Annotated in this window: 52 protein-coding genes and 2 tRNA genes (1 of these 54 running past the window's edge); 29 read left to right on the plus strand and 25 right to left on the minus strand. The window is 68.9% G+C overall.

The genetic code is table 11. The features are described 5' to 3' along the window. Positions 1-73: 73 nt before the first annotated feature. The 4 genes from QMK24_RS01235 to dnaB form a co-directional block, all read right to left on the minus strand. Positions 74-457, minus strand: a complete 384-nt coding sequence (locus QMK24_RS01235) for a helix-turn-helix domain-containing protein (protein WP_283463133.1) — start codon at positions 455-457, stop codon at positions 74-76. Positions 458-829: 372 nt separating this feature from the next. Continuing rightward, positions 830-1,672, minus strand: a complete 843-nt coding sequence (locus QMK24_RS01240; protein ID WP_283463134.1) for a helix-turn-helix domain-containing protein — start codon at positions 1,670-1,672, stop codon at positions 830-832. A 62-nt stretch (positions 1,673-1,734) separates the two neighbouring features. Further along, complete coding sequence (locus tag QMK24_RS01245; protein WP_283463135.1) at positions 1,735-2,457, minus strand: TnsA-like heteromeric transposase endonuclease subunit; 723 nt, start codon at positions 2,455-2,457, stop codon at positions 1,735-1,737. Between the two features lie 207 nt (positions 2,458-2,664). Continuing rightward, positions 2,665-4,161 carry a replicative DNA helicase gene (gene dnaB, locus QMK24_RS01250; RefSeq protein WP_283463136.1) on the minus strand — a complete coding sequence of 499 codons (1,497 nt, stop codon included), beginning with the start codon at positions 4,159-4,161 and terminating at the stop codon, positions 2,665-2,667. Between the two features lie 400 nt (positions 4,162-4,561). Here dnaB and QMK24_RS01255 point away from each other — a divergent pair, with 400 nt between their 5' ends. Continuing rightward, positions 4,562-5,950: an MATE family efflux transporter gene (locus QMK24_RS01255; RefSeq protein ID WP_283463137.1), complete on the plus strand. Its 1,389-nt coding sequence runs from the start codon at positions 4,562-4,564 to the stop codon at positions 5,948-5,950. Here the strand turns inward: QMK24_RS01255 and QMK24_RS01260 are convergent. The 7 genes from QMK24_RS01260 to rpsF all read right to left on the minus strand — a co-directional run bounded on the left by QMK24_RS01260 (position 5,928) and on the right by rpsF (position 9,312). Next, positions 5,928-6,095 carry a hypothetical protein gene (locus QMK24_RS01260; protein WP_283463138.1) on the minus strand — a complete coding sequence of 56 codons (168 nt, stop codon included), beginning with the start codon at positions 6,093-6,095 and terminating at the stop codon, positions 5,928-5,930. The two genes, QMK24_RS01255 and QMK24_RS01260, sit on opposite strands and share 23 nt — an antisense overlap. Then, on the minus strand, positions 6,071-7,087 hold the full coding sequence (locus QMK24_RS01265; RefSeq protein ID WP_283463139.1) for a phenylacetate--CoA ligase family protein: 1,017 nt from the start codon (positions 7,085-7,087) through the stop codon (positions 6,071-6,073). Before QMK24_RS01265 ends, QMK24_RS01260 begins: the two co-directional genes overlap by 25 nt. 102 nt (positions 7,088-7,189) lie before the next feature. Next, complete coding sequence (locus QMK24_RS01270; protein WP_283463140.1) at positions 7,190-7,387, minus strand: hypothetical protein; 198 nt, start codon at positions 7,385-7,387, stop codon at positions 7,190-7,192. A gap of 204 nt (positions 7,388-7,591) precedes the next feature. Continuing rightward, positions 7,592-8,038 carry a 50S ribosomal protein L9 gene (rplI, locus tag QMK24_RS01275; protein ID WP_283463141.1) on the minus strand — a complete coding sequence of 149 codons (447 nt, stop codon included), beginning with the start codon at positions 8,036-8,038 and terminating at the stop codon, positions 7,592-7,594. Positions 8,039-8,055: 17 nt separating this feature from the next. After that, entirely contained in the window at positions 8,056-8,292 is a 237-nt protein-coding gene (rpsR, locus tag QMK24_RS01280; RefSeq protein ID WP_037911393.1) for a 30S ribosomal protein S18, read from the minus strand. A gap of 43 nt (positions 8,293-8,335) precedes the next feature. Further along, the gene (locus tag QMK24_RS01285; RefSeq protein ID WP_283463142.1) at positions 8,336-8,956 is read right to left on the minus strand and encodes a single-stranded DNA-binding protein; all 621 of its coding nucleotides are present in this window, start codon (positions 8,954-8,956) and stop codon (positions 8,336-8,338) included. A gap of 65 nt (positions 8,957-9,021) precedes the next feature. Beyond that, positions 9,022-9,312, minus strand: a complete 291-nt coding sequence (gene rpsF / locus QMK24_RS01290) for a 30S ribosomal protein S6 (RefSeq protein ID WP_138351152.1) — start codon at positions 9,310-9,312, stop codon at positions 9,022-9,024. Positions 9,313-9,568: 256 nt separating this feature from the next. Here rpsF and QMK24_RS01295 point away from each other — a divergent pair, with 256 nt between their 5' ends. The 3 genes from QMK24_RS01295 to QMK24_RS01305 all read left to right on the plus strand — a co-directional run bounded on the left by QMK24_RS01295 (position 9,569) and on the right by QMK24_RS01305 (position 12,158). Beyond that, positions 9,569-9,871 carry a hypothetical protein gene (locus QMK24_RS01295; protein WP_283463143.1) on the plus strand — a complete coding sequence of 101 codons (303 nt, stop codon included), beginning with the start codon at positions 9,569-9,571 and terminating at the stop codon, positions 9,869-9,871. A gap of 97 nt (positions 9,872-9,968) precedes the next feature. After that, positions 9,969-11,090, plus strand: a complete 1,122-nt coding sequence (locus QMK24_RS01300; RefSeq protein ID WP_283463144.1) for a lipid II:glycine glycyltransferase FemX — start codon at positions 9,969-9,971, stop codon at positions 11,088-11,090. Positions 11,091-11,126: 36 nt separating this feature from the next. Continuing rightward, positions 11,127-12,158, plus strand: coding sequence for an alanine racemase (locus QMK24_RS01305; RefSeq protein WP_283463145.1), 1,032 nt, complete (start codon positions 11,127-11,129; stop codon positions 12,156-12,158). 15 nt (positions 12,159-12,173) lie between these two features. On the opposite strand, the gene QMK24_RS01310 is transcribed toward QMK24_RS01305, so the two are convergent. Continuing rightward, entirely contained in the window at positions 12,174-13,667 is a 1,494-nt protein-coding gene (locus QMK24_RS01310) for a glycosyltransferase family 87 protein (protein ID WP_283463146.1), read from the minus strand. 87 nt (positions 13,668-13,754) lie between these two features. Then, positions 13,755-16,520, minus strand: a complete 2,766-nt coding sequence (locus QMK24_RS01315) for a transglycosylase domain-containing protein (protein ID WP_283463147.1) — start codon at positions 16,518-16,520, stop codon at positions 13,755-13,757. Positions 16,521-16,901: 381 nt separating this feature from the next. Here QMK24_RS01315 and QMK24_RS01320 point away from each other — a divergent pair, with 381 nt between their 5' ends. The 4 genes from QMK24_RS01320 to QMK24_RS01335 all read left to right on the plus strand — a co-directional run bounded on the left by QMK24_RS01320 (position 16,902) and on the right by QMK24_RS01335 (position 20,895). Next, complete coding sequence (locus tag QMK24_RS01320; RefSeq protein ID WP_283463148.1) at positions 16,902-17,552, plus strand: PadR family transcriptional regulator; 651 nt, start codon at positions 16,902-16,904, stop codon at positions 17,550-17,552. A 20-nt stretch (positions 17,553-17,572) separates the two neighbouring features. Next, a complete protein-coding gene (locus QMK24_RS01325; RefSeq protein ID WP_283463149.1) occupies positions 17,573-18,652 on the plus strand; it encodes an inositol-3-phosphate synthase in 1,080 nt (359 codons plus the stop codon). 122 nt (positions 18,653-18,774) lie between these two features. Further along, the gene (locus tag QMK24_RS01330) at positions 18,775-20,052 is read left to right on the plus strand and encodes an MFS transporter (protein WP_283463150.1); all 1,278 of its coding nucleotides are present in this window, start codon (positions 18,775-18,777) and stop codon (positions 20,050-20,052) included. 48 nt (positions 20,053-20,100) lie between these two features. Continuing rightward, positions 20,101-20,895, plus strand: coding sequence for an LppU/SCO3897 family protein (locus QMK24_RS01335; RefSeq protein ID WP_283463151.1), 795 nt, complete (start codon positions 20,101-20,103; stop codon positions 20,893-20,895). 132 nt (positions 20,896-21,027) lie between these two features. Here QMK24_RS01335 and QMK24_RS01340 read toward each other — a convergent pair whose 3' ends face one another. Next, positions 21,028-22,443 (minus strand): CCA tRNA nucleotidyltransferase, encoded by a 1,416-nt coding sequence (locus QMK24_RS01340; protein WP_283463152.1) that lies wholly within the window; start codon positions 22,441-22,443, stop codon positions 21,028-21,030. 147 nt (positions 22,444-22,590) lie between these two features. Here QMK24_RS01340 and QMK24_RS01345 point away from each other — a divergent pair, with 147 nt between their 5' ends. The 7 genes from QMK24_RS01345 (at position 22,591) to trxA (ending at position 31,974) form a co-directional block, all read left to right on the plus strand. Continuing rightward, complete coding sequence (locus QMK24_RS01345) at positions 22,591-24,963, plus strand: DUF6049 family protein (protein WP_283463153.1); 2,373 nt, start codon at positions 22,591-22,593, stop codon at positions 24,961-24,963. A 43-nt stretch (positions 24,964-25,006) separates the two neighbouring features. Then, positions 25,007-27,118 carry a murein biosynthesis integral membrane protein MurJ gene (murJ, locus tag QMK24_RS01350; protein ID WP_283463154.1) on the plus strand — a complete coding sequence of 704 codons (2,112 nt, stop codon included), beginning with the start codon at positions 25,007-25,009 and terminating at the stop codon, positions 27,116-27,118. 124 nt (positions 27,119-27,242) lie between these two features. After that, a complete protein-coding gene (locus QMK24_RS01355) occupies positions 27,243-28,946 on the plus strand; it encodes a protein kinase family protein (RefSeq protein ID WP_283463155.1) in 1,704 nt (567 codons plus the stop codon). A gap of 23 nt (positions 28,947-28,969) precedes the next feature. Then, positions 28,970-29,647: an RNA polymerase sigma factor SigM gene (sigM, locus tag QMK24_RS01360; RefSeq protein WP_283463156.1), complete on the plus strand. Its 678-nt coding sequence runs from the start codon at positions 28,970-28,972 to the stop codon at positions 29,645-29,647. After that, positions 29,644-30,537, plus strand: coding sequence for an RsmA family anti-sigma factor (locus QMK24_RS01365; RefSeq protein WP_283463157.1), 894 nt, complete (start codon positions 29,644-29,646; stop codon positions 30,535-30,537). Before sigM ends, QMK24_RS01365 begins: the two co-directional genes overlap by 4 nt. 101 nt (positions 30,538-30,638) lie before the next feature. Beyond that, a complete protein-coding gene (gene trxB / locus QMK24_RS01370) occupies positions 30,639-31,589 on the plus strand; it encodes a thioredoxin-disulfide reductase (RefSeq protein ID WP_283463158.1) in 951 nt (316 codons plus the stop codon). A gap of 46 nt (positions 31,590-31,635) precedes the next feature. Beyond that, positions 31,636-31,974, plus strand: coding sequence for a thioredoxin (trxA, locus tag QMK24_RS01375; protein WP_283463159.1), 339 nt, complete (start codon positions 31,636-31,638; stop codon positions 31,972-31,974). 82 nt (positions 31,975-32,056) lie between these two features. Here the strand turns inward: trxA and QMK24_RS01380 are convergent, their stop codons facing one another. The 9 genes from QMK24_RS01380 to rpmH all read right to left on the minus strand — a co-directional run bounded on the left by QMK24_RS01380 (position 32,057) and on the right by rpmH (position 38,703). After that, the gene (locus tag QMK24_RS01380) at positions 32,057-32,674 is read right to left on the minus strand and encodes a GNAT family N-acetyltransferase (RefSeq protein ID WP_283463160.1); all 618 of its coding nucleotides are present in this window, start codon (positions 32,672-32,674) and stop codon (positions 32,057-32,059) included. Between the two features lie 261 nt (positions 32,675-32,935). Beyond that, the gene (locus QMK24_RS01385; protein ID WP_283463161.1) at positions 32,936-34,030 is read right to left on the minus strand and encodes a ParB/RepB/Spo0J family partition protein; all 1,095 of its coding nucleotides are present in this window, start codon (positions 34,028-34,030) and stop codon (positions 32,936-32,938) included. Beyond that, positions 34,027-35,076: a ParA family protein gene (locus QMK24_RS01390; protein WP_283463377.1), complete on the minus strand. Its 1,050-nt coding sequence runs from the start codon at positions 35,074-35,076 to the stop codon at positions 34,027-34,029. The genes QMK24_RS01385 and QMK24_RS01390 overlap by 4 nt, the downstream gene beginning before the upstream one ends. Before the next feature lie 233 nt (positions 35,077-35,309). After that, the gene (gene rsmG / locus QMK24_RS01395; protein WP_283463162.1) at positions 35,310-36,056 is read right to left on the minus strand and encodes a 16S rRNA (guanine(527)-N(7))-methyltransferase RsmG; all 747 of its coding nucleotides are present in this window, start codon (positions 36,054-36,056) and stop codon (positions 35,310-35,312) included. A 122-nt stretch (positions 36,057-36,178) separates the two neighbouring features. Continuing rightward, positions 36,179-36,694, minus strand: coding sequence for a Jag family protein (locus tag QMK24_RS01400; RefSeq protein ID WP_283463163.1), 516 nt, complete (start codon positions 36,692-36,694; stop codon positions 36,179-36,181). 26 nt (positions 36,695-36,720) lie between these two features. Beyond that, positions 36,721-37,842, minus strand: coding sequence for a membrane protein insertase YidC (gene yidC / locus QMK24_RS01405; protein WP_283463164.1), 1,122 nt, complete (start codon positions 37,840-37,842; stop codon positions 36,721-36,723). Positions 37,843-37,845: 3 nt separating this feature from the next. Further along, positions 37,846-38,178: a membrane protein insertion efficiency factor YidD gene (yidD, locus tag QMK24_RS01410; protein WP_283463165.1), complete on the minus strand. Its 333-nt coding sequence runs from the start codon at positions 38,176-38,178 to the stop codon at positions 37,846-37,848. Further along, positions 38,175-38,546 carry a ribonuclease P protein component gene (gene rnpA, locus QMK24_RS01415; RefSeq protein ID WP_283463166.1) on the minus strand — a complete coding sequence of 124 codons (372 nt, stop codon included), beginning with the start codon at positions 38,544-38,546 and terminating at the stop codon, positions 38,175-38,177. Before rnpA ends, yidD begins: the two co-directional genes overlap by 4 nt. Before the next feature lie 19 nt (positions 38,547-38,565). Beyond that, positions 38,566-38,703 carry a 50S ribosomal protein L34 gene (gene rpmH, locus QMK24_RS01420; protein ID WP_283463167.1) on the minus strand — a complete coding sequence of 46 codons (138 nt, stop codon included), beginning with the start codon at positions 38,701-38,703 and terminating at the stop codon, positions 38,566-38,568. A gap of 403 nt (positions 38,704-39,106) precedes the next feature. On the opposite strand from rpmH, the gene dnaA reads away from it, so the two are divergent. The 12 genes from dnaA to QMK24_RS01480 all read left to right on the plus strand — a co-directional run bounded on the left by dnaA (position 39,107) and on the right by QMK24_RS01480 (position 55,194). Next, positions 39,107-40,870, plus strand: coding sequence for a chromosomal replication initiator protein DnaA (gene dnaA / locus QMK24_RS01425; protein ID WP_283463168.1), 1,764 nt, complete (start codon positions 39,107-39,109; stop codon positions 40,868-40,870). 845 nt (positions 40,871-41,715) lie between these two features. Further along, the gene (dnaN, locus tag QMK24_RS01430) at positions 41,716-42,846 is read left to right on the plus strand and encodes a DNA polymerase III subunit beta (RefSeq protein ID WP_283463169.1); all 1,131 of its coding nucleotides are present in this window, start codon (positions 41,716-41,718) and stop codon (positions 42,844-42,846) included. Positions 42,847-42,923: 77 nt separating this feature from the next. After that, on the plus strand, positions 42,924-43,802 hold the full coding sequence (gnd, locus tag QMK24_RS01435; RefSeq protein ID WP_283463170.1) for a phosphogluconate dehydrogenase (NAD(+)-dependent, decarboxylating): 879 nt from the start codon (positions 42,924-42,926) through the stop codon (positions 43,800-43,802). Between the two features lie 28 nt (positions 43,803-43,830). Further along, positions 43,831-44,964: a DNA replication/repair protein RecF gene (gene recF / locus QMK24_RS01440; protein ID WP_283463171.1), complete on the plus strand. Its 1,134-nt coding sequence runs from the start codon at positions 43,831-43,833 to the stop codon at positions 44,962-44,964. Beyond that, positions 44,961-45,584: a DciA family protein gene (locus tag QMK24_RS01445; RefSeq protein WP_283463172.1), complete on the plus strand. Its 624-nt coding sequence runs from the start codon at positions 44,961-44,963 to the stop codon at positions 45,582-45,584. Before recF ends, QMK24_RS01445 begins: the two co-directional genes overlap by 4 nt. A gap of 391 nt (positions 45,585-45,975) precedes the next feature. Beyond that, positions 45,976-48,009 carry a DNA topoisomerase (ATP-hydrolyzing) subunit B gene (gene gyrB, locus QMK24_RS01450; RefSeq protein ID WP_283463173.1) on the plus strand — a complete coding sequence of 678 codons (2,034 nt, stop codon included), beginning with the start codon at positions 45,976-45,978 and terminating at the stop codon, positions 48,007-48,009. Between the two features lie 41 nt (positions 48,010-48,050). Beyond that, the gene (gene gyrA, locus QMK24_RS01455; RefSeq protein WP_283463174.1) at positions 48,051-50,636 is read left to right on the plus strand and encodes a DNA gyrase subunit A; all 2,586 of its coding nucleotides are present in this window, start codon (positions 48,051-48,053) and stop codon (positions 50,634-50,636) included. Between the two features lie 3 nt (positions 50,637-50,639). Continuing rightward, the gene (locus QMK24_RS01460; protein WP_283463175.1) at positions 50,640-51,338 is read left to right on the plus strand and encodes a DUF3566 domain-containing protein; all 699 of its coding nucleotides are present in this window, start codon (positions 50,640-50,642) and stop codon (positions 51,336-51,338) included. Positions 51,339-51,398: 60 nt separating this feature from the next. After that, positions 51,399-51,472: transfer RNA gene (locus QMK24_RS01465), tRNA-Ile, on the plus strand. Positions 51,473-51,644: 172 nt separating this feature from the next. Next, positions 51,645-51,785 (plus strand): DLW-39 family protein, encoded by a 141-nt coding sequence (locus QMK24_RS01470; protein ID WP_018559211.1) that lies wholly within the window; start codon positions 51,645-51,647, stop codon positions 51,783-51,785. A 152-nt stretch (positions 51,786-51,937) separates the two neighbouring features. Beyond that, the gene (locus QMK24_RS01475) at positions 51,938-53,881 is read left to right on the plus strand and encodes a vWA domain-containing protein (RefSeq protein WP_283463176.1); all 1,944 of its coding nucleotides are present in this window, start codon (positions 51,938-51,940) and stop codon (positions 53,879-53,881) included. Next, positions 53,878-55,194 carry a hypothetical protein gene (locus QMK24_RS01480; protein ID WP_283463177.1) on the plus strand — a complete coding sequence of 439 codons (1,317 nt, stop codon included), beginning with the start codon at positions 53,878-53,880 and terminating at the stop codon, positions 55,192-55,194. The genes QMK24_RS01475 and QMK24_RS01480 overlap by 4 nt, the downstream gene beginning before the upstream one ends. 55 nt (positions 55,195-55,249) lie before the next feature. Here the strand turns inward: QMK24_RS01480 and QMK24_RS01485 are convergent, their stop codons facing one another. Continuing rightward, positions 55,250-56,629 carry a serine/threonine protein kinase gene (locus tag QMK24_RS01485; protein ID WP_283463178.1) on the minus strand — a complete coding sequence of 460 codons (1,380 nt, stop codon included), beginning with the start codon at positions 56,627-56,629 and terminating at the stop codon, positions 55,250-55,252. A 25-nt stretch (positions 56,630-56,654) separates the two neighbouring features. Then, on the minus strand, positions 56,655-57,209 hold the full coding sequence (locus tag QMK24_RS01490; RefSeq protein WP_283463179.1) for a DNA-binding protein: 555 nt from the start codon (positions 57,207-57,209) through the stop codon (positions 56,655-56,657). A 100-nt stretch (positions 57,210-57,309) separates the two neighbouring features. On the opposite strand from QMK24_RS01490, the gene QMK24_RS01495 reads away from it, so the two are divergent. Together QMK24_RS01495 and QMK24_RS01500 are read left to right on the plus strand one after the other, a co-directional pair. Beyond that, positions 57,310-57,382 (plus strand) — tRNA-Ala (locus QMK24_RS01495). A gap of 87 nt (positions 57,383-57,469) precedes the next feature. After that, a protein-coding gene (locus tag QMK24_RS01500) for an AfsR/SARP family transcriptional regulator (RefSeq protein WP_283463378.1) crosses the window boundary here: on the plus strand, positions 57,470-57,671 show its 5' portion. The gene runs 3,149 nt beyond the window's last position; 202 of the gene's 3,351 nt are visible here — the first part of the coding sequence; the start codon lies at positions 57,470-57,472; the stop codon falls past the right edge of the window.

Below are 57,671 nucleotides of genomic sequence, written 5' to 3' on the forward strand. Positions count from 1 at the left end.
ACATGTCAGCCGCCAGGATGGGACCGGCCCACCGATCTTCGTCAGGGCCAGTTCGTGTTGATCGACTTCGCCGTCAGGCGGGTGGCCAGCCCGGCGCCAGCAGGCGGCCGTGGCAGGCCGCCGAGACCAGCAACCAGGTGGGCACCTTCAACATCCCCAGCCTCGCCCGGGCGGCGAACGCGAACCCCGTCACCGCGCAGACCGCGTCCGCGGCCGCCGTCCGGGCCGGGGCCGGCAGCACCGCGGCCGGATCGTCGGCCAGTGCGACCAGCCACGAGGTGAACACCGCCGCGGTCAGGGCCGCCCGACGCGACCAGCACCGCAGCCAGCCCCGCACTGTCGTCACCGGCCTGCCCAGCCGCACCGCGATCCGCCGGCAACCCCACCCGGCCGCCGCCAGTTCCAAGCCCATCCCGACGACCTCGGCCACATCGGCCCGTCTGAGCAGGGACAACACCGGGAGAAGGATGTGCGTCGCCTCGCAGGAACGACACCTCGCCCGGCGCGGCCGCACCGTCACGACCCCGTCCGGACCCCGCAGGCCCCGCGACCGGCCCCAGCCCCACCGGGCCAGCACCCCGCCGCAATCCGGACACGCCAACTCACCCGCCGCCAGCCGCTGTTCGACAGCCGCCACCGTCACCTCTACCGTGACCAAAGCGCCCTCCGTTGGCGCTAGCACGGCCCTCCCGGACGCCTGCCAACGAGCGGGAGGGCCGTGATCATGTTCAGGACATGATCACGGTGCCGCCCAGCACCCCGAAGATCAACCCTCCTGCACCCACCACTTCGCCATCACCATCGCCAATGGCACAGCACTGCCCGCTCATCAACATGCTGAGTGGCTATCTACAGTCAGCTCGGCCTGCACCCACTTCAACGTCAGCGGATCGAACGCGAACACGTCCAACCGCGTGGTGTCCATCAGCAGATACTCACCCGGCCGCGTCGGCCGCAGCTTCCCGTAGGGACCTCCCGGACGATCCGCGATATCCCGGTTCCGCTTCGTACTCAGCCGGAACAGCGGATGCCGCCGCTCCAGGCCCTCCAGCACCCGAAACGCAGTCGCCCTGCTCGGCTGCGGCACCACCTCCGGACCGAAGCGCGCGATTACCCGGGCCCGCGTCCGCTCAATCACCAGCGTCCGCGACGGCTTCGACTGACCGGTGTGCTCGACCATCACCTCCAGCGCGGTCTCCACCCACCGGTCGTCGACCGACGGCTGCGTCGGCCCGGACAAGCCATGCTTCGAGACAAGCCCGGCCTCACCATGACGCCGAAAATCCGCGACCCATTGCTTGATCGAGCGGACCGACACCCCAAGTTCCCGAGCCTTCGCCGCGTACTTGACCTCGGCAGGCTCCCTGGCCCCGTACTCGGCGCGAGGTTCTCCTTCACGTACGAGTTCCGCACTGCCCGAGCGGTAGCCCGTCAGGACCTCGCGGACATGTTCCGCTCGCTCCAGGACTTTCCGTCGCTCATCATCACGCAGTTGACTCAGGACAACTGAAGCGATCTCCCCAGCATCACCTGCCGACGGACCGGCCTGATCAGGAACGATCTCGGCACGGTCGGAGAACAACAGCTCCTTCAGGGACAGTCGCCGGACGCAGCCATGCACGTCCTTGAGGACCACCTCGTTTCCCGCGGTCGTCGCCGCCAGCTCGACCACTTCGACGCTCTCTCCGTCGTAGCGGAATCGCGTACCGACTCCGACGCGAGCCCCGGCCCTGCTCATGCTGGCTTCCGCAGCGTGTGCGACGGGCCGAGTGGCTGGTCGAGATCGGTAACAAGACCCTGCGTCCAGAGCAAATGATGAATGGCTGACCGGACTTGAGGTCCCGGCCGGCCAGCCAGACAGGCTGCGGCCCGCCCCAAGGGCACTCCATCGAGATCAATTCCACGAAGCTCTTCCAGCAGTGCGCCGCTGAGCAGCCAGTCCCTGCGGTAGCCCGCCAGGAATCGGATATTCTCCAGCTCCACCGTCGGAGGCTCGCTCCAGACCTCGTACTTCCATCCACGCGCCTCCACCGCCTGCCGGGTCCAATCGAAGGTGAACGCGACCTCGGGCCTGGACACACGGTGCAGCGGCTTGACGTCAACGATCACCGGCACCTGGTCGGTGAGCAGGAGATAGTCCGGGATGTGCTTGCGGATCTTCCCTTCCAGCACGGTCTGAAGCAGGAAGGGCTGAGCAACGATGCCGTGGACACTGCGATCGAAGTCCGCGAAGAGCAATCGGGCCAGCTCCAGGCGGGATTCGTAGACCACGTGGTCGCGCATGGTCGCTGACCAATAGGTACCCGAGTAGTGCTTCTGCCCTCGGTGCCAGCGGAATACCCGCCACGGCGCCGCTGAGGCCAACAGATCCCTGGAAGCGGCCGGCCAGGCATGCTCCTCGACCTCGTCGCCATCATGGCGGCGCACTCTGACCACGACTTCCACAGCAATGCCCACGCCGTACCCCCACCCAGACCACGGTCCGTACGACCAGACTGCCCGCCGTCGAAAGCAGACGCCTGAGCTTGGAGCCAAGCAGCCCGAAAGAGTGAACGCGCCGACCTGCTGGTCTCACGGCTGCTTCATAAGTGCAGCCGATATGAAGCAGGGCGTGAGACTGTGCAGCGAAATCTGAGACCCTACACCATCGCCCCGGCCTGAGGCTCAGGTCTGGGCCATGTCCACGAAGCGTGAGTAGTGGCCCTGGAAGGCCACGGTGATCGTCGCGGTGGGGCCGTTACGGTGCTTGGCGACGATCAGGTCGGCCTCGCCCGCTCGCGGGGACTCCTTCTCGTACGCGTCCTCGCGGTGCAGCAGGATGACCATGTCGGCGTCCTGCTCGATGGAGCCGGACTCACGGAGGTCGGAGACCATCGGCTTCTTGTCCGTGCGCTGTTCCGGGCCACGGTTCAGCTGGGACAGCGCGATGACGGGCACTTCGAGCTCCTTCGCCAGCAGCTTGAGGTTTCGGGACATGTCCGAGACCTCCTGCTGGCGGCTCTCGGGGCGCCGGGAGCCGCCGGACTGCATCAGCTGGAGGTAGTCGATGACCACGAGCCGTAGATCATTGCGCTGCTTGAGGCGGCGGCACTTGGCGCGGATCTCCATCATCGACAGGTTCGGCGAGTCATCGATGAAGAGGGGCGCCGCCGACACATCCGGCATCCGGCGGGCGAGCCGGGTCCAGTCCTCGTCCGTCATGCTGCCGGACCGCATGTGGTGCAGCGCGACCCGCGCCTCGGCCGACAGCAGGCGCATCGCGATCTCGTTGCGGCCCATTTCGAGAGAGAACACGACGCTGGGCATCTTGTGCTCGATCGAGCAGGCGCGGGCGAAGTCCAGTGCCAGGGTCGACTTGCCCATGGCGGGACGGGCCGCGATGACGATCATCTGGCCCGGGTGGAGGCCGTTCGTCAGGGAGTCGAGATCGGTGAACCCGGTGGGGACGCCGGACATCTGGCCGCTGCGGGATCCGATCGCCTCGATCTCGTCGAGGGCGCCCTCCATGATGTCGGAGAGCGGGAGGTAATCCTCGGAGGTGCGCTGCTCGGTGACCGCGTAGATCTCGGCCTGGGCGGAGTTGACGATCTCGTCCACATCACCGTCCGCCGCGTATCCCATCTGGGTGATGCGGGTGCCGGCCTCGACGAGGCGGCGCAGGACGGCGCGCTCGTGGACGATCTCGGCGTAGTACTCGGCGTTGGCGGCGGTCGGGACCGCGTTGACCAGGGTGTGGAGGTAGGGGGCGCCGCCGACGCGGGTGATCTCACCGCGCTTGACCAGTTCGGCGGCGGTGGTGATGGGGTCGGCGGGCTCGCCGCGGGCGTAGAGGTCGAGGATCGCGGTGTAGATGGTCTCGTGAGCCGGACGGTAGAAGTCCTGACCCTTGAGTACCTCGATGACATCGGCGATGGCGTCCTTGGAGAGCAGCATGCCGCCGAGGACGGACTGCTCGGCGTCGAGGTCCTGCGGCGGTACGCGTTCGAAACCGGCGCCGCCCTCGGACCAGTTGCTCCGGTCCTCGCCGTCGTCCTTCTTGTTGCGCTTGCCGCCGCCCTGCGACCGGAAGTGGGTGACCGGCGGGCGGTCGCCGGGACCGCTGTCCGGCGAGAACGACGGCTCGTCCCCCCAGTGGTCGTCCGCGGGTTCGGGTTGGCTCACCCCGCCACCTCCTCCCGTCCGACCTGACGCTGCCGTGCGTCTCTTTCTTACGCCACGGCTCTGACAATTGAGACACCCGGCTCCAGATACGGCGCGTCGGGCAGGGGGCTCACGGTAGGGCCCCTGGGACCGTTGGCCAAGACGGTTATCCACAGGCCCTGTGGACGGAGGCATCCAACCTGTGGAGAAGCCCCCTGAACCTGTGTACAGGCCTTGGGAAACCGCTGTGGACAAACACACAATCAGCCGAACTGAACCGCCCTGACCTGGGGCTTCCTCATCCGCAGGCTGTGCAGAAGAAAAACTTTTCCAGTCGGCCCAAGATCGCGACAAACCACGCGGAGGAGATCACTCTACGCAGTCGAACGTAATGGTCCATCCAGCCTTGCAGGTATTACTTGTGGATGATTATCCTGAGGTGGTGAAACCGGTCGCCGAGCCACCCCAGAAGAACCACCCCGCCCATCTCCCCAAGGAGACCCGGCGGCGCCATGACCGGGAGATCATCGCACTCGCCCTCCCCGCCTTCGGCGCGCTCGTCGCCGAGCCGCTCTTCGTCATGGTCGACAGCGCCGTCGTGGGCCACATCGGCACCGCGCAGCTCGCCGGACTCGGCGTCGCGGCCGCACTGCTGACCACCGCGGTCAACATCTTCGTCTTCCTCGCCTACGCCACCACCGCCGCCGTCGCCCGCCGCGTGGGCGCGGGCGACCTCCCGGGCGCGATCCGCCAGGGCATGGACGGCATCTGGCTCGCCCTGCTGATCGGCGCGGCCGTCATCGTTCTCGTCGTCCCCACCGCACCCGCGCTCGTCGGGCTCTTCGGCGCGTCCGACACCGCCGCGCCGCACGCCGTCACCTACCTGCGGATCAGCGCCCTCGGCATCCCCGCGATGCTCGCCGTCCTCGCCGCCACCGGCGTACTGCGCGGCCTGCAGGACACGAGAACGCCCCTCTCCGTGGCCCTCGGCGGCTTCACGGCGAACGCGGGACTCAACGCGGCGCTCGTCTACGGCGCCGGACTCGGCATCGCCGGCTCCGCCTGGGGCACCGTCATCGCCCAGAACGGGATGGCGGCGGTGTACCTGTACGTCGTCGTCCGCGGAGCGCGCAGACACGGCGCTTCGCTGCGCCCGGACGCCGCAGGGATCCGGGCCTGCGCCCAGGCCGGCGTACCGCTGCTGATCCGCACCCTGAGCCTGCGGGCGGTCCTGTTGATCGCCACCGCGGTCGCCGCGGGCCTGGGCGACACCAAGATCGCCGCCCACCAGATCACCCTCACGGTCTGGTCGCTGCTGGCCTTCGCACTCGATGCCATCGCCATCGCGGGACAGGCCATCATCGGCTGCTACTTGGGCGCAGACGACCCCGAGGGCGCCCGGGCCGCCTGCCGCCGCATGGTGCAGTGGGGCATCGCCTCCGGCGCGCTGCTTGGCCTGCTCGTGATCACGGCCCGGCCCCTGGTCGCGACGGCCTTCACCTCCGACCCGGCCGTCCAGGACGCCCTCATGCCGGTCCTGCTGGTGGTCGCCGTCAGCCAGCCCGTCTCCGGCATCGTCTTCATCCTCGACGGTGTCCTGATGGGCGCGGGCGACGGCCCCTATCTCGCCTGGTCCATGGTCGCCACGCTCCTCGTCTTCGCCCCCGTCGCCCTCGCCGTGCCGGCTCTCGGCGGTGGGCTCACCGCCCTGTGGTGGGCCATGGTCCTGATGATGCTGACCCGGCTCGTCGCACTCCAGCTGCGCACCCGCTCCGGCCGCTGGATCATCACCGGGGCCGTGCGGGCGTAACCACGTTCGGCACCGGCCGGGACCGGGAGCCCGGGGCGCCGACCCGCGCCGACCCGTACTGGTTCGGCAGCAGGCTGACCGGTCCGAAGGCCACGTCGGTCTCCGTACCGGCCCGCTCGGTCAGGGCGAACAGCTCCTTGGCCACGTCCTCCCCGACGTCCTGCGGGTCGGCGAATTCGGATTGCCCTCGTACAGTCCGTACTCGACGTCCTGCGGGTAGATGTTGGCCCCCATGTAGGAGACGGTCGAGTCGGACCGCCCGTACAGGAACAGCAGCGGCAGGCGCATCCTCTCGCGCAGCGCTGCGGCCTCGGCGCGCTGCAGCAGCACGGGACGGTCCGCGAACAGCTCCCGGAGGATCTCCCAGACCTGCGGGAAGGACATCAAGGTGCCTTCGTCGCCGATGTTGTAGCGCAGCTTGGGGGCCATGACCGCGGTGGACTTGATGGTGCAGAGCACCTCGCCGGTCCGGCCGTCGCCGGCGGTCTCCAGATAGGTCTCCAGCGGGTTGTACTGGAAGACCATCGGCAGCCGCTGCTCGTCCGGGCCCAGGAAGGCCGCCCGTACGGTGGCGTCCTCGCGCATCAGCCGGCGAAGCCAGATGCTGAAGGTGGTCTCGCCGCCCATTCCGATGGTGAGGTCGGAGGCGCCGTAGCCGGAGCGGACCTTGCCGAAGACATCACCGACGTAGTCGCGCAGCGCCTCGGTCATCCCCTCGCCTCCGACCATCGCCGCGAGCCGGTAGCTCTTCTCCTCGAACCAGGGCTCGCCGGCCAGCCGGTCCCGCAGATGCTTGAGGAAGGGCGGATAGGCGGTGACCAGGTAGTCGTAGCGCGGCCCGAAGTGCCGCAGCGTGTCGACGATCTTCTCCAGGTCGGGTCCGGTGTTCTTGACGGTGGCGATCCGGGCCATCGCGATGCCGGTGTTGGTGCCGGTCGCCCAGGCGCCCATCGAGTAGGCGTTGATGACGAAGAGCCGTTTCGAGGGGAAGACCAGGCTGGTGTACCCGGCCACATTGCGGTGCACGGTGTTCAGCTCACGACGGCTGCGCACCCAGTTGTACGGGGTGCCGGACGAGCCCGAGGACTCGTCGACGACACTGCCCGCGATCTCCACCCGGCCCTTCCAGCAGCGCATGTCCTCCGGGTACGCCTTGACGTACGACTCCTTGTCGGTGGCCGGATAGGAGTCGAGCCGGAACCAGCGGAACCGCCAGCCGCCGGTCTCCAGGTGCGCGGCCTACGCCGGTACGTCCAACGCCGCGAACTGGCAGGTCATCCATGCGTGGAGGCGGGCGAAGCCACTCATCCACGGCCGGTAGTTGCGTGCCATCACCCGCCATACGAAGGGGTGCACCCGGTAGAGCCGGTACAGAGCGGTGAGCCCGAAGCTGACGATCCTCAGCAGCCACTGCCGCGCGAAGCTTCCCATTGCCATGCCCACATGGTGGGCGCGGGGACGCCGCCCCGGCATGGGCTGCGCTACTCAGTCCGGGCTCCGCAGCTACCTGAGCACGGCGACCGGCCGCGGGCGGCCGAGCACGCTGTTCGGCGATGTCCCGCGTTGTTCCACGTGGAACAACGAAGGGCCGGCACCCCCTGCGGGGTGCCGGCCCTTCGCGCTACGCCGAGGCTCGGCAGATCAGGCGGCGACGACCTCGAGGCCAAGGTTGGCCACGACGTCAGCGTGCAGACGCACCGAGATCTTGTGGGCGCCGAGGGTCTTGATCGGCGAACCGACCTCGATACGACGCTTGTCCACGTCCGGGCCACCGGCGGCCTTGATCGCCGCAGCGATGTCGGCCGGCGTGATGGAACCGAACAGTCGGCCGCTGTCACCCGCGCGGGTGGTCAACCGAACCCGGACGGACTGCAGCTTCGCCATGACGGCGTTCGCGTCCTCGAGCGTGTGGATCTCGCGGATCCGACGCGCACGGCGGATCTGCTCGACGTCCTTCTCGCCACCCTTGGTCCACCGGATCGCGAAACCGCGGGGGACCAGGTAGTTGCGGGCGTAACCCGACTTGACCTCTACGACATCGCCTGCGGCGCCGAGGCCGGAGACCTCGTTGGTGAGGATGATCTTCATGATTCGGTCACCCTTCCTTAGCGAGCGGTCGAGGTGTAGGGCAGCAGTGCCATCTCACGGCTGTTCTTCACGGCCGTGGCGACGTCACGCTGGTGCTGGGTGCAGTTGCCGGTCACGCGGCGGGCACGGATCTTGCCACGGTCGGAAATGAACTTCCGCAGCATGTTCGTGTCCTTGTAATCCACGTAGGCGGTCTTGTCCTTGCAGAACGCGCAGACCTTCTTCTTAGGCTTGCGCGGAGGCGGCTTCGCCATTGTCTCTCTCCAGTGTGATCAAGAAGTTGGTGTCGTGACGCCCTTAGAAGGGCGGCTCGTCCGAGAAGCCGCCGCCGGAGGAGGAGGAACCGGAGTTCCCGCCCCAGCTTCCGCCGCCGCTACCCTGCTGGGCGCCGCCGGCCGGAGCACTGGTCGCCCAGGGGTCGTCGGCGGAGGCACCGCCGCCGCCCTGCTGGCCGCCGCCGGAGCTTCCGCCCCAGTTGCCGCCACCCTGGCCGCTCTGTGCGCCGCCGCCACCGCCACCGCTGTAACCGCCCTGCTGGCCGCTTCGGCCGCCGCCGGTCGTCTTGGTGACCTTGGCGGTCGCGGTCTTCAGGCTGGCGCCGACTTCCTCGACGTCCAGCTCGTAGACCGTCCGCTTGACGCCCTCGCGGTCCTCATAGGACCGCTGCTTCAGCCGGCCCTGCACGATGACGCGCATGCCTCGCTGCAGCGACTCCGCTACGTTCTCCGCCGCCTGACGCCAGACCGAGCACGTGAGGAAGAGGCCATCGCCGTCCTTCCACTCGTTGGTCTGCTTGTCGAAGATGCGGGGTGTGGACGCGACACGGAACTTCGCGACCGCCGCACCGGACGGGGTGAAGCGCAGCTCGGGGTCGTCGACGAGATTGCCGACGACCGTGATGACGGTCTCGCCTGCCATGGTGGTGACCTCTCGGCGGTGTGCTGGCTGCTTCTCGGAACCGGTACTGCTCTAAGCCCGCAGGCTCAGTGCAGTTCCGGGCGGAGGACCTTGGTCCGGAGAACCGACTCGTTCAGGTTGAGCTGACGGTCGAGCTCCTTGACGACCTCGGGCGAAGCCTTGAGGTCGACGACCGAGTAGATACCCTCGGCCTTCTTCTTGATCTCGTACGAGAGGCGACGACGGCCCCAGGTGTCGACCTTCTCCACGCTGCCGCCGCCGTTGCGGACGACAGTGAGGAAGTTCTCGATCAACGGGGAGACAGCGCGCTCCTCGAGATCGGGGTCGAGAATGAGCATGAGCTCGTAGTGACGCATTGTGGAACCCACCTCCTTTGGACTCAGCGGCCACGGCGTTTCCGTGGCAGGAGGGTTTGTATTGCGTCGCAACGGTAACGCTGACCACTGACAATCACGGTGGATCGTTGTGGACCAGCGCAGACACCGGTGCAGACCGTACAGACTACCCGGACAACCGCCTCCGGTTGAAATCCGCCCGCTAATGCCCTCAATCTGTACACATCGGGTGTGTACGGCGCTACGATGCGCCACTGCTCCGTTACGGAGGTGTCCTATGGCACAGCAAGCGGCTCGGACCCATCACCTCACGTTCAACACCGACGGCCAGGCCCATCCCCTGGAGAACACGCTGGTCGCGGTCACTCTGGTCCTCGGTGGCATCGCCATCGTCTCGTCGATCTTCGACAACCTTCATCTGCTCAGTTCCCTGACCGGCCTGGCCGGGATCATCACCGCGGGATACGGGCAATTCATCTCGGTCACCACCGCAGAACGCTTCGCGCTGATCATCGGGCTCGGAGCCGCAGCGGTCGGCTTCTACCTGGGCATGGCCCATGGCGGGTTCTTCGGCGGGTAGCCGGAGAGTTGTCCACAGGGCTGGCGGGGCCGTTCCCCGATCGCAGTAGGCTTCGGCGCAGATAAGACCGCAGTCGTAGCGATGGGGAGCGCCCCGCATGAGCTTGACCCTGAGGACCATCAGCCGTGAGCAGCATCTGGCTTTCATCCAGAGTCTGCCCTCGGCCAGTCACTGCCAGGTTCCGGCATGGGCGGATGTCAAGAATGAGTGGCGCTCCGAAAACCTCGGGTGGTTCGACGACAAGACCGGCCAGATCGTCGGCGCCGGCCTGGTGCTCTACCGGCAGATCCCCAAGCTGAAGCGGTACCTGGCGTACCTCCCCGAGGGCCCGGTCATCAACTGGTACGCCCCGAATCTGGACGAGTGGCTGCAGCCGATGCTGGCGCACCTCAAGCAGCAGGGCGCCTTCACGGTGAAGATGGGGCCGCCCGTCGTCATCCGCCGCTGGGACGCCCCCGCCATCAAGGCCGGCATCGCCGACCCCGATGTGAAGCGGCTGCGGGACGTCGAGGCGACGTTCATCGAGCCCCGCGCCTTCGAGGTGGCCGACCAGCTGCGCCGGATGGGCTGGCAGCAGAACGAGGACGGCGGCGCCGGCTTCGGTGACGTACAGCCCCGCTACGTCTACCAGGTGCCGCTGGAGAACCGTTCGCTGGACGACATCCTCAAGGGCTTCAACCAGCTGTGGCGCCGCAACATCAAGAAGGCCGAGAAGGCCGGCGTCGAGGTCGTGCAGGGCGGGTACGACGACCTGCCGGCCTGGCAGAAGCTGTACGAGGTGACGGCCGAGCGCGACCACTTCAGGCCCCGCCCGCTGTCGTACTTCCAGCGGATGTGGACCTCGCTCAACGCCGAGGATCCCAACCGGATGCGGCTGTACCTGGCCGTGCACGAGGGTGAGGCCGTGGCCGCGGCCACCATGCTGATCGTCGGCGGCCACGTCTGGTACTCATACGGCGCCTCCGCGAACCACAAGCGTGAGGTCCGGCCGTCCAACGCGATGCAGTGGCGGATGCTCAGGGACGCGTACGCACTGGGCGCGAGCGTGTACGACCTGCGCGGCATCAGCGACTCGCTCGATGAGACGGACCATCTGTTCGGCCTGATCCAGTTCAAGGTGGGTACAGGCGGCCAGGCCGCCGAATACTTGGGCGAATGGGATTTCCCGCTCAACAAACTGCTCCACAAGGCACTCGACATCTACATGTCCCGCCGCTGACCGGCGAGCAGACGAAGGAAAGGTCCTGACCAGGCCATGGCGCTCACCCTGTACGTCGACACCGCGCGCTGGCGTGCGCACCAGCAGTCCGTGGCCGAGCAGTTTCCCGGCATAGTCCCGGTCTGCAAGGGCAACGGCTATGGCTTCGGACACGAGCGGCTGGCCGACGAGGCGACCCGGCTCGGCAGCGACATGCTCGCGGTCGGCACGACCTACGAGGCCGCCAGGATCAAGGACTGGTTCGGCGGGGACCTCTTGGTCCTCACCCCGTACCGGCTCGGCGAGGAGCCGGTCCCGCTGCCGGACCGTGCGATCCGGTCGGTGTCCTCGGTCGAGGGCGTGCGCGGGCTGGTGGGCGCGCGGGTCGTCATCGAGGTCATGAGCAGCATGAAGCGCCACGGCGTCGCCGAGGACGACCTGGTCAAGCTGCACGCCGCCATCGACGACGTACGGCTGGAGGGCTTCGCCATCCATCTGCCGCTGGACCGCACCGACGGTTCCGACGCGGTGGAGGAGGTCTTCGGCTGGATGGAGCGGCTGCGCGCCGCCCGGCTGCCGCTGCACACGATGTTCGTCAGCCACCTCAAGGCCAACGAACTGGCCCAGCTCCAGCAGCAGTTCCCGCAGACCAAGTTCCGCGCCCGGATCGGCACCCGTATGTGGCTCGGCGACCACGAGGCCACCGAGTACCGCGGCGCGGTGCTGGACGTCACCCGTATCGCCAAGGGCGAGCGCTACGGCTACCGCCAGCAGAAGGCCTCCGACGACGGCCACCTGATCGTCGTCGCGGGCGGCACCTCCCACGGTGTCGGCCTGGAGGCTCCCAAGGCCCTCCACGGCCTCATGCCCCGCGCCAAGGGCGTCGCCCGCGCCGGCCTGGCCACCGTCAACCGCAACCTGTCGCCGTTCGTCTGGGCCGGCAAGCAGCGGTGGTTCGCGGAGCCCCCGCACATGCAGGTCTCCATCCTCTTCCTCCCCAACGACGTGGCCCCCCCGGCGGTCGGCGACGAACTGGTGGCCCACCTCCGGCACACCACCACCCAGTTCGACCGCGTCATGGACCGCTGAGCCGCCGGACAGGCCCTAGCCCTCCAGTTCCCGCCGTTCCACGCCCCACTCCACCGGCGTCCCCGCGAAGGGAGCCGCGTGCCGCGGTTCGTGCGCCCGGCCGAGGACGAACACGTCCGGCGCGCCGTCCAGCACGCCGCCGGACGGGTCGTCGTCGCCCTCCCAGCGCACGACATCGCGCTCCGGCAGCAGGATGTCCCGCACCACCACTCCGCACAGATACAGCGTGCCGAGAATGTGGATGACGATCGCCAGGTGGTAGCCGTCCTGGGGCAGCCCGTGGTGCTTGACACCGCCCGTCACATAGGCGAGCTGCATCCAGATGCCCAGGAAGTACAGGACCTCGGCGCCCTGCCACACCAGGAAGTCCCGCCAGCGCGGCCTGGCGAGCGCGGCCAGCGGCAGCAGCCACAGCACGTACTGGGGCGAGTAGACCTTGTTGGAGAGCACTATGGCGGCCACGACCAGGAAGGCGAGCTGCGCGAAGCGCGGACGCCGGGGCGCGTAGAGCGCGAGTCCTGCGATGCCCGCGCACAGCACCAGCATCAGTGCCAGCGCATAGGAGTTGACGCCGTCGAGCGGGTCGCCGGTCTGCTGGCTGATGACCAGCCAGATGGAGCCGTAGTCGATCCGGCGCTCCTGGCTGAACGTGTAGAACTTCGCCCAGCCGTCGCGCGCGAGCAGCATCACCGGGAGGTTGACCACCAGCCAGGCTCCGGCCGCACCCGCCAGAGCCGTCCAGAAGGCCCTGAGCCGGCCGGCTCGCAGACAGAGCACGAGCAGCGCGCCCAGCAGCAGGAACGGGTAGAGCTTGGCGGCGGTGGCCAGACCGAGCAGGATCCCGGCGGCGAGCGGGCGGCTGCGGGACCACATCAGCATGGCGGCCGCGGTGAGCGCCACCGCGAACAGGTCCCAGTTGATCGTGGCGCTCAGAGCCAGCGCGGGTGACAGCGCGACGAGCAGGGCGTCCCAGGGGCGGCGCCGGTGGGTGCGCGCGACGCACACCACGAGCAGCACGGCGCAGACCATCAGCATCCCGGCGTTGACCAGCCAGTAGATCTGCTCGCGGTGCTGCTCGGAGCCGCCGTTCGGGGTGAGCCAGGACGCGATCTCCATGAAGAGGCCCGTCAGGACCGGGTACTCCAGATAGTGGAAGTCGGTGGAGACCGAGTCCGGGATCCGGTCGAAGTACGGCACGACGCCGGTGGAGAAACCGCGGCCGGCGAACAGATGCGGGATGTCGGAGTAGCAGGCGTGGATGTACTGCGCGTCACCCGCCTGGAACCAGCCGCTGTTGTAGCAGGGCAGTTTCTGCGCCATCCCGAGCGCGAACATCCCGATGACGACGATCACCATGATCCGCAGCGGGTTCCACCAGCGGTGGGTCCCTGTCTCCGCACGGCTCCCCAGCGGTCCGCCGATGACCTCACTGCCGGATCCGGCCACCGGGTCCTCGTCGGTCGGCGGCACGAGGGCCTCCTGCGGGTCGTCTTCGCGCACGCTCGTCATGCCGGACATCCTGCCGTATGACCCCCGACAGCAAGAGGCCGCGGAGGGCGCATGCCCTCCGCGGCCCCGGCCCGCACCGTTACCGGGTCACCCCCCGTGGGGCTTGGAGATCCCAGGTCGCGTGCTGCTGCCCGATGGTGTCGGCTTCGTACTGCCACCGGTGGGCGGTGTCGTGCAGGTCCAGTCGAACGGCGCGCAGGTGCTCGACGGCGTACCGCTCGGGGTACTGCTCGGGGTACCGCTCGGCGTCTGGCTCGGCGTGCGCGAAGGCGTCTGCGACGGGGTCTGGCTGGGCGTCGTCTGCGACGGCGTGGGCGTCGGGCTCGTGCCGGGGGCGTAGATCACGGTGCCGGGGTCGTCCGTGGGCGCCTGGAAGTCCGTCTTCGGGGTGCCCTTGAGAGCCTCGGTCATGTAGTCGTGCCAGATCTGCGCCGGGAACGAGTTACCGTGCATCTTCGCCTTGCCGGCGGTGCCGTACATCGACAGGAATTTCTTCTTGCCGACCTCGGCCTTGTCGTCCAGCCGCCACATACCGATCGAGGTCGACAGCTGGGGCGTGTAGCCGATGAACCAGGCCGACTTGTTATCGTCGGTGGTACCGGTCTTGCCGGCCGCCACCCGGCCGTCGTCGAGCTTCGCCGGCGTACCGGTGCCCTTCTCGACCACGCCCTTCAGCACGTCGGTGACGGTGTCGGCCACGACCGGCTGGAACGCCTCCTTGGACTTCTTCTCGTGCTTGTAGACCGTCTCCCCGTGCACCACGCTCGTGACCGAGTACGGGTCGTTCTGGGTACCGTTCGCGGCGAACGTCGCATAGGCACCGGCCATCCGGATCGCGCTGGGCGACGAGGTGCCGATCGAGTACGTGACGCTGTTCTTGTAGTCGTTCAGGCCGTTCCCGTCGGAGGGCCGCAGCCCCGCGGCGACCGCGGCGTCGTGCACCTTGTCCGTACCGACGTCCATGCCCAGCTGGACGTACGGGGAGTTCATCGACAGTTCCATGGCCTCGCGAAGGGTGACCTTCGACTTGGACTCGCCGTCGTCGTTGGGCTGTGTCCATGGCTTCTTGGTGTCGCCGTTGATCCAGGGCTTGCCGTCGTAGGTCTTGATCACGAGGTCGTTCTTGCCGCTGAAGACGCTCTTCGGTGACACCTTGGTACGTTCACCGTCGTCCTGTGTCGCCTGGCCGTCGGGATTGCGTGCGCCGTGGGTCATCGCGGCCGACAGGACGAACGGCTTGAAGGTCGAGCCGACCTGGGCACCGGTTTCATCGGCGTTGTTCGTGAAGTGCTGCGTCGCGTCGGTGCCGCCGTAGATGGCGATGATCGCGCCGTCCTTGGGGTCGACCGAGGCACCGCCGAACTGCACGTACTTGTCGACGAACCCGCCGTCCAGCGCCAGGGTGGTGTTCTTCCCCGAGGTGTCCTTACGGGTGTCCGGCTTGAGGTTCTTGTCCCGGACCGCCTTGATGGACGCCTCGAGCTCCGCCACCTTCTTCTTGTTGAAAGTGGTGTGGATCTGATAACCGCCCTTTGCAAGCTCATCAGCCTTGATGCCCACGGTGTTGGTCACATATGACTTGGCCAGGCTCACCAGGTAGCCGATCTGCCCGGCCATCTGCGCGTTCTTCTTCAGCGGGCCCGGCATCGGGTAGGCCGTCCACTTGGCCCGCTCCGCAGCGGTCATGCGGCCGTCCTTGACCTCCTCGTCGAGGATCCACTTCCAGCGCTCCATGGAGTTGCGCTTGTTGCTCTCGGGTGTGGCGCGCGGATCGATGTCCACCGCGCCGACCGGGTCGAAGTACGTCGGGCCCTTGAGCAGCGCGGCCAGGAAGGCGCACTGGCTCGCGTTGAGGTCCTTGGAGTCGACTCCGTAGTACGTCCGGGCGGCGGCCTGGATCCCGTAGGCACCCCGGCCGTAGTAGGAGGTGTTCAGGTAGCCCGCCATGATGTCTGTCTTCTTCAGGGACGTGCCGACCTTTATCGAGATGAACATCTCTTTGAACTTGCGAGTGAGCGTCTGCGACTGGTTGAGCATGGAGTTCTTGACGAACTGCTGCGTAATGGTGGAGCCGCCCTGGGTCTCCCCGCCCGTGGCCATGTTCTTCAGCGCACGGGCGATACCCATCGGGTCGACGCCCGAGTCGGTCTCGAACGTCTTGTTTTCCGCGGAGATCACCGCGTTCTGCATCTCTCTCTTGATCTGCTCGATGGGCACGATCTGGCGGTTGACCTCCCCGCCGGTCGCGATCATCGGCGTGTTGTCGTCCCAGTAGTAGACGTTGTTCTGCGCCCGGGACGCCAGATTCTCGTCCGGGACCTGCACCATGGCGTACGCAATGCCCGCGATGCCGACCAGGATCCCGAAGAAGCCGATGGTCAGCGAGGTGACCTGCTTCCAGGACGGCACCCAGTGGCGCCAGCCGGTCTTGCCCCAGCGCGGGTAGTCGATGAAGCGCTTCTTCGGGGGACGGGCGGGTCCGCGGCCGCCAGGCCCGCTTCCAGCGCCACCGCCTCCACCTCCGCCACCGGTCCTGCGACGCCCACCGCCGGCTCCGGATCCTCCGCCGGCACCTCCTCCGCCGGCACCTCCTCCGACGGCCGCGCCCTCGGACGCGCTCTCCGCACGGCGGCGCCCGCCCTGCGAGGCGCGGCGCGCGGCCGCGCGGCCCGGGTACGGGCGCTCCTCAGCGGCGGGGCCGTCGGACGAGGGCGCCTGCGAACGCGGCGCGGCGGCACGCCGGCCGCCGGAAGGCGAGGACGGCGGTTCCTGCTGCGTTCCGCGCCGGGCGGCTGCGCGGCCGCCGCCGGGCGGCTGCGGCGACTGCGGCGGCTTGCGACGGTGATCGCTCATGAACAGCTACTCCTAGAACAGGCAGGATCGCCTGAAGGCGGCAATGAATTTCCGAAGGTCCCCCTCAGCGCGGCTGTGTCAGGCCGCACTGCACCCAGGACCAAGACGCTCACGCGCGTCACAGGGTTCCCGGTGCTCTGCATGGCGAACAGAGTACGCAGGGTCAAAAGCTGCGCTACACCAACGTTGATCACATATCGGGCGGTTGGCCGTTCACAGGTTTCCCGATGTGATGCCGGTCACCGTGGGTCGCCTTGCGCGATAGATCAAGCCGTTCTATCGTCGCGATGTATCGACTCGATACATCGAGCCGAGACAAGTGCAACCAACGTACCGGGACAGCCTCGGGACGCACGGTGGCCGGGACGGGGAGGCGAGGCAGTGAGCAAGCGCTCCGGGATCCTCGAATTCGCGGTCCTCGGTCTGCTGCGTGAGTCCCCGATGCACGGTTATGAGCTGCGCAAGCGGCTCAACACCTCGCTCGGTGTGTTCCGCGCGTTCAGCTACGGCAGTCTCTACCCCTGCCTGAAGACGCTGGTCGCCCAGGGCTGGTTGATCGAGGAGACGGTCCCGGATGTCGATCCGCTGGCCGCTCCCCTCGTCGGCCGCCGGGCGAAGATCGTCTACCGGCTGACCGCCGCGGGCAAGGAGCACTTCGAGGAGCTCCTCGCCCACTCAGGGCCGGACGCGTGGGAGGACGAGCACTTCGCGGCTCGTTTCGCCTTCTTCGGCCAGACGTCACGGGACGTCCGGATGCGCGTCCTCGAGGGGCGGCGCAGCCGCCTCGAGGAACGCCTGGACAAGATGCGCGCGTCACTGGCGCGCACTCGTGAGCGGCTCGACGACTACACGCTCGAGCTGCAACGACACGGTATGGAATCGGTGGAGCGCGAGGTCCGCTGGCTCAACGAGCTGATCGAGACCGAGCGCAGCGGGCGCACCACGCGCCCGCCCGCCGGGCAGGACGACAACACACAAGACCGCAACACTCAAGAACATGGCGGCCAACCCGGAGACCGGGGAACCGCGTGACGATTACACAGGGAGCAACCGTGGGTTCGGTTCGCGTAGCCATTGTTGGCGTGGGCAACTGCGCCGCGTCGCTGGTGCAGGGTGTCGAGTACTACAAGGACGCCGACCCGAACGGCCGCGTGCCTGGCCTCATGCACGTGCAGTTCGGCGACTACCACGTACGTGACGTCGAGTTCGTGGCCGCCTTCGATGTCGACGCGAAGAAGGTCGGCCTCAACCTCGCGGACGCCATCGGCGCCAGCGAGAACAACACCATCAAGATCTGCGACGTCCCGCAGAGCCCCGTGACCGTCCAGCGCGGCCACACCCTTGACGGGCTCGGCAAGTACTACCGCGAGACGATCGAGGAGTCGGACGAGGCCCCGGTCGACATCGTCGAGATCCTCAAGGAACGCCAGGTCGACGTTCTGGTCTGCTACCTGCCCGTCGGCTCCGAGACCGCCGCGAAGTTCTATGCGCAGTGCGCCATCGACGCCAAGGTCGCGTTCGTCAACGCTCTCCCGGTCTTCATCGCCGGCACCAAGGAGTGGGCGGACAAGTTCACCGAGGCCGGTGTGCCGATCGTCGGTGACGACATCAAGTCGCAGGTCGGCGCCACGATCACGCACCGTGTGATGGCGAAGCTCTTCGAGGACCGCGGTGTGCTGCTGGAGCGCACCATGCAGTTGAACGTCGGCGGCAACATGGACTTCAAGAACATGCTGGAGCGCGACCGCCTCGAGTCGAAGAAGATCTCGAAGACGCAGGCCGTCACCTCGCAGATCGACCGCGACCTGGGCGCAGACAACGTGCACATCGGCCCGTCCGACTACGTGGCCTGGCTGGACGACCGCAAGTGGGCGTTCGTGCGCCTCGAGGGCCGCGCCTTCGGTGACGTCCCGCTGAGCCTGGAGTACAAGCTCGAGGTCTGGGACTCCCCGAACTCGGCCGGTGTCATCATCGACGCCGTGCGTGCCGCGAAGATCGCTAAGGACCGCGGCATCGGCGGCCCGATCCTCTCCGCGTCCTCGTACTTCATGAAGTCCCCGCCGGTGCAGTTCTTCGACGACGAGGCCCGTGACAACGTCGAGAAGTTCATCAAGGGCGAGCTCGAGCGCTGAGCCCATCCGGCTCACGGGCTCATCGGCCCATACGGCGCTGAAGCGCTGAGCACGCACGACGCGTAATCGTCAGGCCCCGGGTGTTGCACCCGGGGCCTGACGCGTCATGTGAGGCTGTGCCCATGGCTGTTGTGCGCGATCTTCGCGTGCTGCTGCGGCTGCGCGACTTCCGGCGGCTGCTCGCGGTGCGCCTGCTGACCCAACTCTCCGACGGCGTCTTCCAGGTCGCGCTCGCCACCTACGTCGTCTTCTCACCCGAGAAACAGGCGTCCCCCGCCGCCATCGCCTCCGCGATGGCCGTACTCCTGCTGCCGTACTCCCTGCTGGGACCCTTCACCGGGGTCCTGCTGGACCGCTGGCGGCGCCGCCAGGTCCTGCTGTACTGCAACCTGCTGCGGGCTGTCCTGTCCTGTGCCACGGCCGCGCTGATCCTGGCCCGTGTCCCGGACTGGCTGTTCTATCTGTCCGCGCTGTCCGTCACCGCGGTCAACCGCTTCGTCCTGGCCGGGCTCTCGGCCGCGCTGCCGCGTGTCGTGGACGACGAGCGGCTCGTCATGGCCAACTCCCTGTCGCCGACCGCGGGGACACTGGCCGCCACGGCCGGCGGCGGCCTCGCCTTCCTGATCCACCTCGGCCTCGCCAAGGGCGCCGGCGCCGACGCCACCGTCGTGCTGCTCGCCGCGTTCCTCTACCTCTGCGCGGGGCTGGCCGCCCTCGCGATGGCCCGCGATCTCCTCGGGCCCGACCCCGCCCTCCTCCCGCCCCGTCTCGGTACAGCCGTGGCCGGCACGGTGCAGGGCCTCGCCGACGGCCTGCGCCATCTGCGCGGCCGCCCGGACGCCGTCCGGGCCATGAGCGCCATGACCGCCCTGCGGTTCTGCTACGGCGCACTCACCGTCGCCCTGCTGATGCTGTGCCGGTACGCCTGGAACACCGCGCCGAACGCTCCCGGTGGCGGACTCGCCCTGCTCGGCCTCGCGGTGGGTGTCTCGGGCGCGGGCTTCTTCGCCGCCGCGGTCGTCACGCCCTGGGCTACAGACCGCTTCGGCACCGCCGGCTGGATCACGGTCTGCGCCGGTTCCGCTGCCGTGCTTCTCCCCCCGCTGGCCCTGCCGTTCGCCCCCGCCCCCATGCTGATCGCCGCCTTCGCCCTCGGTATGTGCACCCAGGGGGCCAAGATCGCCACCGACACCGTCGTCCAGTCCGCCATCGACGACGCCTACCGGGGCCGGGTCTTCTCCCTGTACGACGTCGCCTTCAACGTCGCCTTCGTCGGCGCCGCGGCCGTCGCCGCCCTGATGCTCCCGCCGGACGGCCGGTCCGCGGTCCTGATCGGCGTTCTGGCCCTGCTGTACGCGGGGGTGGCCCTGACAATGCTCCGTGGCAGGCCCGTCCAGTAGTGTTCGGCCGTTCTTACCTCGCTCATACATCCCAATCGGGGGACACCCATGACCGCGCCACCGCCACCGCAGTACCCGCAGGGCGGAAATCCCTATGGCCAGCCGCAACCGCCGCAGGGCGGAAATCCGTACGGCCAGCAGCCGCAGCCGCCGCAGGGTGGCAACCCGTACGGCCAGCAGCCGCAGGGTGCCAACCCCTTCCCCCAGCAGTCGGGGCAGCCGTATCCCCAGCAGGCCGGCCAGCCGGGCACCTGCACCTTCTGCGGCGGCTCTCCCGCGGTCCCTGCCACGGTCCGCGGGCACCAAGGCTTCCTGATCATCATGCGGTTCCTCAAGCTGAAGGCCACTTACTGTCGTTCGTGCGGTATAGCCACGCACCGCGACATGACCACCAAGACCCTGTGGCAGGGCTGGTGGGGCATCGCCTCGTTCGTCATCACACCGGTCACCCTGCTGATCAACCTGGGCGCACGGGGGAAGTTCAACAAGCTCCCCGCGCCCACCGGTGGCTGGGGACCGCCCCGCGAGCCTGGAAAGCCGATCTTCGGGCGGATCGGAGCCTATGGAATCCTGGCCCCGCTCGTCGTGATCGCCGTGATCGTGGCAGCGAGCGCGTTCGACAAGAGCGCGAGCACGGCCGCCGTCGGCGACTGCATGCACAACTCCGGAACCTCCAGCCGGCCGAATCTCAAGGTCGTCGGCTGCGACTCGTCCGACGCCCAGTACAAGGTCGTCGAGAAGCACTCCGGCACCAGCGCGACGTGTGACCCGACCCGCTTCACCGAGTACGACCAGAGCGGCGGCGGCAACGACTTCATCCTCTGCCTCACCAACGTCCGCTGAACCGACGTCCGCTGAAGCGGGACCGCTGAATCGAGGGGCGATGTTCCACGTGGAACATCGCCCCTCGGCGGCGCACGACGGCCCCATGTTCCACGTGGAACATGGGGCCGTCCCGCACGGTCGGTCCTGTGGTCAGTCCTGCGCCGCCCACCATTCCTTGAGCGCGGCGATCGCGTCCTCCTCGGCCATCGGGCCGTTCTCCAGCCGCAGCTCCAGCAGGAACTGGTAGGCCTTGCCGATCACCGGGCCGGGCGGGACATCCAGGATCCCCATGATCTGGTTGCCGTCCAGGTCCGGGCGGATCGAGTCGAGCTCCTCCCGTTCCTGGAGTTCGCCGATGCGCTCCTCCAGCCCGTCGTAGGTACGGGAGAGCGCCGCCGCCTTGCGCTTGTTGCGCGTCGTGCAGTCGGACCGGGTGAGCTTGTGCAGCTGGTCCAGGAGCGGCCCCGCGTCACGTACATAGCGCCGGACGGCGGAGTCGGTCCACTCGCCGGTGCCATAACCGTGGAACCGCAGATGCAGCTCGACCAGCCTCGAAACGTCCTTGATCATGTCGTTGGGGTACTTGAGCTTGGCCATCCGGGACTTGGTCATCTTGGCGCCCACCACCTCGTGGTGGTGGAAGGAGACCCGCCCGTCGGACTCGAAGCGCCTGGTCCGCGGCTTGCCGATGTCGTGCAGCAGCGCCGCCAGCCGCAGCACCAGGTCGGGGCCGTCCGTCTCCAGGTCTATGGCCTGCTCCAGGACGGTCAGCGAGTGCTCGTAGACGTCCTTGTGCCGGTGGTGCTCGTCGCGCTCCAGGCGCAGCGCCGAGAGCTCCGGCAGCACCCGGTCCGCGAGTCCGGTGTCGACGAGCAGCCGGAGACCCTTGCGAGGGTTGTCCGAGAGGATCAGCTTGTTGAGCTCGTCCCGCACCCGTTCCGCCGAGACGATCTCGATACGGTCCGCCATCGCCGTCATCGCGGCGACGACCTCCGGGGCGACCTCGAAGTCCAGCTGGGCAGCGAAGCGTGCGGCGCGCATCATCCGCAGCGGGTCGTCGGAGAAGGAGTCCTCCGGCGTGCCCGGGGTGCGCAGCAGCCGTCCGGCCAGGTCGTCGAGGCCCCCGTAGGGATCGACGAAGGTGGATCCGGGCAGCGCGACAGCCATCGCGTTGACCGTGAAGTCCCGGCGGATCAGATCCTCCTCGATGGTGTCGCCGTAGGAGACCTCCGGCTTGCGCGAGGTCCGGTCGTACGCCTCCGAGCGGTAGGTGGTGACCTCGACCTGGAAGCCGTCCTTCATGCACCCGACGGTCCCGAAGGCGATACCGACCTCCCACACGGCCTCCGCCCAGGGGCGGATGATCTTGAGCACCTGTTCGGGCCGGGCGTCGGTCGTGAAGTCCAGGTCGTTGCCGAGCCGGCCGAGCAGGGTGTCACGGACCGAGCCGCCGACGAGGGCGAGCTTGAAGCCGGCTTCCTGGAAGCGGCGGCCGAGGTCTTCGGCGACCGGCGCGACCATGTGAGGGGCCTGCTGGTTCTGGGGGTCATTGTTGGCATTCGGCACAACGTAAAAGGGTACGTGGCCGCGAGCCTCCCGGCCTCCCCGTTCCGTCGCCGGACCACATGGAGCAGTCCGCAGCACTTTGCCTCCCGCGCGATCGTTAACATGCCAGGACGCACATCCGATTGACGACGAGGGACGGGCAAACGAGTGGGCGAGGCGGCACAGTCACCCGGTACACCCACAGCCCGGCCGCGACGGCTCCGTCGCGCGGCCGCGCTGATCGCCGGGGCGTCGCTCTTCGCCGGCCTGCTGCAGGCGCACAGCGCACCGGTCTCGTACGCCGCCGAAGCGGGGAGTGGATCACGGACCGCCCAGGTGTCCCTGGAATCCGTCGACCCGATCGTCCCGGCCAAGGACGGCACGATCACCGTGGCGGGCACCGTGACCAACAAGGGCCGGGACACCATCACCGGTGCCCAGGCCGGCGTGCGCGTCGCCTCCGACGGTCCCCTGAGCAGCCGCAGCGCGATCAGCGCCGCCGCCGCACGCACCGGGTACACCAGTGCCGACGGCTCGCTGCTGACCGGCCACACGGCCAAACTGCCGGACATCCCGGCCGGGACCAGCAGCGCGTTCTCCCTGAAGGTCCCCGTAAGCGCCCTGGAGCTGGGCAGCGACGGCGTCTACCAGCTCGGGGTCACCCTCAACGGCCAGACCGCCGACGAGGCGTACGACCACGTTCTGGGCATCCAGCGGACCTTTCTCCCCTGGTACGACAAGGCCGAGGCCAAGCCGACCCAGTTCACCTTCCTGTGGCCGCTGGCGGACCGGCCCCACCTGGCGGTGCGCAGCGACACCGACGACCAGCAGAGCCCGATCTTCCTCGACGACGGCCTCGCCGCGGAGCTCGCACCGGGCGGCCGGCTGCAGCAGCTTGTGGAGCTCGGCAAGACCCTGCCGATCACCTGGGCCATCGACCCGGATCTGCTCGCCACCATCGACTTCATGACTCGCAGCTACCGGGTGCTGGGCCCGGACGGCGACATCAAGAACACGACCGCGGGGACGGGCACCGAGAACGCCAAGCTGTGGCTCAACAACCTGAAGTCCGCCACCGCCGGCCATGAGGTGGTGGCGCTGCCCTTCGGCGACACCGACATCGCCTCGATCGCCCACCACGGCAAGGACATCCCCGCCACCCTCGGACACCTCAAGACGGCCACTGATCTGGGTGTCAGGACCGTCGACACGATCCTCGGTCTCACACCGACCGCCAATGTGGCCTGGCCGGCCGACGGAGCCGTCGACCCGTCCATCATCGATGTCGCCACCGCCGGCGGAGCGGACAAGGTCATCGCCCGCAGCGACAGCTTCGGCGAGACCGGGGCGATCGACTACACCCCCACGTCCGCCCGGCCGATCAGCGGCGGCACCACGGCGGTGGTCACCGACGCCAACCTCTCCAAGGCATTCCAGGGCGACATGCTCCGCGCCTCCACCTCGACCCTCGCCATCCAGGAGTTCCTCTCCCAGAGCCTGATGATCACCATGCAGGCTCCGACCAAGCAGCGCAGCATCGTCGTCGCCCCGCAGCGCATGCCCACCGCGTCCCAGGCCCAGGAGATGGCACGGGGCATCGCCGCGGTCGACCGCAGCGCCTGGGCGGAGACCCTCACCTTCGACGCGGCCACCAAGGCCACCGCCGACCCGGCCGCCAACCGCAAGGTGCCGGGCACGTCCTCGTACCCCGATTACCTGCGCAAGCAGGAGATCAGCGCCAGCGCGTTCCAGGACATCCAGCGGACGCAGGGCCAGCTCAACGGATTCACGGTGATCCTCAGCCGCAAGGACCGGGTCACCGTCCCCTTCACCGCCGCCGTTCTGCGCTCGATGTCCAACGCATGGCGCGGCAACCCGGACGGCGCCTTCGTGTTCCGTGACTCCATCGGCAACTACCTCACCGACCTCATGGGCTCCGTGCACATCCTGGACAAGACCAACCTCACCCTGTCCGGGCGCAGCGCCACAATCCCGGTGACCGTGAAGAACGAGCTCGGCCAGGCGGTCACCGGCCTGGAACTGCGGCTCACCTCCAGCGCCGCGATCCGGCTGGACGTCGGCGCGCCCCAGCCGGTCACCGTCGAGGGCGGCCACACCCGCTCGCTGAAGTTCACCACCAAGGCGGGCGCGAACGGCCTGGCCCAGGTGACGGCGCAGCTCTACACCAAGGACGGCGTCAAGTACGGCGACCCGATCACGTTCGGCGTCAAGGTCACCTCGATCACCGACACCGTCATGCTGGTGATCGCCGGCGGACTGCTGCTCCTCGTCCTGGCCGGCGTGCGGATGTACCGCCAGCGCAAGCGCAGGGCCCCCGCCGACGGCGGTGACGGTGGTGGCAGCGGTGACGGTGATGACGACAACGGGAACGACGACTCGGGCGAGGGCGAGGGCAACGGCGGGAACAACGGCGCGGGTGGCGCGGGCGGCGCCGAACCCGGGCAGGAGGGTGACCCGGCAGCGGACACCGCCCCCGAAAACACGGAGCCGCCCCGGACGGGTGAGAAGGTGGACCGATAGCCAGGCCGGGCCTCTACAGCGGACAATCAATAAGGTGGGGCAGATGAACGCGCCGTACGACGGTGACCGCGACCGGGAGACTCCGGCCGGGGATGCGCGCGCACAGGTACCGCCACCCCCGCCCGGGCACCAGCCGGTTCCGCCCGACCCCTATCTGCAGGACACCTACGCCTACGATCCGTACCAGCAGCAGGATCCGACCGCGCAGGACCCGGTGGGCGAGGCCCTCTACGACCGCGCCGCCCACCCCCCGCCGCCGCCCCCGCCGTACGGGCAGCAGTGGCCCCCGCAGGAGCAGCACTACCAGATGCCGTACGGCGACAACGCCGCCACCCAGTACGTCGGTGTGGACGACCTGGTGACCCATTCGGCCGAGGAGCCGGCCCCCTACGACGCGTACGCGCACCTCTACCGGGACCAGCAGCCCGCGGCGGCCCCCGGCGTGGCGCCCATGGTGCCGGCCGGTCCTGATGACGAGCCGCAGCCGGCGGCTCCCGTCCCCGCGCCCCGCTCCGGCGGACGTGGCGGCAGCATCCTGAAGTCCAGCGCCCTGATGGCCGCCGGCACGCTCGTCTCCCGCCTCACCGGCTTCGTCCGCACCCTGGTGATCGCCGCGGCCATCGGTGTCGCCACCCTGGGCGACTCCTACGCGGTGGCGATGGTCCTGCCGACGATGATCTACATCCTCACCGTCGGCGGCGGTCTCAACTCCGTCTTCGTCCCGCTGCTGGTCCGCGCGATGAAGGACGACGAGGACGGCGGCACCGCCTTCGCCAACCGCCTGCTGACCCTGGTCATGGTCATCCTCGGCGGCATCGTCACCCTCACCGTGATCGCGGCCCCGCTGCTGGTCCGGATGATGTCCACGAAGATCGCCGACAACCCGGCCACCTTCGACGTCGCGGTCACCTTCGCCCGCTACTGCCTGCCCACCATCTTCTTCATGGGCGTGCACGTCGTCATGGGCCAGATCCTCAACGCCCGCGGCAAGTTCGGCGCGATGATGTGGACCCCGGTCCTCAACAACATCGTCGTCATCTTCACGTTCGGCATGTTCATCTGGGTCTACGGCTCGTACGGCACGACCAAGCTGGACGCCACCACGATCTCCCCCGAGGGCGTGCAGCTGCTCGGCATCGGCACCCTGCTCGGCCTGGCCGTCCAGTCCATCGCGATGCTCCCCTATCTGCGCGAGGCGGGCTTCAAGTTCCGGCTCCGCTTCGACTGGCGCGGCCACGGACTGGGCCATGCCGCAAAGCTGGCCAAGTGGACGTTCTTCTTCGTCCTCGCCAACCAGGCCGGCCTGATCGTCGTCACCCAGCTCGCCACCTGGGCCGGCTCGGACGCCGACAAGCACGGCTTCCAGGGCACCGGCATCACCGCGTACAACAATGCGCTGCTGATCTGGCAGATGCCGCAGGCGATCATCACGGTCTCCGTGATGGCCGCGGTACTGCCACGGATCTCGCGCGCCGCCCACGACGGCGACGCCCCCGCCGTCCGCGACGACATCTCCTACGGCCTGCGCACCTCGGCCGTGGCCATCGTCCCGGCCGCCTTCGCCTTCCTCGCTCTCGGCGTACCGATGTGCAGCCTGCTCTACGCCGGCACCGGGACCGACTCCGCCCGCAACATCGGATTCATCCTGATGGCCTTCGGGATCGGCCTGATTCCGTTCTCGGTGCAGTACGTCGTCCTGCGCGGCTTCTACGCCTTCGAGGACACCCGCACCCCCTTCTACAACACGGTGATCGTCGCCGCGGTCAACGCCGCGGCGTCCGTCGTCTGCTTCACCGTGCTCCCGTCCCGCTGGGCCGTCGTCGGTATGGCCTTCTCCTACGGACTGGCCTACGCCGTCGGCGTCGGCGTCGCCGTCAGGCGGCTGCGAACCCGGCTGGGCGGCGACCTCGACGGCAAGCGCATCACCCGGACGTACGCGCGCCTCACCGGCGCCTGCTTCCCCGCCGCCCTGGCCGCGGGCGTCGCGGTCTACGGCATCACCCGGGCCCTGGGCAGCGGGGCGTCCGGCTCGCTGGTCTCGCTCATCGTCGGCGGCGCTCTGCTGATCGGCGTCTTCTACATCGCCGCCAAGCGGATGAGGATCGAGGAAATGACCGCGATGGTCGGCATGGTGCGCGGCAGACTCGGCCGCTGATCGAAAGAACACGGCGGACAACCATCGCGTCCCGCCGCGTGTCGTGCATAGGGCTGGACTGTGGGCACAATTGCCCTTGGCTTTGAAGTCGGATCGCGCAACGGATGGGGAGGCAGGAACGACGGTGGCGGATCGGAGTACGGCTGCCGTCGGAGTGGCCAACGAGAGCGGCGAGCCGCCGCTCACCGCCCAGCAGGACGGGGCCACGCCCGACGAGACGACGGACCGGAAGAACCCCCAGGACGCGCAGGAAGAACCCCAGGACGAGGCAGAACGACAGCACAAGGGGAAGAGCACGCCGCCCGAACTCCACAGTGGCCACAAACTCGCCCGGCGCTACCAGCTGGAGGAGTGCGTCACCCGCCTCGACGGCTTCAGCAGCTGGCGAGCCGTCGACGAGAAGCTGCGGCGCGCCGTCGGCATCCACCTCCTGCCCGCCAGCCACTCCCGGGCCCGCCAAGTACTCGCCGCCGCCCGTTCGGCCGCACTCCTCGGTGACCCCCGCTTCGTCCAAGTCCTCGACGCGGTCGAGGAGAACGACCTCGTCTACGTCATCCACGAATGGCTCCCCGACGCCGCCGCGCTCAGCGACACCCTGGCCTCGGGACCGCTGGAGCCCCACGACGCCTACCAGATGGTCAGCCAGGTCTCCCAGGCCATGGCCGCCGCTCACCGCGAGGGACTGGCCCATCTGCGGCTCGGCCCCGGCTCCGTACTGCGCACCGGCTCCGGCCAGTACCGCATCCGCGGCCTCGCCGTCACCGCCGCGCTGCGCGGCCTGAAGTCCGAGCGCCCGCAGCGCGAGGACACCGAGGCGATCGGCGCGCTGCTGTACGCCTCACTCACCCAGCGCTGGCCCTACGCGGAGGACGCGTACGGCCTCACCGGCCTCCCCAAGGCCGTGGGCCTCGTCGCCCCCGACCAGGTACGGGCCGGGGTCCACCGCGGGCTGTCCGAGATCGCCATGCGCGCCCTCGTCAACGAGGGCGCCACCGCCTCCCGCGAGGAGTCGCCCTGCACCACCCCGGAGGAGCTGGCCAAGGTGGTCGCCGGCCTCCCCCGTATCCGGCCCCCCGAGCCGGACATCTCGCCGTACCAGCGCACCACGTACCAGCAGGGCCCGTACCGTCAGGCGCCCGCCGCGCCCCGGCCGGCGCCCGCCGCTCCGCCGCCGCCACCGGCCCTCCCCGGCCGCACCGGCAAGGTCCTCAAGTGGGCCGTCTCCGCGCTCCTGATCGCCGCGCTGGGCCTGGGCAGCTGGCAGCTCGCGGACACCCTCATGGGCCGTGAGGCGCAGACCGAGGGGGACAGCGGCACTTCCCAGCGGGCGGGACAGGACCCCAGCCACGCCCCGTCCGGCACACCGCTGGCCCTGTCGGCGGCCACCGAGTTCTCACCCCTGGACTCACCGATAGCAGCCGACAAGGCCGGATTCGCCATCGACGGCAAGAACGACACGTCCTGGATCACCAGCAACTACAAGGGTCAGTCGAACTTCGGCAATCTGCCCAACCGCATTCAGGGCAGTGGCATCATCGTCGATCTGGGCAGCCGGCGGCATGTCACCGGCGTCGACCTGGCGATGTGGGCCCCCGGCCAGACGATCGAGGTGCTGGCCGCCGCGCCGGACGCCTCCCACCCCACCGCGCTCGCGGACTTCCCGCAGCGGCTGTCCCCGGCGTTCAAGGCCGGGAGCACCGCGCAGCTGTCCGCAGGCAAGTCCGTGGAGACGCGCTACGTCCTGATCCACATCACCGACCTGCCACCCGAGTCCAGTGGCGGCTTCCGTGGTGGCATCACGGAAATAAAGGTCCTCGGCGCGAGCTGAGGGGCCGGACGGGGGAGGCGCTTGTGGATGCGGATAGCAAGCCCGGCGAGGAGGCCAGCGACGCTGATCTCCTCGCCCGGCACGTCGCGGGGGACCCCGATGCCTTCGGGGAGATCGTCCGGCGCCACCGCGACCGCCTGTGGGCGGTCGCCCTGCGCACCCTGGGGGACCGCGAAGAGGCCGCAGACGCCGTCCAGGACGCCCTGGTGTCCGCCTTCCGTGCGGCACACACCTTCCGGGGCCAGTCCGCCGTCACCACCTGGCTGCACCGCATCACCGTGAACGCCTGCCTGGACCGGGCGCGCAAGACCGCATCCCGCCGCACCGCCCCCGTCTCCGACGAGGATCGCTTCGAGACCCTCCTCGAACCCCATGAATCCGCCGAGGCGCCCGCGGTGCGCGGGGAACTCCACCGCGAACTGATCACCGCACTAGCCACCCTTCCTCCCGAGCAGCGCGCCGCGCTCGTGCTGGTGGACATGCAGGGCTACCCGGTCGCCGAGGCCGCCGCCGTACTCAATGTGCCGACCGGAACCGTGAAAAGCAGATGCGCGCGCGGCCGGGCACGACTCCTCCCACTCCTCACTCATCTGCGCGCCGACCCAGGGGGTAGCGCGGACCCCGGCGGGGGAAGGAACCGGGCGGAGGGGACATCCGTCCCAGAGACGGCAACGGAAAAGGGCGGAGGTGGCCACCAGTGACTTCGACGACGGGGATGGACTCCCACCCCGAGGTCTCGGAGATCTCGGACCTGGCCGAAGGCATCCTTCCGCCGGGCCGCTCCGCGGACGTACGCGGCCATCTCGACACCTGCGGGCTCTGCGCGGACGTGCGTACCTCGCTGGACGAGATCCGCAATCTGCTCGGCACACTCCCCGGCCCGCCGCGGATGCCTGCCGACATCGCCGGCCGCATCGACGCGGCGCTGGCCGCCGAAGCGCTCCTCGACTCGACGGCACCGGCGGATGTTTCACGTGGAACACCCGCCGCCGCGACGGTTCCACGTGGAACAGCGCCGACGGCCGACCGCCCCGAGGGCCGCTCCCCGGCCCCGGCCGGACCGGGACGCGACCGCGCCCGCCCCCGGCGCCGCAGGGCCAGGACACTGCTCATCGCGGCCTCCACCGTCGCCGTACTGGGTCTGGGCGGCATCCTCGTCAACTCCATCGGCCCGGGAAGCAGCAACAGCGCCAAGGGCACCAGCGCCGTCTCGTCTCCCCGGGCGGGCGACGAGAGCGTCAAGAAGAGCAGCATCGCGCCTGGTGGCGACCTGCAGGTGCGCGTCCATGAACTCCTGCGGTCCGCGCCGGGCTCGGGCGGCGACGTGCAGTCCCCGGCACTCGGCGGCGAGACCACCCCCACCGAGACGGTGCGCGGTACCGGGGCACTGGTCCCGGCCTGTGTCAAGAACGCCATCCACCGCACCGAGCAGCCGCTCGCCGCCGCGCACGAACCCTACGAGGGGACCGACTCCTATCTCGTGGTCCTGCCCCATCCCGGCGACAAGGCCCGCGTCGACGCGTATGTCGTGGACGCCTCCTGCTCCACCGCGCCGGGCCGGGTACTGCACGAGGACACGTACGCGCGCTAACGGCGTACGGCCACGGGAATGCTGGACCCTTAGGATCCGTTAGGCAGGACGAGAGTCCCGCCAGGGCCCCGCAGTAGTCGGTAGAGACGAGGAAGACACCCGTGAGCGACGTCCGTAACGTGATCATCATCGGATCCGGGCCTGCGGGCTATACAGCCGCGCTGTACACCGCGCGCGCCGCCCTGAAGCCGTTGGTCTTTGAGGGATCGGTCACCGCCGGCGGGGCCCTGATGAACACCACCGAGGTGGAGAACTTCCCCGGTTTCCGCGAGGGCATCATGGGCCCGGACCTCATGGACAACATGCGCGCCCAGGCCGAGCGCTTCGGCGCCGAGCTGATCCCGGACGACGTGGTCGCGGTCGACCTCAGCGGTGACATCAAGACCGTCACCGACACCGAGGGCACCGTCCACCGGGCGAAGACGATCATCGTCACCACCGGCTCCCAGCACCGCAAGCTGAACCTCCCCAATGAGGACCAGCTCTCCGGGCGCGGTGTCTCCTGGTGTGCCACCTGCGACGGCTTCTTCTTCAAGGACCAGGACATCGCCGTCATCGGCGGCGGTGACACGGCGATCGAGGAAGCGACCTTCCTCTCCCGCTTCGCCAAGACCGTGACGATCGTCCACCGCCGCGACAGCCTGCGTGCCTCCATGGCCATGCAGGAACGCGCGTTCGCCGACCCGAAGATCTCGTTCGTGTGGGACAGCGAGGTCGCGGAGATCCACGGCGAGCACAAGCTGTCCGGCCTCACCCTGCGCAGCACCAAGACCGGTGAGACCTCGGAGCTGCCCGTCACCGGGCTGTTCATCGCCATCGGCCACGACCCGCGCACCGAGCTGTTCAAGGGCGTGCTGGACCTGGACGCCGAGGGCTACCTCACTGTCGACGCGCCCGGCACCCGTACGAACATCCCCGGAGTGTTCGCCGCCGGTGACGTCGTGGACCACACCTACCGTCAGGCGATCACAGCAGCCGGTACGGGCTGCTCGGCCGCGCTGGACGCCGAACGCTTCCTCGCCGCCCTCGCGGACGCCGAGAAGACCGCCTGACCCCCAGACCATCTTCCCCACACGTATCAAGACTGAGGAGACTGCCGTGGCCGGCAAGACCAAGATTGTGACCGACGCGACCTTCGCCGAAGAGGTACTCGGCAGCGACAAGCCGGTGCTCGTCGACTTCTGGGCCGAGTGGTGCGGACCGTGCCGGCAGATCGCCCCCTCCCTGGAGGCGATCGCCGAGGAGCACGCCGAGGACATCACCATCGTCAAGCTGAACATCGACGAGAACCCGGTCACCGCCGCCAAGTACGGCGTGATGTCGATCCCGACCCTCAACGTCTACAAGGGCGGCGAGGTCGTGAAGACCATCGTCGGCGCCAAGCCGAAGGCCGCCATCAAGCGCGAGCTCGCCGACTTCATCGGCGACGCCGTCTGACGCGACGCCGTCCGGCGTTCCACGTGGAACAGGCCCGCTCCTTCCGGAGCGGGCCTGTTCTCGTTCCGGGCATCCATGACGCCTACAGCGGTCTCAGGACCGGTTCCTTCTGGACCGCGCCGAGCAGCCGGTCGATCGCCATCTCGACGTCTTCCTTCCAGGAGATCGCCGATCGCATCTCCAGCCGCAGCCGCGGATACCGCGGATGCGCACGCACTGTCTTGAAGCCCACCGCCAGCAGATGGTCGGCCGGCAGCACGCACCCCGGTTCTGACCACTTCGCGTCGCCGAACGCCTCAACCGCTTTGACTCCGCGCCGCACCAGATCCTTGGCGATCGTCTGCACCAGGACCCGCCCGATGCCCTGCCCCTGAAACCCGGGCATGATCCTGGCGGTCATCAGCTGCACCGCGTCCGGTGATACCGGGCTGGTGGGAAAGGCCATCGAACGCGGCACATACGCCGGAGGGGCATAGAGAACGAAGCCGGCCGGGACGTCGTCGACGTACACCACGCGTCCGCACGAGCCCCACTCCAGCAGCACCGCGGAGATCCACGCCTCTTTCTCCAGTTCCGGCTTACCGGCCTGGACGGCCGCCTCACCGCTTACCGGATCGAGTTCCCAGAAGACGCACGATCTGCAGCGCTTGGGGAGATCCGAGAGGTTGTCCAGCGTGAGCGGAACGAGCCGACGCCCCATATGGCCAGGCCCTCATTTCTGTCGCGAACCAAACTGCCCACGAATCCCCCTACCGCTCCCAGGCCCAGTCCTGCCGCCACCAGAGCGGCCATGTGCCGCTCGTGCTCCAGTCCGACCTTCGCCGCACGCATGGGCTTCCCTCCCCGGAGAGGATCCCTACCCCTACGCATCGTAGTCGCGCCCCCTGTCCCGCGACACGTAGGGAAAGCAAAGAGCGGGTGGCGTTCCGACCGGAACACCACCCGCTCCGCCGAGCGGGACTCATTCGACGTCGTCGTCGGACTCCTCGTCCAGCCTGCTTTCCAGGACCTTGCCCTCACCCGGGGCCATCGTCCCCAGGATCCGCTCCAGATCCTCTATCGAAGCGAACTCCACAACGATCTTTCCGCGCTTCTGCCCCAGGTCGACCTTCACCCGGGTATCGAAGCGATCCGAGAGCCGGGTGGCGAGATTGGTCAGTGCCGGGGACACCCGCCGGCCCGCCCGCGGACCCGCCGCCTTCTTCGCGCTCTTCGGCTCCGCGTTCATCAGGGTCACGATCTCTTCGACCGCCCGCACCGAGAGCCCCTCGGCCACGATCCGGTGCGCCAGCAGATCCTGGTCCTCCCCGTCCTCCAGTGAGAGCAGGGCGCGCGCATGCCCGAAGGAGATCACTCCGGCCGCGACCCGTCGCTGAACGGGAGCCGAGAGCTTCAGCAGCCGCAGCGTGTTGGAGACCTGTGAACGCGAGCGCCCGATCCGGTCGGCCAGCTGCTCATGGGTGCAGGCGAAGTCACGCAGCAGCTGGTCGTATGCTGCCGCCTCCTCCAGCGGGTTCAGCTGGGCACGATGGAGGTTCTCCAGGAGCGCGTCCAGAAGAAGCTTCTCGTCATCGGTCGCCCGGACGATCGCGGGGATGTTCTCCAGACCGGCTTCACGGCAGGCCCGCCACCGGCGCTCGCCCATGATGAGCTCATAGCGCTCGGCACCCGACTGCCGCACCACGACCGGCTGGAGCAGCCCCACCTCCTTGATGGAGGTGATGAGCTCGTTCAGCGCGTCCTCGTCGAACACCTCACGGGGCTGACGGGAGTTCGGCGTGATCGAGTCGATCGGCAGTTCGGCGAAGTACGCGCTCGGTGCCGGGGGCGCCTCGGCCGGCAGATCGGGCTCCGTTTCACGTGAAACGGGGATCTCGACCACTGGCGGGGCGTCATGGGTTCTGCGGTCCACCAGGCCGGCGACCTTCGTGGCCGCCAGCATGCTCCGGTCTGCGGTCAGAATCGGTACCGCCGACGGCGATGTGCCCGCCGTTGACGGTGCGGCCGGGATCAGCGCGCCTAGACCACGGCCGAGCCCTCTGCGTCGATCACTCACTGGATCCCCTCCGACATGCTGTGCTGATCCTGCTCATTGGTGCCCTCGGCGCCGCGCAACGCCATCTCGCGCGCCGCTTCGAGGTAGGACAGTGCCCCGCTGGAACCCGGATCATAGGTCAGCACGGTCTGGCCGTAGCTGGGTGCCTCTGAGATCCGGACCGAGCGCGGGATGCTCGTGCGCAGCACTTCCTTGCCGAAGTGGGTGCGCACCTCATCCGCGACCTGGGCGGCGAGCCGGGTCCGGCCGTCGTACATGGTCAACAGGATGGTGGATACATGCAGCTTGGGGTTGAGATGAGCGCGGACCAGATCCACGTTCTTCAGGAGCTGCCCCAGGCCTTCCAGCGCGTAGTACTCGCACTGGATCGGGATGACCACCTCGGCCCCGGCCACCAGCGCGTTCACGGTCAGCAGGCCGAGTGAGGGCGGACAGTCGATGAGGACATAGTCCAGCGGCTGCTCATAGGCCTCGATGGCCCGCTGCAGCCGGCTCTCCCGGGCCACCAGGGACACCAGCTCGATCTCGGCGCCCGCGAGGTCGATCGTGGCGGGCGCACAGAACAAGCCCTCGACATCGAGGACCGGCTGCACCACCTCGGAGAGTGGTCTGCTCTCCACCAGGACGTCGTAGATCGACGGCACATCGGCATGGTGGTCGATCCCCAGCGCCGTGGAGGCGTTGCCCTGGGGATCCAGATCGATCACCAGCACGCGCGCGCCGTGCAGCGCGAGCGAAGCGGCGAGATTGACCGTGGTCGTGGTCTTTCCGACCCCGCCCTTCTGATTGGCAACCACCATCACTCGGGTGTGAGCCGGCCGGGGAAGTCCCTCACCGGCCCGACCGAGTGCCTCGACCGCCAACTGGGCGGCGCGACCGATGGGGGTGTCGTCCAGCGGGGGCAATGTTTCACGTGAAACATCACCCCCGAATGATTCGGAACGGGGACCGGGGACCGGATCGGTCATCGGCCCCGCGATGTTGGCGTCGGACCGCAAGGATTCACTCTCCTCGACTACAGGCTCGCAATGAACAGAGCCTGCCATGCTTTCGGGGTCGTGAACCAGCGAGGCCCGGCTGCCTGTGGATGAATCCACCTCATGAGCCGACTTCGGGGGCTTCTTGGCGCGCGCCTCAGCTGCGGCACGACCGCGACTGAGGACTCCTGGGAGCAGGGAGCGACGTTTCACGTGGAACACGATGCACAGCGTTGTGCCCGTTATCTCGAAGACACTCCGAATTATGTCGTTTTGGCCGTTTGTATGGAGTAGAACGCGGCTCAGAACCGGCGTCGGCCCGGGTTCTTCGCCGCCCTGCTCGCCCGCGCCGCCTTGGCCCTGCGGGTCGCCGCCCGTACACCACCGGGGCTCTCCCCGACCAGCACCCGCACCACGGTCGACAGCGGGTCCACCACACCCTCACCGACCTGTACCACCGACGTCTTCACCGCACCGAGCCGGCCGAGCGCGGCTCGCGCCGCCTTCAGCTCATCCTCGGCCGTGTCGCCCTTCAGCACCGTCATCTCGCCGTGCGGACGCAGCAGCGGAAGTCCCCAGCCGGCCAGCCGCTCCAGCGGAGCCACCGCCCGCGCCGTCACCACATCCACCGCCGGGAGCTTCCCCACCATCTCCTCGGCGCGCCCCCGCACCACGGTGACATTGGACAGGCCCAGAAGCTTGACCACCTCATCCAGGAACGTGGTCCTCCGCAGCAGCGGCTCCAGCAGCGTGATCTGCAGATCCGGCCGGGCCAGTGCCAGCGGAATCCCCGGCAGCCCCGCCCCGGAACCCACATCGCACACCGTCATGTCCCGCGGAATCACCTCGGACAGCACCGCGCAGTTCAGCAGATGCCGCTCCCACAGCCGGGGCACCTCACGAGGACCGATCAGACCCCGGCGCACACCCGCGTCGGCCAGCAGCTCCGCATAGCGGACCGCATCGGCGAAACGCTCGCCGAACACTGCCTGCGCCTGCTCGGGCGGCGCGGGAAGCTCCGCCGCCGCCTCCGCTGCTGCCTCCGTCACGAGGACTGTCCTTTCTGTCGCTCCCGTTGCCGCGTACCGCGACCACCAGGCTTACAAGGATCGGCCCCGTCTGCGAGCAGACGGGGCCGATTGAGCTGTTCCGGCGCTGCACCGTGCCCGGTCTAGACCGGAAGCACGACCACCCTGCGCTCGGGCTCCTCGCCCTCGGACTCGCTGCGCAGCCCCGCGGCGGCGACCGCGTCATGCACGACCTTGCGCTCGAACGGCGTCATCGGGTCGAGCTTGACCGGCTGCCCGGTGCCCTTCGCCTCCGCGGCCGCCTTCGCACCCAGCAGCGCCAGCTCGGTCCGCTTACGGGCCCGGAAGCCACCGATGTCCAGCATCAGCCGGCTCCGGTCGCCCGTCTCGCGGTGCACCGCGAGACGGGTCAGCTCCTGCAGCGCCTCAAGCACCTCGCCGTCCCGCCCGACCAGCATATTCAGGTCGCGGGCGGAGTCGCCGACGATCGAGACGGCAGCCCGCTCGCCCTCGACATCCATGTCGATGTCCCCGTCGAGGTCCGCGATGTCGAGCAGACCCTCCAGGTAGTCGGCCGCGATCTCGCCTTCCTGCTCAAGGCGGGTCAGGCGATCGGCGGAGCCGCCGTCGGTCACAGTGGTGCTGTTGCCTTCCGTCACGGATGGGCTCCTCATCAGGGTCTGCACTACTTCTTCGACGGGTGCTTAGGGCGCTGCTGACCCTTGCGCTGCCCGCCCTTGGACGTTCTGGGGGAGCCGGAGGCAGCGGAGCCGCCGGACGGCTTGGCGTCCCCGGGCTCCTTCTTCGTCAGGCTCGGCTTGTCTGCCACCGGAGCGTCGGAAGCGGCCGCGGAGCCCTGGGCGGCGCCGCCTGTCGTACGGCGCGCCTTGGTCTGCCGCTTCGGCTGCTGGCGGTTGGCCCGGGCGACCTCGACGGCCTCCTTGGCCGCGATCTCCTCGGGCGGCTCCACCAGCTTGCCCTTGGCCCGCAGCCGGTCCTCGCGCTGCTTGAAGGCCAGGCTGCCCGGAGTCGGGTTCCGGCGGATCACGAACATCTGCTGGCCCATGGTCCACAGGTTGGTGGTCAGCCAGTAGACGAGGACACCGACGGGGAAGTTGATACCCATGACGGCGAACATCACCGGGAAGACGTACATCAGCATCTTCTGCTGCTGCATGAACGGCGTCTTCACGCTCATGTCGACGTTCTTCGTCATCAGCTGGCGCTGCGTGTAGAACTGCGACGCCGACATCATCACGATCATGATCGCCGTAACGACCCGGACGTCGGTCAGCGAGGCGCCGAGCGCCGCGACCTTGTCAGCGCTCTCGGTGAACTTGGCCGCCAGCGGGGCACCGAAGATGTGCGCCTGCTTGGCGCTGTCCAGCAGGTGCTGGTTGATCGCACCGATGGGGTGGCCGTTGGCGATGCTGCTCAGCACGCGGTACAGGGCGAAGAAGAACGGCGACTGGGCGATGATCGGCAGGCACGAGGAGAGCGGGTTGGTACCCGTCTCCTTGTACAGCTTCATCATCTCTTCGGACTGACGCTGCTTGTCGCTCTTGTAGCGCTCCTGGATCGCCTTCATCTTCGGCTGGAGCGCCTGCATGTTCCGGGTCGACTTGATCTGCTTCACGAACAGCGGGATCAGACAGATACGGATCAGGACCACGAGCGACACGATGGACAGGCCCCAGGCCCAGCCACTGTCGTCACCGAAGATCTTCCCGTACACCGCATGGAACTGGACGATGATCCAGGAGACCGGTGTGGTGATAAAACTGAACAGATTCGAGATCGTGTCCACTAATCAGGCTCCTTGAGCATGGGGCGAGGTCTCTGCGGCCGGGCCGGTCTCAGCGACGGCGGAGGGACCGCCCTTGCTGTCGCGCACCATACTGCGCAGCCGTTCGTGCCACGGGGGGCGTTTGCGGGGCGGAACATGATCGACACCGCCGGGCGACCACGGATTGCACCGCAGAATGCGCCAGGCGGTCAGCGCCGACCCCTTCACCGCTCCGTGCACATCAATGGCCTTGTACCCGTAGTGGGAGCACGAGGGGTAGTACCGGCAGACCGGGCCCAGCAAAGGACTGATGGTCCACTGGTACAGCTTGATCAGCGCCAGCAGCGGGTACTTCATCGCGCCACCCCTCCCAGCAGCCGCTGCAGGGCGGCGTCCAGGTCGCGGGCCAGCTGTGCATGGTCAGCACCGCCCGCTCCGGGCAGCGCTCGTACGACTACCAGGCTACCGGGGGGCAGCAGGACCAGGCGTTCGCGGATCAGGTGCCGCAGCCTGCGCTTCACGAGGTTGCGCTGCACGGCGCCGCCGACCGCTTTGCTCACAACGAAACCCGCACGTGCCGGGGGAGTGTTCCCCCCCGGAACGTGCGGGTCCGTGGTGTCTGCTTGCAGATGGACAACCAGAAGCGGGCGACCCGCTCGGCGTCCTCGGCGTACCGCGGCCGCGAAGTCCTGGCGCCGCCTCAGCCGATTTTCGGTGGGCAGCACAGCACGCGACCTGTCGCGATCAGGCGGACAGCTTGGCGCGGCCCTTGACGCGGCGCCCCGCAAGGATCGCGCGACCGGCACGCGTCCGCATCCGCAGACGGAAGCCGTGGGTCTTCGCGCGGCGGCGGTTGTTCGGCTGGAAGGTGCGCTTGCTCACTCGGGGGCTCCAGGGAAAATCGGGTGAAGGCGGGACGTCGCCTGGCTGTCACCGTGCGCCCACGAAGAAACTCGCGGACCATTTAGGTGCACCGCTTGACGATCTTCCAGGGGGTCCCGGTTGATCCTCGCCCATCGGTGGGCAGGCGGCAGCAGCCATCGACAACTCGACCTCGATACGGTACGTGCGGTTGACCCATCCGGTCAAACCGGGGTCACCTGGGGCTCCGTTTGTGCACAGCCTGTGGACAACGACTTGAACCACCAGGGCTGCCCTGACTACCGTGGCCGAACTCGGGCATCTACCGCACACCCGACCCGACATCCTTCCCGCCAGTCCCAAGAACCACACCTTCGTGGGATTTCTCGGCACCACCCAGCGACTGACTGAGAGAGCGTGCACTGTGGCTGACGTTTCTGCCGATCTTGCCGCGGTGTGGCCACGCGTCCTCCAGAAACTGCTGGTGGAGAGCGAGGACCTGAAGCCGAAGGACGCGGAGTGGCTCAAGCGCACCCAGCCGCTCGCCCTGGTCGCGGGCACCGCGGTGCTGTCCGCCCCCAACGAGTTCGCCAAGAGCGTCCTCGAAGGCCGTCTGCTGCCACTGATCACCGAAGTGCTCAGCCGTGAGTTCGGTCACCCCGTCGGCATCGCCATCGCCGTCGCGTCCGGCGGCGACCAGGACGGCCCGGCCCCCGCCCCGCAGGAGCCGGCCCCGGAAGCCTCCCCGTACGGACAGCACCGGCGGGAGTACGACGAGTCCTACGACCGTCCGCAGTCCGACCGCCCGTCCCACGACGACGGCCCGCGGATGCGCCGCGCCTACCCCGACCATCCGTCCGGCCGCCCCGGCGCCGACGAGTGGCCGCCGCGCCCCGCCGCGGACGACCCCTGGCAACCGCGGCTCGGCGGCTTCCAGGAGCGCGACGGCTACCAGAGCGAGCGGGACCGGTACCCGGCGGAACGGGACCGCGATTCCTACCCGCCGGCGCCGCAGCCCGGATACCGGTCACAGCCGCCGGAGCGCGACCGCGACCGGCACGACAGCGGGCGCCATGACTCCGGACGCCACGACCAGGTCCGCCACGACCAGGCCTCCCCCGGGCGGGGCGCCCCGGGCAGCCCGCCGTCGAACGAGCCGACCGCCCGGCTGAACCCCAAGTACCTCTTCGACACCTTCGTCATCGGCTCGTCCAACCGCTTCGCGCACGCGGCGGCCGTGGCGGTCGCCGAGGCGCCGGCCAAGGCGTACAACCCGCTCTTCATCTACGGCGAGTCCGGGCTCGGCAAGACCCACCTGTTGCACGCCATCGGGCACTACGCGCGGAGCCTCTACCCCGGCACGCGGGTGCGCTACGTGAGCTCCGAGGAGTTCACCAACGAGTTCATCAACTCCATCCGCGACGGCAAGGGCGACACCTTCCGCAAGCGCTACCGCGAGATGGACATCCTGCTGGTCGACGACATCCAGTTCCTGGCGAGCAAGGAGTCGACGCAGGAGGAGTTCTTCCACACGTTCAACACCCTGCACAACGCCAACAAACAGATCGTGCTCTCCTCCGACCGGCCGCCCAAACAGCTGGTGACGCTGGAGGACCGGCTGCGCAACCGCTTCGAGTGGGGCCTGATCACGGACGTCCAGCCACCCGAGCTGGAGACCAGGATCGCGATCCTGCGTAAGAAAGCGGTGCAGGAACAGCTCAACGCCCCGCCCGAGGTGCTGGAGTTCATCGCCTCGCGCATCTCGCGGAACATCCGCGAGCTGGAGGGCGCGCTGATCCGCGTCACCGCGTTCGCGAGCCTGAACCGACAGCCGGTGGACCTCCAGCTGACCGAGATCGTCCTCAAGGACCTGATCCCGGGCGGCGAGGACTCGGTGCCGGACATCACCGGGCCCGCGATCATGGCGGAGACCGCGGCGTACTTCGGCCTGGCGGTGGACGACCTGTGCGGGTCCTCGCGCAGCAGGGTGCTGGTCACCGCCCGGCAGATCGCCATGTATCTGTGCCGTGAGCTGACGGACCTGTCGCTGCCTAAGATCGGCGCTCTGTTCGGCGGCCGGGACCATACGACGGTGATGCACGCGGACCGCAAGATCCGCGCGCTGATGGCCGAGCGGCGGTCCATCTACAACCAGGTGACCGAGCTGACGAACCGCATCAAAAGCTGACCCGGAGTCCACGGCAAGGTGACCCAGAGCCCGCCGTGAGCCGGCTCACGAGACGGTCCATGAGCTGATCCACGAGTCGAATCACGGCGGAAACGCCGGTGCGCCCCGGGAGTCGAACTCCCGGGGCGCTTCTTTTTGTTCGATTCCATGGCCCCGATCTCGGCTTCTCCACAGGTTGGGGCCGATCCGGCCGTCCACACCCTGGGGACTGCGAAGTTGTCCCAACTGCCTCCACAGGCAAGCCCACTGCATACTCAACAGGGGAGGTCAGCAGGGTGTGGATTTGTGGGAAACCTTCATCCACAGCCTGTGGACAGAGAAATTGCCCACAGGCTTGTTCGGAGGTTGTCCACCGCCCGCCCACAGGCTGGAGGGGGTTGTACACAGCTTCTCCACACGTTTGTCCACTGTTCGGCAACAAAACGGCCTCTGTCCCCGAGGAGAGTGAACCGCGTCACACCAAGGGGGTGGATTGGGCTGGGGAGAACCCGGGTATTTCTGGGGACAGTGCTGGGGAGAAGTGGGGGTCCCCTGTGCATGCCGTGTGCACAACTTCTGGCTGTCCACAGAGACGGGTGGTTGTCCACCGGCCCCACCCACAGGCGCGGTGGATAAAAAACAGGGCCTGACCTGCGCAGGAACCACTTATCCACGGTATCCACAACACCTATTACTACGACTACGTATAGATAACTGGGAACCTGCTTCGAAGCATGGGGTGTGCACAACTCGGGCCGGAGCCGCCCGACACCGCCGACCCCGGCTTGACCCCAACCCGCACCGACTGTCGGCGGCGGCTGTCAGACTGTTCCCCGACAGCCAGCAACAAGCAGGAGGCGGTTCCGGTGAAGATCCGGGTGGAGCGCGACGTACTCGCCGAGGCGGTGGCTTGGGCAGCCCGTAGCCTTCCGGCCCGTCCCCCGGTACCGGTCCTCGCCGGACTGCTGCTGAAGGCGGAGGAGGGCAGGCTCAGCCTCTCCGGCTTTGACTACGAGGTCTCGGCCCGGGTCTCGGTCGACGCGGACGTGGACGAGGACGGCACCGTCCTGGTCTCCGGCCGGCTGCTCGCCGACATCTCGCGGGCACTTCCCAATAGGCCTGTGGAGATCTCCACCGAAGGCGCCCGCGTCACGGTCGTCTGCGGCAGCTCGCGATTCACACTCCACACCCTGCCTGTGGAGGAGTACCCGGCACTGCCCGCGATGCCGGTCGCCTCCGGCACGGTGCCCGGTGAGGTCTTCGCCGCCGCGGCCGCCCAGGTGGCCATCGCCGCCGGACGTGACGACACGCTGCCGGTGCTCACCGGTGTGCGGATCGAGATCGAGGGCGACACGGTCACCCTCGCCGCCACCGACCGCTACCGCTTCGCGGTCCGCGAGTTCATGTGGAAGCCCGAGCAGGCCGACATCTCCGCGGTCGCCCTGGTGCCCGCCAAGACCCTGCTCGACACCGCAAAGTCTCTGACCAGCGGAGACACAGTCTCTATCGCGCTGGCCGGGGCCGGTGCCGGTGAGGGCCTGATCGGCTTCGAAGGCGCGGGCCGCCGCACCACCACCCGGCTGCTCGAAGGCGACCTGCCCAAATACCGCACGCTCTTCCCGACGGAGTTCGCCTCGGTCGCCGTCATCGAGACCGCGCCGTTCGTCGAGGCGGTCAAGCGCGTCGCCCTGGTCGCCGAGCGGAACACCCCGGTGCGGCTGAGCTTCGAGCAGGGCGTCCTCACCCTGGAAGCCGGCTCCAGCGACGACGCACAGGCTGTGGAGCGCGTCGACTCCAAGCTGGACGGCGACGACATCTCGATCGCCTTCAACCCGACGTTCCTGCTGGACGGCCTGAGCGCGATCGACTCGCCAGTGGCCCAGCTGTCCTTCACCACCTCGACCAAGCCCGCGCTGCTCAGCGGCCGCCCGGCCGTGGACGCCGAGGCGGACGACGCGTACAAGTACCTGATCATGCCGGTGCGCCTGTCCGGCTGATGTCCGGCTGAGCCGGTCGCGCGGGCCCGTCGTAGGCTCGGGTCTAGGTCAGGCACGCTTCGAACGAAGGATCTGTGATGGAGCTCGGTCTCATCGGTCTCGGCAAGATGGGCGGCAACATGCGCGAGCGCATTCGCCGCGCGGGCCACACCGTCATCGGCTACGACCGGAACCCGGACGTGGCCGATGTCCACAGCCTCAAGGAGCTTGTGGACACCCTCAAGGGTCCGCGGGTCGTGTGGGTGATGGTCCCGTCCGGTGCGGCCACCCAGTCGACCATCGACGAGCTCGCCGGCCTGCTCTCCCCCGGCGACATCGTCGTCGACGGCGGCAACTCCCGCTGGACCGACGACGAGAAGCACGGCGAGGAGCTGAAGGCCAAGGGCATCGGCTTCGTCGACTGCGGCGTCTCCGGCGGTGTCTGGGGCCTGGAGAACGGCTACGCGCTGATGTACGGCGGCTCCGCCGAGGACGTCGCCAAGGTGCAGCCGGTGTTCGACGCCCTCAAGCCCGAGGGTGAGTTCGGCTCCGTCCACGCGGGCAGGATCGGCGCCGGCCACTTCGCCAAGATGGTTCACAACGGCATCGAGTACGCCATGATGCAGGCCTACGCCGAGGGCTGGGAGCTGCTGGAGGCCGTGGACTCCGTCACCGACGTCCGCGAGGTCTTCCGCTCCTGGCAGGAGGGCACCGTCATCCGCTCGTGGCTGCTCGACCTCGCGGTCAACGCGCTGGACGACGACGAGCACCTGGAGAAGCTGCGCGGTTTCGCGCAGGACTCCGGGGAGGGCCGGTGGACGGTGGAGGCCGCGATCGACAACGCGGTGCCGCTGCCTGCGATCACCGCGTCGCTCTTCGCCCGTTTCGCGTCCCGCCAGGACGACTCCCCGCAGATGAAGATGATCGCCGCGCTGCGCAACCAGTTCGGTGGCCACGCGGTCGAGAACAAGAAGTAGTCATCACCGGGGAGGCCGGTGCACAGCCATGCACGTAGCGCACCTGTCGCTCGCCGACTTCCGTTCGTACGCCCGGGTCGAGGTACCGCTCGACCCGGGCGTCACCGCTTTCGTGGGCCCCAACGGCCAGGGCAAGACCAACCTCGTCGAGGCGGTCGGCTATCTGGCGACGCTGGGCAGCCACCGGGTGGCCTCCGACGCACCGCTGGTGCGCTCGGGGGCGGAGCGCGCGGTGGTGCGGGCCCAGGTGGTGCAGGGCGACCGGCAGCAGCTCATCGAGCTGGAGATCAATCCGGGCCGGTCGAACCGGGCCAGGATCAACCGTTCGAACCAGGTCCGGCCGCGCGATGTGCTGGGCATCCTGCGCACCGTGCTCTTCGCTCCCGAGGACCTCGCCCTGGTGAAGGGCGATCCCGGTGAGCGGCGCCGGTTCCTCGACGAGCTGCTCACGACCCGCACCCCGCGGCTGGCGGGCACCCGCTCGGACTACGAGCGGGTGCTGAAACAGCGCAACACGCTGCTCAAGAGCGCGGCGATGGCCCGCAGGCACGGGGGCAAGGGCGCCGATCTGTCGACGCTCGACGTCTGGGACCAGCATCTGGCGGGGGTCGGGGCCGAGCTGCTCGCGCAGCGCCTGGACCTGACAGCCGCCTTGCAGCCGCTGGCCGACAAGGCGTACGAGCAGCTCGCTCCCGGGGGCGGGCCCGTCGCGCTGGAGTACCGCAGTTCGATCGGCGAACGACTCGCCGGAGCGAGCGGCCGGGAAGAGTTGTCCGGGCTGCTGCTGGAGGCGCTGGGCGAGGCCCGTAAACAGGAGATCGAGCGGGGTGTGACGCTCGTCGGACCGCACCGTGACGATCTGCTGCTGCATCTTGGCCGGCTGCCCGCCAAGGGGTACGCGAGCCATGGTGAGTCCTGGTCGTACGCGCTGGCGCTGCGGCTGGCCTCGTACGAGCTGCTGAGCGCCGACGGCCGGGAGCCGGTGCTGATCCTGGACGACGTCTTCGCGGAGCTCGATGCCAAGCGCCGCAGGCGGCTGGCGGAGCTGGTGGCGCCGGGCGAGCAGGTGCTGGTCACGGCGGCCGTGGAGGACGATGTGCCGGAGATGCTGGCCGGTGCGCGCTTCGCGGTCGAGCACGGCGCCGCGGAGCGTACGTCATGAGCGGGCGGCTGCCGCCGGGCCAACGGAGCGGCTCGGGAGCGGGCGCCTCAGGTGGTTCGGGCGCCTCGGGCGCGGGCCCCTCGGGCGCGGGCGGGACCGGCGAGCCGGCGGAGCCCGGGGACGGCCTGTCAGGGGTGGATCTGGCGCGGGTCGCGCTGCGCGCGGCCAAGGAGCAGGCGCGTGCGCGGGGCGCGGCCACACAGCAGAAGAAGCAGGCGCGCCGCGGGGGCCTGCGCAGCGGTGCACGCGCCGACGGCCGCGATCCGCTGCCGCTGGGTGCCGCGATCAGCCGGCTGATCACCGAGCGTGGCTGGGAAGCGCCGGCGGCCGTGGGCGGGGTGATGGGGCGCTGGCCGCAGCTGGTGGGTGAGGACGTGGCGCAGCACTGTGAGCCGGCGAAGTACGACGAGGAGGAGTGCGTCCTGACGGTGCAGTGCGACTCGACGGCGTGGGCGACGCAGCTGCGGTTGCTGGCTCCGACACTGGTGGCGCGGCTGAACAGCGATCTCGGTCATGGCACGGTGAAGTTGATCAAGGTGCTGGGCCCGCTGGGACCGCCGCGCACGTACGGCCGGCTGCGCGCGCCGGGCAGCAAGGGACCGGGCGACACCTACGGGTGAGACCGGTGGCACCCGCCGGGCGCACGCCCACCACCCGCAGGGCACCCGCCCACCAGCCGTCAGGCGCATGCCCAGGAATCCGATGGCGGATGCCGAGGAGACAGCCGGTACCAACAGGTAGGACATACGGGTGAGAGCGGTGGGTCCGCTGAGACCCTGCTCACCGTAGTCGAGGGTTGACAGTCGGAAGCCCTGGACGCCTGCGTGAGCCGTTTCTGGCCCTGGTCCGCGTGTAGGGAGTCGGACGAGTGCGGTTCAGGACGGCACGTGGGAACTCAGGTACCGCCAAAGCCCCATTCATGTCGGCGCTACCGGTAGACTGCTACGTACGCCGCCCAATCGCGGTACATGTCGAACAACGCAGCCGATCCCGCTCGGCGGGAGACGGCTCGTGCTGTGCCAGAAAGGGCGCTTCGTGGCCGATTCCGGCAACCCCAACGAGAACTCCAGTCCGGTCTACGACGGCAGCGCGATCACTGTGCTCGAGGGCCTCGACGCGGTCCGTAAGCGTCCGGGCATGTACATCGGCTCCACCGGTGAGCGCGGCCTGCACCACCTCGTCCAGGAGGTGGTCGACAACTCCGTCGACGAGGCCCTCGCCGGGCACGCGGACACCATCGATGTGACGATCCTGGCAGACGGCGGCGTGCGCTGCGTCGACAACGGCCGCGGTATCCCGGTCGACATCGTCGCGTCCGAGGGCAAGCCCGCCATCGAGGTCGTCATGACGGTGCTGCACGCGGGCGGCAAGTTCGGCGGCGGCGGCTACGCCGTTTCCGGCGGTCTGCACGGCGTCGGCGTCTCGGTCGTCAACGCGCTGTCGACGAAGGTCACCGTCGAGGTCAACCGCGATGGCTTCCGCTGGACGCAGGACTACAAGCTGGGCGTCCCGACCGCCCCGCTGGCGAAGAACGAGCCGTCGTCCACCACGGGCACCACGGTGACGTTCTGGGCCGACCCGGACATCTTCGAGACCACCGAGTACTCCTTCGAGACGCTGTCCAGGCGACTGCAGGAGATGGCCTTCCTCAACAAGGGCCTGACGATCACGCTGACCGACGAGCGCGAGTCGGCGAAGGCGACCGTCGGCGCGGAGACGGTCGAGGAGACGGACGACGCCCCCCAGGTGCGTTCGGTGACGTACTACTACCCGGGCGGCATCGTCGACTTCGTGAATCACCTCAACTCCCGCAAGGGCGAGCTGATTCACCCCACCGTGATCGACATCGAGGCGGAGGACAAGGAGCGGCTGCTCTCCGTCGAGGTCGCGATGCAGTGGAACACGCAGTACACCGAAGGTGTCTACAGCTTCGCGAACACGATCCACACCCATGAGGGCGGTACGCACGAGGAGGGCTTCCGTGCGGCGCTCACCGGGCTGGTGAACCGCTACGCGCGCGAGAAGAAGTTCCTTCGCGAGAAGGACGACAACCTGGCCGGCGAGGACATCCGCGAGGGTCTGACGGCGATCATCTCCGTCAAGCTGGGCGAGCCCCAGTTCGAGGGCCAGACGAAGACCAAGCTGGGCAACACCGAGGCGAAGACATTCGTGCAGAAGGCCGTGCACGAGCACCTCACGGACTGGCTGGACCGCAACCCGAACGAGGCCGCGGACATCATCCGCAAGTCGATCAACGCGGCCACCGCGCGGGTCGCGGCCCGCAAGGCGCGTGACCTGACCCGCCGCAAGGGGCTGCTGGAGAGCGCGTCGCTGCCGGGCAAGCTGAGCGACTGCCAGTCGAACGACCCGACGAAGTGCGAGATCTTCATCGTCGAGGGTGACTCGGCCGGTGGTTCCGCGAAGTCGGGCCGTAACCCGCAGTACCAGGCGATCCTCCCGATCCGCGGCAAGATCCTCAACGTCGAGAAGGCGCGGATCGACAAGATCCTGCAGAACACCGAGGTCCAGGCGCTGATCTCGGCGTTCGGCACCGGTGTGCACGAGGACTTCGACATCTCGAAGCTCCGCTATCACAAGATCATCCTGATGGCGGACGCCGACGTCGACGGCCAGCACATCAACACCCTGCTGCTGACGTTCCTCTTCCGCTTCATGCGCCCGCTGGTCGAGGCCGGCCATGTGTACCTGTCGCGCCCGCCGCTCTACAAGATCAAGTGGAGCCGGGACGACTTCGGGTACGCGTACTCGGACCGTGAGCGCGACGCGATGATGGAGATCGGCCGCCAGCAGGGCAAGCGGGTCCGGGAAGACGCGATCCAGCGCTTCAAGGGCCTCGGCGAGATGAACGCCGAGGAGCTGCGGATCACCACCATGGACATCGACCACCGTGTGCTCGGCCAGGTCACCCTGGACGACGCGGCGCAAGCCGACGACCTTTTCTCGGTGCTGATGGGTGAGGACGTCGAGGCGCGGCGCTCGTTCATCCAGCGCAACGCCAAGGACGTTCGCTTCCTCGACATCTGAGTCGGCCCCACCGCCGCCGCCCGAAAGGACCTTGACCAGCAATGGCCGACGAGAATTCCCCTGTGACGCCCGATGACGAGGCGGCCGTGCCCGCCGACGCCGAGGTCTCCACCGTCCGCATCGAGCCCGTGGGCCTCGAAACGGAGATGCAGCGCAGCTATCTCGACTACGCGATGTCCGTCATCGTGTCGCGTGCGCTGCCCGATGTCCGTGACGGCCTCAAGCCGGTGCACCGCCGGGTGCTGTACGCGATGTACGACGGCGGCTACCGGCCCGAGAAGGGCTTCTACAAGTGCGCCCGCGTCGTCGGTGACGTCATGGGTACGTACCACCCGCACGGCGACTCCTCGATCTACGACGCCCTGGTCCGCCTCGCCCAGCACTGGTCGATGCGCATGCCGCTCGTGGACTCCAACGGCAACTTCGGTTCCCCGGGCAACGACCCGGCCGCAGCGATGCGGTACACCGAGTGCAAGATGATGCCGCTGTCGATGGAGATGGTCCGCGATATTGACGAGGACACCGTCAATTTCCAGGACAACTACGACGGCCGTAACCAGGAGCCGACGGTCCTCCCGGCGCGCTTCCCGAACCTGCTGGTCAACGGCTCGGCGGGGATCGCGGTCGGTATGGCCACCAACATCCCGCCGCACAACCTGCGCGAGGTCGCGGCGGGCGCGCAGTGGTACCTGGAGAACCCCGAGGCCTCGCACGAGGAGCTGCTGGACGCGCTCCTGGAGCGGATCAAGGGACCGGACTTCCCGACCGGTGCGCTGGTCGTGGGCCGCAGCGGCATCGAGGACGCGTACCGCACGGGCCGCGGCTCGATCACGATGCGCGCGATCGTCAATGTCGAGGAGATCCAGGGCCGCCAGTGCCTGGTGGTCACGGAGCTTCCGTACCAGGTCAACCCGGACAACCTCGCACAGAAGATCGCCGACCTGGTGAAGGACGGCAAGGTCGCCGGCATCGCCGACGTCCGCGACGAGACCAGCTCGCGCACCGGTCAGCGCCTGGTCGTGGTGCTGAAGCGAGACGCGGTCGCCAAGGTCGTGCTGAACAACCTGTACAAGCACACCGACCTGCAGACCAACTTCGGCGCGAACATGCTGGCGCTGGTCGACGGTGTGCCGCGCACCCTGTCGATCGACGCGTTCATCCGCCACTGGGTGACCCACCAGGTCGAGGTCATCGTCCGCCGTACGCGTTTCCGGCTGCGCAAGGCCGAGGAGCGGGCGCACATCCTGCGCGGTCTGCTCAAGGCGCTGGACGCGATCGACGAGGTCATCGCGCTGATCCGGCGCAGCAACACGGTCGAGATCGCCCGTGAGGGCCTGATGGGCCTGCTGTCGATCGACGAGATCCAGGCGAACGCGATCCTGGAGATGCAGCTGCGGCGCCTGGCGGCCCTGGAGCGGCAGAAGATCGTCGCGGAGCACGACGAGCTGCAGGCGAAGATCAACGAGTACAACGCGATCCTGGCCTCGCCCGAGCGGCAGCGGCAGATCATCAGCGAGGAGCTGGCGGTGATCGTCGACAAGTTCGGCGACGACCGGCGCAGCAAGCTGATCCCGTTCGACGGTGACATGTCCATCGAGGACCTGATCGCCGAAGAGGACATCGTGGTCACCATCACCCACGGTGGCTACGTCAAGCGCACCAAGACCGAGGACTACCGGTCGCAGAAGCGCGGCGGCAAGGGCGTACGCGGCGCGAAGCTGAAGCAGGACGACATCGTCGACCACTTCTTCGTCTCCACCACGCACCACTGGCTGCTGTTCTTCACCAACAAGGGCCGGGTCTACCGGGCCAAGGCGTACGAGCTGCCGGACGCCGGCCGGGACGCGCGCGGCCAGCACGTGGCGAACCTGCTGGCCTTCCAGCCGGACGAGAAGATCGCCCAGATCCTGGCGATCCGGGACTACGCGGCCGCCCCGTACCTGGTGCTCGCCACCAAGGCCGGCCTGGTCAAGAAGACCGCGCTCAAGGACTACGACTCGCCGCGGGCCGGCGGTGTCATCGCCATCAACCTGCGCGAGGCGGCCGACGGCTCGGACGACGAGCTGATCGGCGCGGAGCTGGTGTCGGCCGAGGACGATCTGCTGCTGGTGAGCCGCAAGGCGCAGTGCATCCGGTTCACCGCGACGGATGAGGCGCTGCGCCCGATGGGCCGCGCGACATCGGGCGTCAAGGGCATGAGTTTCCGGGAAGGGGACGAACTCCTCTCGATGAATGTGGTCCGGCCCGGTACGTTCGTCTTCACCGCCACGGACGGCGGGTACGCCAAGCGCACCACTGTGGACGAATACCGCGTCCAGGGGCGTGGCGGACTCGGCATCAAGGCGGCGAAGATCGTCGAGGCCCGCGGTTCCCTCGTCGGGGCACTGGTGGTCGAGGAGACCGATGAGCTCCTCGCCATCACCCTCAGCGGCGGAGTGATTCGTACGCGGGTCAACGAGGTCAGGGAGACGGGCCGTGACACCATGGGCGTCCAACTGATCAACCTTGGCAAGCGGGATGCCGTCGTCGGCATCGCCCGCAACGCCGAAGCTGGGGCCGAGGCCGATGAGGTCGACGCCGAAGAGGCCGAGGGCGACCAGCCCGTGGCCGCTGAAACCGAGGAGTAGACCGTGAGTGGAGCCACGGGCGCCGCTGCTGGTGGAACAGGCCCGGACCGGCGGCAGGCGGCCGTCCAGGCCGACACCGGCGGCGCCCCTGGCTCCCCCACGGACAGCGGCCCGCAGCAGGGGGGATCCACCGTGACCGACACCCGTCCGCCGCATCACGCGGGGCGGCCCCAGACCTATGGCGCGGCGGTCCCCGGCACGCCGGACCAGCCCCCGCACCAGCCCGCGCAGGCGTATCCGCCGCCACCGTCCGCCCCGGCGTCGGCGGGGGCTCCGGCCGCGGCGGGTGTACGCCGGCCGCGTCCCGCGGCCCGTACCGTGCCGCGGACGCGCAAGGCGCGGCTGCGGGTGGCCAGGGCCGATCCGTGGTCGGTGATGAAGGTCAGCTTCCTGCTGTCCATCGCGCTGGGCATCTGCACGATCGTGGCCGTGGCGGTGCTGTGGATGGTGCTGGACGCGATCGGCGTCTTCAGCACCGTCGGCAGCACGATCAGTGACGCGACGACCGCGGAATCGGGCGGTAGCGGCGGATTCGACCTGGTGTCCTTCCTGTCCCTGTCCCGGGTGCTGGTGATCACCACGGTCATCGCGGTGATCGACGTCGTCCTCGCGACGGCGCTGGCCACCCTGGGGGCCTTCATCTACAACATGTCCGCGGGCTTCGTGGGCGGCGTCGAGCTGACGCTGGCCGAGGACGAGTAGCCGCGCCGGATTCCGATTTTGGGACATGGCCTGTGGTGCGCTAATCTTTCGTTGCAGCGCGGGCCTATAGCTCAGACGGTTAGAGCGCTTCCCTGATAAGGAAGAGGCCACAGGTTCAAGTCCTGTTAGGCCCACCGCGTCGAACGGCCCGTACGGATCTCGATCCGTACGGGCCGTTTCGCTCTGTCCGGCACACGGTGTCCGGTACGGGAGTTGGAGCGGGTGCAGGTCACCGTTCGGTATCGGTCGGTGTGTATAGTCGGGCGCGTCAGGGCTCTCCCAATCCAAGAAGGACGAGGTCGCGCGGTGAAGAAGTTTCTCCTGGTGGCACTGGCCGCCATCGGCGGGCTCCTCGTGTACCGCCAGATCCAGGCGGACCGCGCCGAGCAGGATCTGTGGACGGAAGCGACCGACTCCGTACCGGCAGGTTCCGGCGCGAGCGTCTGAGACGCCGAAGTGCTTTGAGGCCCCGACCGCACAGCGGTCGGGGCCTCTCGCTGTTGCGGGACCGTGACGGTGGACGTCTTGAGTTTGCTGACGCGAATAAATACCTTCGCTGTGGCGAAAAATTGCTGGTTCGGCCGAGGGGGACGCACAGCATGCAACGACCACAGGGGCGCGCGGCGGCGGCAGTGGGGATCGGGGGGCTGCTGCTCGCCGTCCTCACCGTCCTCGCCGGCCCCACCGTCCTCGCGGGGCCGGTTTCCGCGCAGGCCGTACCGGCGGCGGCAGCGGCTGCCGACGACAGTCTGATCATGGTGCTGGACTCGTCCGGGTCGATGTCGGGGCCCGACGGTTCCGGCGGCACCCGCATCGAGTCGGCCCGCAAGGCGGTGAACACCGTCGTGGAGACCCTGCCGGACGGTCACCCGACCGGGCTGCGGGTCTACGGCGCGGGGCACGGCTGCGACGACACCCGGCTCGCCGAGGCGGTCGTCCCGCTGGACCGGGCCGCCATGAAGAAGGCCGTGGCCGCCGTCGAGCCCAAGGGGGACACCCCGACCGCGCTGGCGCTGACCAGGGCCGCGGGCGATCTGCCCAAGGACGGGCGGCGGACGATCCTGCTGATCTCCGATGGAGAGTCCAACTGCGGGGCGCCCAAGCCCTGCGAGGTGGCCGCCCAGCTGGCCGGGGACGGCCTCGGTCTGCGGATCGACACCGTCGGCTTCCAGGTCAAGGGCGCGGCCCGCGAGGAGCTGGAGTGCGTCGCCCCTGCCGGGCACGGCTCCTACTACGACGCCCCTGACGCGGCGGCGCTCGCCCGGCAGCTGGTGCGCGCCTCGACGCTCAGTGCGGACGCCTACCGCTTCGAGGGGACCCGGATCACCGGCGGTACGACGGCGGTGCGGGCGGCGGGGATGACGCCCGGGCAGTACCTGGACACCATCGGGCCGGATGAGACCCGCTGGTACGCGGCCGGTCTGGACGCCGTCGCCACCGCGGACTTCGCGGTGACCGCGGTCCCGCAGCCGGGCGTCAAGGCCGGCTACGGCGACGGTATCGAGTTGAAGGCCGCATCGGCCGGCGCGTACGCGTACACCTGCGACACGCGGTCCGCGCACTTCGGGCAGGACGAGGGCGCGATGATCGTCACCGGGTCGGTGAGCCGCGTGCCCACCTCCAAGGGCGACGGCAGCTGCGACAAGGCGGGCCGCTACCTGCTGTCGGTGCACCGCACGACCGCGCCCGGGTCCGACCGGGGCCGGTGGCCGATCGAGATCCGGTACGGGAGCGAGGCGCCGCTCAAGGCCGGGATCACGCCCGCGGCCGCCGAGACCGAGTACGGGGACAAGCCCGCGCCCGTCGCCGGCGACCCCAAGGACATCGCGGGCGGCACCGGCTTCAATGACGCGGCCACGCTCGGCAAGGGCGTGTGGCGCGACAAGCTGCTGCCCGCGCAGACCCGGTTCTACAAGGTGCGCCTCGGCTGGGGACAACAGCTCAGCTACGCGGCCGAGTTCGCCAACGAACCGGTGCTGGACGACGCGGCCGGGACGTCGGACTCTTCGTATGTCGACACGGGTGCGTACGGGCCCGCCCGGCAGCCGGTGGGCGACGCCTCCGGAGGCGACGAGCACCGCACGTACTTCGGCAAACCGCTGTCCGTGGGACTCGGTACGGTGCCGGTGACCTGGACGAACCGCTGGGTCACCAGCGGAGCGGCCCCGATGGTGCACAGCGCGGGGGACTACTACATCGCCGTGGCGCTCGGCCCGAAGGCCGCGCAGCTGGCCAGGAACGCGGCGGTGGGCGTCGTCCTGCGGGTCAATGTGACCGGGGACGAACTGGCCGGGCCGCAGTACCAGGCGCCCGCACTGGCCAAGGCCAAGGGCAAGAGCGGGGACGGGAACACGGGCGGTGCGGCCGGCAAGGGCCCGTCCCAGGGCGGCGATTCGGCCGCGGGCAGCGACAGCGGCGGTACGGACGGGGGAGGATTCATGACCGGCATGGACGTGATCGCGGCAGGAACGGGCGCAGCGGTGGCGCTCGCGGCCGTCGGCACGGTGGCGCTGGTGCGCCGGACGAAGAGGGGCGGGGCGTGATGCGCAGGCTGGCGGCGACGGTGGCGGTGGCCGGTGCGGCGCTCGCCGGGCTGCAGGGCACGGCTCTGGCGGACCCTGCCGTGCCGGTGTGGCAGCCGCAGGGCACGGCGGTGACGGGCGCGGCCACGACGGCCGAGGCGCAGGCGCTCACGGCCGGTACCACCTACAAGGACACCCTCAAGGTGGGCGACACCAAGTACTACGGCGTGGACCTCGACGCGAAGTCGGCGGCGTACCTGTCGGCGTTCGCCATTCCGAAGCCGGGCGCCAAGGTCGCCTACGGGGACGGGATCGACCTCAAGCTGCAGAGTGCCGACGGCACCGACTGCGACAGCTTCAACGCGCATTTCGACAGTGACGGGGCGGCCCGGCCGGTCGGCGGCTACGCGGCGCGGACGATCGAGAAGGGCGGGCAGTGCCAGGAGGCCAACCGCTACACGCTGGAGATCAAGCGGAGCAGCGCCGGTACCTCCGACCCCGGTGACTGGCCCGTCGAGATCCGTTTCCTGTCGGAGCCCGGCCTCAAGGCCGACGCGAAGCCGGTGCCCGCCTCCAGCGCCACAGAGGCGTCTCCCACGCCGGTCACCGGCACGCCGAGGCCGGCCGTGGGCGGTACGAGCTTCGACACCGCGGCCGCGATCAAGAGCGGCATCTGGAACGACAAGGTGCTGCCCGGGGAGACCCGCTTCTACAAGGTGCCGGTGGACTGGGGACAGCACGCGGTGCTCTTCGCCGACTTCGCCAACGCGCCGAAGGTCAAGGACAACGGGTTCCAGAGCGCAGGGGTGCGGGTCGCCGCGTACAACCCGGCCCGCGGACACGTCAGCGACGCCACCGAGTCCTACGCAGGGAAGCAGACGTCGATCACCGGCCAGACCGTAGCGGTCTCCTTCGCCAACCGGTACGAGAGCGGCAGCGCGGTCTCCGCCACCCGGTTCGCCGGCTGGTACTACTTCGCGGTCAGCGTCCACCCGGGCGTCAAGAACGTCGTGGACGGGCCGATCGGCGTCACCCTGCGGCTGGACGTGAAGGGCGCGGCAGGATCCGCGCCGGGTTACGACGGCGACGCGGCCAAGGCCGGATTCGGCGTCAACGGTGACGACCTCGCCAAGGCCGACGGCACGGCCACCGGCGGAGGTTCGAACGCCACGCTGCGCTTCGTGGCCTTCGCCGCGCTCGGCGCGGGCACCGTCCTGCTTCTGAGCCTGGCCGTCTGGATGGTGGCGGCCCGCCGCCGCCCGCACACGGCGGACGGGGCCCCGCGGCCGCCGCAGTCACCGGAGTCGGGCTACGGGCCGCCGCCCGCCTGGTAGCCGTGTCGCCTGCGGCGGGCGTCGTGGGGTCCGGATGCCGTCGCGGCTGTGCGGCTCAGGCCGCGGCCAGCGCCCAGATGCCGACCGCGAAGCAGAGCGCGGCGACGATGAGGATCGGGACCACCAGCTTGGCGGGTGGTCCCGGTCGGCGTGCCGGCGGCGGCGCGGCCGCGCCCGCCGTGCTGGGGACGGCTGCGGTGTACGGGCGGGTGGCTTCCGGGCGGATTTCGTCCGGCCGGTGCGTTCCCGTGGGAGTCGGTCCATGAGCGTGTAGTGGTCCCTGCGCCTGGATCGGGCTCTGGGCCGCTACGGCTGTCGCGTACGGGTTCTGCTCGGGGGTCGGCGGGGTGGTCGGCGGGGTGGTCGGCTGCTCGGGGAGCGGTGGTGCCTGGATCCCGGTCTGTGGATAGCCGTAGGCGGGCTGCTGCGGCTGGTCTGGCTCTGGCGTCATGCCCCAGGGCTGCCCAGGCGTCGGTGCCGGGGTCTGCGGCGACATCCGAGGGGGCGGGAGCCGGAAGCTGCTGGTCGGCTCGGGCCGGACCTGGCGCGGTGTCCTGCGCGGGCCCCGGGCGTCGAAGCCCTCCGGCAGCGGGCCGATCTGGTCGAAGACCTCGACCGGCTCGTCGTCGAGACCGGGTGCCGACAGGAGTTCGACGGCGGCGGACAGCGCCTTGCGGGCACCGGTGGCGGTGCGGAAGCGGGCGTCCGGGTCGGGCTGCAGCAGGTTGCCGATGACCTGCCACATCGGCTCGGGCACGCCCTGCGGGGCACGCGGGACGCCCTCGTTCAGATACCGCTCCAGGATCGCCTGGGCATCGGGCTTCTTGCCGCTGAGCAGATAGAGGGCGACGAGGCCGACGGCGTACAGATCGGCGGGGAAGTCGGGCTCCGCGCCCAGCATCTGCTCGGGCGCGAAGTAACCGGGCGTGCCGACGATGTAGTTGGCCTCGGTGAGCCGCGGTTCGCCCTTGCGCATGGCGATGCCGAAGTCCGACAGCCGCAGATGCGGCAGGCCGGTGCCGGTGGCCTCCAGCAGGATGTTGGCCGGCTTGATGTCCCGGTGCACGACGCCTTCGGCATGGACGGCCGTCAGCCCGGAGAGCAGCTGGTCGAGCAGGGCGCACACGAAGCGCGGGGGCAGCGGACCGTAGTCGCCGATCAGATGCGAGAGCGATCCGCCGCGTACCAGGTCCATGGTGAACAGGACCTTGTCGTCGTCGGCGGCCCAGCTGGCGGGCGCCAGCACATGGGGGTGGTCGATCCGCATCGCCTGCTCGCGGACGAAGCGCAGCAGGGCATGGGCGTCGCTCTGCTGGAGCACTTTCGCCGCGACGTAACGCCCACGCCGGTGGTCCCATGAGCGCCAGACCGCGCCCGCTCCGCCCCGTCCGATCGGGTCCACCAGCTCGTACCGGCCTGCGAAGACCTCACCCATGGTCTGCGACCCGCCCCCTGGTTCGTCAGTTCTGGTTCGCCTCGTAGTGGGCGATCGCGTCAGCGGTCCGCCCGGCGCCGTACACATGGAGGAACTCTGCCAGTTGCGGATGGCTGGAGGCGAGAGTGTTCGCCGCTTCGGCAATCTCCTCGGCGGACGCGACGGCCCGCAGGAGCGACTGGATGTCGCGTACGACGTGCCGCGCGGCGTTGGCGGCGGCGGTGCCCGACGAGGAGCTGTGGGTGCCGGTGTTGAGGACGGAGGTGCCGGACAACTGCCGGATGTCCTCCAGCCGCGCCGTGGCCTGCGAGGGGGTCACGCTGCCCTCGGCGACGTGCCCGGCGAGGTCCTGGATGGCTTGCAGGCGCTGGACGACGGCCGGGTTGCCGATCTTCGCGCGCTGACCGCTCATCAGCTGCGAGAGCATCGGTGCGGAGAGCCCCAGCGCCGTGGCCATGCGTGCCTGGTTCAGGCCGAGGTCGCCCATGAGGCGGCGGAAGAGATCGCCGAGCGGTTCGCCGTACCAGGTGCGCTGCTGCTCCTGTGCGCGGCTGACGGCGTCGTGCGGAGACGGGTCCATACGCACTCCTGTTTGCGGCGGTGAATCCTGCAAACCATCCTACGGACCGCGATACCCGGTCGGGGTTGGGTTCCGGAACGGGTACGCTGTTCTGCGAAGCGGGGCCTTAGCTCAGTTGGTAGAGCGCTGCCTTTGCAAGGCAGATGTCAGGAGTTCGAATCTCCTAGGCTCCACAGTCGTGATCAGCGCGGGACCGCAAGCGGTCCCGCGCTGATTTGCGTATCGGATCCACTATCCGGTGCTGCACAATCGGGGACGTGATGTTCGGCATCCTCGGCGCGACACAGGTCTGGAACTCGGATGGCAGCGCGGTCGCGCTGGGCGGGCCTCGGCGTCGGGCACTGCTCGCGCTGCTGCTCATCGACGCAGGCCGGGTGGTGACGGCCGAGCGGCTGATCGACGGGCTGTACGGGGAGAATCCGCCGGCCGGGGTCGCGAACGCGCTCCAGTCACAGGTGTCGC

Origin of the sequence: Streptomyces sp. PH10-H1, assembly GCF_030063355.1 — a bacterium.
Taxonomy (GTDB): domain Bacteria; phylum Actinomycetota; class Actinomycetes; order Streptomycetales; family Streptomycetaceae; genus Actinacidiphila.

Bases quoted from the DNA above. Each gene is read 5' to 3' on its own strand.
- recF (WP_283463171.1), top strand. From the start codon at position 43,831: ATGCACGTAGCGCACCTGTCGCTCGCCGACTTCCGTTCGTACGCCCGG.
- QMK24_RS01490 (WP_283463179.1), bottom strand. From the start codon at position 57,209: ATGGACCCGTCTCCGCACGACGCCGTCAGCCGCGCACAGGAGCAGCAG.
- QMK24_RS01285 (WP_283463142.1), bottom strand. From the start codon at position 8,956: ATGGCAGGCGAGACCGTCATCACGGTCGTCGGCAATCTCGTCGACGAC.
- QMK24_RS01265 (WP_283463139.1), bottom strand. From the start codon at position 7,087: ATGCGCTGCTGGAAGGGCCGGGTGGAGATCGCGGGCAGTGTCGTCGAC.
- murJ (WP_283463154.1), top strand. From the start codon at position 25,007: ATGAACGCGCCGTACGACGGTGACCGCGACCGGGAGACTCCGGCCGGG.
- yidD (WP_283463165.1), bottom strand. From the start codon at position 38,178: ATGAAGTACCCGCTGCTGGCGCTGATCAAGCTGTACCAGTGGACCATC.
- QMK24_RS01295 (WP_283463143.1), top strand. From the start codon at position 9,569: ATGGCACAGCAAGCGGCTCGGACCCATCACCTCACGTTCAACACCGAC.
- rpsR (WP_037911393.1), bottom strand. From the start codon at position 8,292: ATGGCGAAGCCGCCTCCGCGCAAGCCTAAGAAGAAGGTCTGCGCGTTC.
- gnd (WP_283463170.1), top strand. From the start codon at position 42,924: ATGGAGCTCGGTCTCATCGGTCTCGGCAAGATGGGCGGCAACATGCGC.
- rplI (WP_283463141.1), bottom strand. From the start codon at position 8,038: ATGAAGATCATCCTCACCAACGAGGTCTCCGGCCTCGGCGCCGCAGGC.
- QMK24_RS01315 (WP_283463147.1), bottom strand. From the start codon at position 16,520: ATGAGCGATCACCGTCGCAAGCCGCCGCAGTCGCCGCAGCCGCCCGGC.
- gyrA (WP_283463174.1), top strand. From the start codon at position 48,051: ATGGCCGACGAGAATTCCCCTGTGACGCCCGATGACGAGGCGGCCGTG.
- rpsF (WP_138351152.1), bottom strand. From the start codon at position 9,312: ATGCGTCACTACGAGCTCATGCTCATTCTCGACCCCGATCTCGAGGAG.
- QMK24_RS01475 (WP_283463176.1), top strand. From the start codon at position 51,938: ATGCAACGACCACAGGGGCGCGCGGCGGCGGCAGTGGGGATCGGGGGG.
- QMK24_RS01445 (WP_283463172.1), top strand. From the start codon at position 44,961: ATGAGCGGGCGGCTGCCGCCGGGCCAACGGAGCGGCTCGGGAGCGGGC.
- QMK24_RS01305 (WP_283463145.1), top strand. From the start codon at position 11,127: ATGGCGCTCACCCTGTACGTCGACACCGCGCGCTGGCGTGCGCACCAG.
- QMK24_RS01380 (WP_283463160.1), bottom strand. From the start codon at position 32,674: ATGGGGCGTCGGCTCGTTCCGCTCACGCTGGACAACCTCTCGGATCTC.
- QMK24_RS01390 (WP_283463377.1), bottom strand. From the start codon at position 35,076: ATGGCAGGCTCTGTTCATTGCGAGCCTGTAGTCGAGGAGAGTGAATCC.
- QMK24_RS01330 (WP_283463150.1), top strand. From the start codon at position 18,775: ATGGCTGTTGTGCGCGATCTTCGCGTGCTGCTGCGGCTGCGCGACTTC.
- QMK24_RS01300 (WP_283463144.1), top strand. From the start codon at position 9,969: ATGAGCTTGACCCTGAGGACCATCAGCCGTGAGCAGCATCTGGCTTTC.
- QMK24_RS01310 (WP_283463146.1), bottom strand. From the start codon at position 13,667: ATGACGAGCGTGCGCGAAGACGACCCGCAGGAGGCCCTCGTGCCGCCG.
- QMK24_RS01485 (WP_283463178.1), bottom strand. From the start codon at position 56,629: ATGGGTGAGGTCTTCGCAGGCCGGTACGAGCTGGTGGACCCGATCGGA.
- QMK24_RS01270 (WP_283463140.1), bottom strand. From the start codon at position 7,387: ATGGCAATGGGAAGCTTCGCGCGGCAGTGGCTGCTGAGGATCGTCAGC.
- QMK24_RS01335 (WP_283463151.1), top strand. From the start codon at position 20,101: ATGACCGCGCCACCGCCACCGCAGTACCCGCAGGGCGGAAATCCCTAT.